Origin of the sequence: Streptosporangium carneum, from assembly GCF_027922005.1 — a bacterium.
Classification (GTDB): Bacteria; Actinomycetota; Actinomycetes; order Streptosporangiales; family Streptosporangiaceae; genus Streptosporangium; species Streptosporangium carneum.
Genome location: NZ_BSEV01000011.1, coordinates 1 through 56,205, shown reverse-complemented (window position 1 = coordinate 56,205; position 56,205 = coordinate 1). Strand labels below are relative to the sequence as shown.

Here is a 56,205-nt window from a genome sequence, read left to right as displayed (position 1 = left end):
GCGCGGGCGGCGTCGCGGTGCCCTCGTACGGGTCGGGGTTGAGCAGCGCGCCGACGAACCCCAGCTCGGTGACCGTGCGGCGCAGCTCCCCGGCCCACTCCCCCGGCTCGAGGTCCGGGCTCTGCGGCAGCCCCGCCACGCCCCTGAACCGGCCGGGGAACAGCTCGCAGGTGCGGTGGATGACGTTGTTCGTCTCCTCCGTGAACCACTGGACGATCTTGGCGGGCCGCTCGCTGTGCATCATCTGGTACGGGCGGGGCGAGATGAGCTGGACGTCCACCCCCGCGCCGTCGATGTGGTCGAAGTGGGAGACGTTCCCGAAGCTGGGGTGCGGCTCCGAGTGCACGGCGCGGATCTGGTCGTCGCTGATGGACGGGCCCTTTCCGCCGTGCGCCCCGCGGTGGGACAGGAGGTTGGCCTTCCACGCGTACAGCTCCGCGGGGGCGGTCACGTGGCCGTGGACATCGATGATCATTGCGTTCTTCCAGGGGTGCGGATCGGTGCTGCGGGAAACCGGCTCAGGCGGGAAACCGGCTCGGGCGGAGAGCGGCTCAGGCGGAGAGCGGGGAGGAGATGAGCTCGGCGATGCGGCCGTCGACGTACGAGCGGTCGTAGGTCCGCAGCAGCCGGGTGCGGCCCGCGCCCGGGTCGCCCCGGTGCAGGTACTCGTAGAGCTCCTGGCGGGAGCCGAACCCGTCGCCGACCAGCTCCCACGCGACGCGGAACAGCCGCGCCTTGCGGTCCACGTCGATGTCGTGGCCGCGCATGTACTTCTCCAGGAACGGCCGCAGCTCGGGGTTGGCCAGGTCGGCCTCGGTCGGCTGCATGATCAGCCCGGAGGCGCCGATGCGGCGGACGATCTCCACCACGCGGGCGGAGACGTCGGCCGACCAGAACCCCAGGCCGTAGCTGGGCGCGGGGGCCAGCAGCCCGCCGGGGGTCGGCTGCGCCGACGTCTCGGCCCCCACGATGCCCAGGCGCAGCGTCTCGGCGTAGGAGATCAGCTCGCCGACCTGTTCCTGGATGCCGCGGAAGCCGTTCACCCCGATGCTCTCGGCGAGCATGGCGGCCACGGAGACGAAGACACGCAGCCGCTCGTGGAAGCGGATGTGGGTGCTCTGCATGCTCCAGGCGTTGATCCGGCTGAGCCCGCGCAGCGCGAGCATGCTGTCGCCGAGCAGGAACAGCCGCTCCCACGGGATCTCGACGTCGTCGAAGAAGAGCATGGCGTCCTGCTCGTCGAACCGGCGGCCCAGCGGGTGGCTGTGGCCGTTGCCCCGGTCTCCGAGCGGCTCCCGGCAGAGGATCTTCAGGCCCTTGGCGTTCATCGGCAGCGCGAACCACATGACGAACTCCTCGGCGCCGCGCTGGGCGGTGACGCTGTTGAGGTAGACGAGGACCTCGTGGGAGAACGGCGCGAGGGTGGCGAGCTGCTTGGCGCCCCGGATCACGACGCCCCGCTCGTTCTCCTCGACGACGCGCAGCGCCAGGTCGGGGTCGTCGAGCGGGCTGGCGCTCCGGTCGATCTGCGGGTCGCCGAGCGCGTGGGTGAGCACGAGGTCGTGCTCCATGGCGTAGCGGTGGTAGGCGGCGGCGTTGGCGCCGAACCCGGCACGGCCCTTCTCCAGCTCGTCGCGGTAGTCGTACAGTCCGACCACGACGTTGGCCATGAAGTCGGGCGAGCGGCCGAGCTGTCCCCAGCTCTCCCGCATCCACCACTCCGCGGCGGCGAACTTCGCCCTCAGCTCCTCGGCCGTGGTCGGCAGCGCGTACGACCTGCTGACCGGGTTGCCCGTCTCCGGGGAGGCGAACAGGCTGGTCTCCCTGGCCTCCGGGTCGGACAGGCGCAGGTCGAACAGCCTCGCGAACTCCTCGACGGTGTCGCGGAAGGCGGGGTGCTCGGCGACGTTCTTCACCCGCTCCCCGGCCAGCCAGACCTCCCGTCCGTCGTCGAGGCTCTCGCGGTACCTGTCGCCGGTCATGGCGCCGCGGGCGTTGGTGATGTCCACGGTTTTCCTCCTCGTGGTTTCTGCGGTGGTCGTCTGGGTGTCGCGGGTCAGGGACGTGCGAGGGCGGTGTGGGAGAACCCGGCGACGGACCGGTAGCCCTCGCTGAACCGCCTGATCTCCTCGGGGGTGATGACGTCGCCGACGCGTTCGAACGGCCGGTCCCCGGTCCGGTCGTAGACCTCCCTCAGGAGGGCGTCCGGCGGGTTGGTCCGGTTGGTCAGCACGACGCGGGAGGTCGCGGGCAGCCGCTCCGCCTCGTAGGCGCGCAGCGCCTGGCCGGGGTCCCGGGTGTCGGCCAGGCGGGCGGCCAGGACGCGCGCGTCCAGGATCGCCTGGGCGGCCCCGTTGGAACCGCGCGGCACCATCGGGTGGGCGGCGTCGCCGAGGAGCGTGACGCGCCCCTCGGTCCAGTGGCCGAGCGGGTCCTGGTCGACCATGGGGTACTCCAGCACCGCGTCGGCCGCCCGGATCATCGCGGGCACGTCCAGCCAGTCGAAGCGCCAGTCGGCGAAGGGGCCGATGAAGTCGTCGACCAGCCCGGGGCGGTTCCAGTCGCGGGCGTCGCGGATCGGGGCCTCGACCTCCGCGACCCAGTTGACCAGCTGGTCTCCCCGGTCGTTGACGTCGTCGCGGATCGGATAGACGACCATCTTCCCGGTGGCCAGCCACCCGGCCCTGACCATGCTCGCCCCGGTGAGGAAGCGCGGCCAGACGGTCGTGCCGCGCCACATCATGTATCCCGTGTAGCGGGGGGCGACGTCGCCGTGGAACTGCCTGCGCACGACCGAGTGGACGCCGTCGGCACCGACGACGACGTCTCCGCCGACGGCCGAGACCGAGCCGTCCGGGTGCTCGACGTGGACGGTGGCCGAGGTCTCGTCCTGGGTCACGCGGACGCCCCGGCAGCCGAGCCGTACGGCGTCGGGCCCGAGCCTGTCGCGTACGGCCCCGAGCAGCACCTGCTGCAGGTCCCCGCGGTGGATCGAGAACTGCGGCCACTCGTAACCGGCGAACCTGCCCGCCGGTTCGGCGGCGATCAGCTGCCCGAACCGGTTGAAGAACGCCGACTCCCTGGTGGTCACGGCGACGGCGGCGAGGGCCTCCTGGAGGCCGAGGCGCGTCAGGTTCCTGGTGGCGTGCGGCAGCAGGTTGATGCCCACGCCGAGGGCGTCCAGCTTCGGCACGGCCTCCAGCACCACGCACTCGATCCCCGACCGGTGGAGTTCGAGCGCCAGGGTGAGGCCTCCGATCCCGGCGCCGAGGACCGTGACCCTGGGCTTGGTCGCCATCTGCGACTCCTTCCTCTGCTTGCTCTGTGCGGCGCTCGCTCTGTACGGCGCTCGCTCTGTACGGCGCTCGCCCTGTGCGGCGCTCGCCCTGTGCGGCCCGGACGCGACGGGCATGACGGCATGACGGCATGGCCCGTCGGCGTCCGTGGCGCCGCGAACGGTGAAACCGGGGATGTGCGGGGGTGTCGTCGAAGAGTCGGAGAGGGGTCAGGACATCCGGAGGATCGCCTTGAGCGCCGACCCCCGGTCCATCTCCGCGTAGCCCTCGGCGATGTCGTCGATCCGGTGGACCCGGTCGACCAGCGGCGACGGGTCCAGGCGGCCGTTCACGACGTCGTCGATCAGGCCCGGCAGGTAGTGGCGCGCGGGCGCGACGCCGCCCGCGAGCCGTACCTGCCGTCCGAACAGCCGCATCGGGGCGATCTGCCTCACGCCGTGGGGCACGCCGACGAATCCCACGGAACCGGCCGGACGGACGACGTCGAGCGCCGTGTCGAAGGCCGCCTGCATGCCGACGCACTCGACGACCCGGTCGGGCAGGCGGCCGTCCAGCAGTTCCCGTACGGCCTCGACCGGTGACTCCTCCCGCGAGACCAGCAGCGTCCGCGCCCCGGCCGCCTCTGCGACCTTCAACCGGTCCGGCTGCTCGCCGAGCACGAGCACCTGGGCGGCTCCGGCGCGGACGGCGGCCATCGCGGCGGAGACGCCGACCGCGCCGTCGCCGATCACGGCGACGGTCTCGCCGCTCTCGACGCCGGCCAGGACGACGCCGTGGGTGCCGGTCGCGAAGACGTCGCAGAGCGGGATCAGCCTGCGGGCGAGGTCGGCGTCGATCTCCTCCTCCCGCCAGGGGAGCCTCACGAGCGTCGCGTCGGCGTACGGCACGCGGATGCTCTCGGCCTGCGCGCCGTCCCAGTCCTTGCCCCAGATGCCGGCGTGCTCGCAGAGCGGCTGCAGGCCGCGCCGGCACTCCTCGCACTCGCCGTCGGAGAACAGGAACGGCGCGATGACGACGTCACCCGGTCTCAGGGTGGCGACGTCCCGGCCCACCTCACGCACCCGGCCGACGAACTCGTGTCCGATGCCGCCCTCGCCGTGCGGCACGAGCCCGCGGAAGGTCCACAGGTCGGAGCCGCAGATCCCGGCGAAGAGGATGTCGACGACGACGTCGGTCGGGTCGACGACCTCCGGTTCCGGCAGATCCTTGACACCGATCCGTCCCGGCTCGGTGAACCACGCTGCGCGCATGCTGTTTCGGCCTTTCTCCGGGCCCGGCTGTCCGGGGCTCAGGTGTTCGGAGCCCCGGGTCCTCGGACCCGGTTCTTCTGGTTCGGGGCTTCGGGGCTCAGGCGGCGGGGACGACCGTGGTCGGCAGCCCGTCGAGGCCCCGGATGAGCTGGTTGATCCGCCGGACCGGCGTGCCGACCTCGAACCGCTCGACCCGCCGCGCCAACGCGCCGAGGATCGAGTGGCCCTCCAGGCGGGCAAGGCCCTGACCGGCGCAGCCGTGCATGCCGTACCCGAACGCGAGGTGGTCCACCGGGTTGCGGGTGACGTCGAAACGGTCAGGGTCCTGCCACTTGCGCTCGTCGCGGTTGGCCGAGGCGTACAGCATCATGACCCGGGATCCGGCGGCCAGCCTCTGGCCGTCCACCTCCACGTCGCGGGTGGCGACCCGGCAGAAGAACTGCACCGGCGCCTCGATGCGCAGGACCTCGTTGAACGCGCCGGGGATCAGGGAGTGGTCCGCGCGGACGAGGTCCCACTGCTCGGGGTCGCGGGCGAAGTACCAGACCGCGTTGCTGATCGCGTTGATCGTCGTGTCGAGCCCGGCCGTGACGTACGCCGACATGAGCGGGACGCAGGACTCCTGGCGGATCTCGCCCGCCGCCGCCGCGTCGTAGATCGCGCGGCCCATGCTTCCCGGCGTCAGCTGGTCGGGCTGGACGCTCGACAGGTAGGCGAGCTGGTCCTGAAGGAGCGGGAAGGCGGCGTCGGTGCGCGGTCCGGGCGGGCCGCTGGCGGAGAACGCGGCGTCGGCCCAGCCGAGCACCTTGTCGCGCCCGTCCTGGGGCAGGCCGATCAGGTCCAGGACGATGGAGATGGGGAAGGCCCGCGCGAGGTCGCCGACCGCGTCGAAGCTCCCCTGCCTGACGAGCGGCTCGACGAGCTCGTCCGCCCTGCGCTCGATGTCCGCCTTGAGGTTCCTGATCGCCTTGGGCGACAGCCGCGCGGCCAGCACGTTGCGGAGCTTGTCGTGCTCCGGCGGGTCGGTGGCGATGATCATGCCCTGGGTGGCGGCGTTGGCGAGGTCGTTCAGGCCGATCCCCTGGGCGGAACTGAAGCTCTCCCAGTCGCCGAGCGCGGCCCGCACGTCGGCGTAGCGGCCCATCGCCCACGACCGGTAGCGGGGCAGGTAGACGGCGGGGGCGGTGTCACGAATGAGCTGGTAGCCGGGGAACGGGTCGGTGAGGGCGTCGTCGCTGAACAGGTCGAGGTCCAGGGAGGGACCATCCGGGATGCCGGTCATGCTGTGCTCCTTAGGGGAACGGTGTGGGGGGTGACCAGGGTCGGGCCGCGGGCGGTCCGGGACCGGGCCGCAGCCGGTCTGTGGTCGGGCCGCGATCGGGCCGTGGGCGGCTCGGGGTCGACTCGCGGTCAGCTCGGGGTCGACTCGCGGTCAGCTCGCGGTCGCGAGCTTGCGGAGTTTGACCACGGGCATGCGGTGGTTCACGGTGGCGGCGGCCACGGGAACGCCGTCGTGGGTCCACCGGACGAGGGCGCCGCGTTCGTCGAGCGACCCGCTGAGGACCTCCGGGATCGCCCCCGGCAGGATCCGGCCGCAGATCTTGATGTCGAGGCCCCACTGTTCGGTCCAGTAGTACGGCGCGGGGCGGTAGGGCGGGGCCTCGTCCCCCCTGAGCAGGGCGAGGGCGGCGGCCCTGGCCTGGTCGATGGCGCTGCCCCAGTGCGGGGAACGCCTGGGCCTGCCGGTGCGGTCGCTGACGCGGGCGACGACGTCCCCGGCGGCGACGACGCCCGGCGCGGCCCGGCAGCGGTCGTCGACGAGCAGGCCCTCAGGTCCGCCGAGCCCCGAACCCGCCAGCCACTCGACGTTGGGCAGGTCGCCGACCGCGCTGACGACGACGTCGGCCTCGAGGAGCTCCCCTTCGGCCGTCCGGACCCCGGTGACCGGGGCCTGGCCCACGAGCCGGACTCCGCCGGGGGAGCGGACGATCCGCACCCCCTCGTCGAGGGCGGCCCGCGTCATGTGCTCGGCCAGGAGGCTCCCGAACTGCCGGACCAGCGGAGGGTCCTGGTCGACGACGGTGACCTCGAGGCCGAGCCCGCGCGCCGTCGAGGCGATCTCCATGCCGAGGAAGCCGCCGCCGACGACGACCAGCGAGCCCGCCTCGGCGAACGCCGCGCGCAGGCGCAGCGCGTCGTCCAGGTCGCGCACCACCAGCTCGCCCGCCTCCGGCGGCCCGAGCCGCCTGGCCCGCGCTCCCGAGGCCACGACCAGGCCGTCGTAGGGGAGCTCCTCCCCGTCCTCGAGCAGCACCCGCCGCCGTTCGCGGTCGAGCCCGACGGCCCGGGTCTTGACGCGGAAGTCGACGTCGGATCGCGGCGGCGCCATGAAGACCGACTCCTCGGTCTCGACGCCCTTCAGCATCCCCTTGGACAGCGGCGGCCGTACGTAGGGCGTGTACCGCTCGTCGCTCACGACCGTGATCGAACCCTCGTGCCCGTGCCGGCGCAGCGCGTCGGCGGCGGTGACGGCGGCGATCGAGCCGCCGACGACCACGATGTCCTTCACTGTGTCCTTCACGGTGTCCCCGGTCACGCTCATGACTGCAGCCTCAGCGCGGCGACCGGGCACACGCGCACCGCGGCCTCCGCGTTCGCGGCCTCGTCGGGCGCGACCTGTTCGGACAGGACCGTCAACTCGCCCTCGTCATCGAGTTCGAGCAGGTGGGGGGCGGCTTCGGCACAGAAGCCGTAGCCCTCGCAGCGCGTCTCGTCGACGATGATCCTCATGTCAGCACCTCTGTTGCGAAGTCTCGGGCGATCAGACGGGGTAGGCGGGCGGGGTGGGACGGGCGGTGACCCACTGCCAGTAGGTGAACTCGTCCAGGTTCCAGTGGCCGCCGTAACGACCGCCGTTCCCCGAGGCGCCCATGCCTCCCATCGGCACGTGGGCGGCGTCGTTGATCGTCTGCCCGTTGATGTGGACCATGCCCGTGCGCAGCCGTTCCGCCAGGGCGAGGCCGCGGGCCATGGACCCGGTGTGGACGGCCGCCGACAGGCCGTAGGCGGTCATGCCCGCCAGGTCGGCCGCCTCGTCGTCCGAGGCGAACCTGGTCACCGGGATCACCGGGCCGAAGATCTCCTCGGTGAACGCGCGGGACTCGGGCGTGACCCGGTCGAGCACGGTCGGCCGGTAGAAGGGCCCTTCGTGCGAGCCGCCGGTGCTGAGCACCGCGCCTGAGGCGACCGAGGCGGTGACGATGTCGTGGACCCTGCTCGCCTGACGGGCGTCGATGAGCGGTCCGACCCGCACCTCGGGGCGCTTCGGGTCTCCCATGACGAGGGAGGCGGCGTGCTCGGTGAGGCGCTCGACGTACTCGTCGGCGATCCGCTCGTGCACGAGGTGACGCCCTGTCGCCATGCAGATCTGGCCCTGGTGCAGCAGGGAGCCCCAGGCCGCGTTGTTGACGGCGGCGTCCAGGTCGGCGTCGTCGAGGACGACGAACGCGTTGTTGCCGCCCAGCTCCAGCACCACCCGCTTGAGCAGGCCGCCCGCGATCTCGCCGACCCGCTTCCCGGTGGCGGAGGAGCCGGTGAAGGAGATGACCGACGTGTGCGGGGAGCGCACGACGGCCTCGCCCGTCTCCGGGCCGCCCGGCAGGACGTGCAGCAGCCCGGAGGGCAGCCCCGCGGCCTCGAACACGCGGGCGAGCGCGACGCCCCCGCTCAGGGAGGTCTTGACGTCCGGCTTGAGCAGCACGGCGTTGCCGAGGACCAGCGCCGGGGCCACCGACCGGATGGCGAGCATGAGCGGAGCGTTCCAGGGGGCGATCACACCGACGACTCCGACGGGGACACGCCTGGCCATGCTCAGGGTGGACGGGTCGTCGTGCGGCAGGAGCTGGCCGTACGGCTGGTCCGGCAGGCCCGCCGCAGAACGCAGCTCGTCCAGGGCCTTGGTCACCTCCTGCTCGGCCTTGGCCCGGATGCCGCCGGTCTCCCGGATCATCGTCTCCACGATGTCCGCCCGCATGGACTCGAGCGCCTGGGCCGCCCTGGTCATCACGGCGATGCGCTCCCTGAAGGAGGCGCGAGCCCATTCGCGCTGGGCCGCCGACGCGCTCGCCCCGGCCCGCTCGACGTCCGCGCCGTCCGCCAGGCCGATCTCGCCGATGCGCTCGCCGGTCGCCACCTCGAGCACGTCCGCGGTCCCTGCGCCACCGGGACGCCACCCGTCGGAGAACAGCTGACCGGAGACCGACGCGAAATCACATTGGCTCACTGAAACGCTCCAAATCACGCGGAACCCAAGCAAGGGCTTGGGTTAAATCGGCGTTTTCAGGAGGTTACGTCGCGGTATCCGGGTGTCGCTTCGCACCAGGTGAACTAATCTCCGTGCTAATACTTCGACACCGTGTCGGAACGGGAGGGGTGACATGAGCCTCGACGACATGGTCCAGACACTCGCGGAGCAGCTCGACGGCCCCGTCGTGCTCTACGACGCCGACCTGAACCTCGTGGCGTTCAGCGTCCACGGGGACGACGTGGACGAGGCGCGCAGGTCGGTGATCCTGTCGCGCAGGGCGAGCGCCCGCGCCCAGGAGATGATCGCCGCCCACCAGGTGGGGAAGGCGCACTCCCCCGTACGGCTGCCGCCGCACGAGGGGACGCCCGCCCGGGTGATCTACCCGATCTGGCGCGACAGGTTCGTCGTCGGATACATCGCCTACATCGACGGCGACCCCGACGGAGAGCTCGAGCCGCACCACGAGTGGGTCCTGTCCGCCGCCGAGGACGAGATCGGCACCATGCTGGCCCTGCGCAGCCTTCAGCACCGCCAGTCCTCCGGGGACGCGCGCCGCCTGCTGACCGACCTCCTCTCGGAGGATCCCGCGTGCCGGGCCGCCGCCGCCGAGGAGCTCCTGGAGGCCGGACTGCTGAGCTCCGCCGCCAGATACGCCGTGATGGTCTTCAGACCGGCCCACTCCCCGGCGCGGTCCACGGGTTCCGCGGCGCGCTTCATGAGCGGGCCCCGCCTCGCCATCGAGCAGGCCCTGGCGACGATCGTCCGGTCGACCTCGCTGAAGGCGTGCGGGGCGGTGATCGGCGACGAGGGAGTGCTGGTCATCCCCAGGCCGGTGAACCCGGAACGACTCGCCTCCCTGCTGAGACGCCCCGGCCTGGAGTCGCTCAGGGCAGGGGCGGGCCGCGCCTGCGAGTCCCTGACGCAGGTGCGCGAGTCCCACCGGGAGGCCGTCCTGGCCTGGCGCGCCGCGACGGCCGACCCGGCCCGCTACGGCCCGTCGGCCCACTGGGACGCTCTGGGCCTCGACCGCCTGCTCGTCCAGCTGCCGCTGGACTCGCTCACCGCGGACGACCTTCCGCCGACGGTCCGGCGGCTGCTCGAGGCCCCCTCGGGCGAGAAGCTGGCCAGGACCCTGGAGGCCTACCTCGACAACGGCGCCGACGCCCAGCTGACGGCCCGCGTCCTGGTCATCCACCGCAGCACGCTGTACTACCGGCTCGGCCGGATCCACGAGATCGTCCAGAGCGACCTGTCCGACGGTCAGGTGCGCCGCGAGCTCCACACCGGCCTCCGAGTGGCCACCCTCGCCGGCCTCCGCGTCGCCTAGCCTCCGTTTCGCGGATCACCGAGGAGCGGGCGGGCGCGAATGCCCGGGTCGTAGAAGAAATATGCCGGTCGAGACGCTTCTGTCGCAGCACGTCACACCGCTCCCGCGTCGTTCCGGCTGAGATAGGAGTTTCTTCCATGTTTGTCAGGCGACGCTCCGGTAAGAATGCTCTGGGGCTGCGGCGCGGTGGCGGAGGCCAGGGGACGTCCGTCACCGCGCCGCCTACACCCTGTCTTCTATTCCGGAGTCCTCGAAGAGGGTCCCGGCGCGGATGCGTTCCCGCTCCTCCAGGAAGCTCTTCAGGCTTTCGGGGTTCTCGAAGTCGGGCTGGGTGCGGCACAGCCTGTTCCGTTTGTTTAGGAATCGCTCAGGCCCAGGAAACGTGGGCGGAGAAGGATTTCCCGAAGAGTCCGCTGCGGCGTCGTCGGGCACATCGAACTCTGACACGATTCCCGGCGTCGAAACTCCGCGCTCGGTTATCGCGGCCTCCGACGGACTCACGACGGTCATCTGGAAAAACGGAAAGCAGCACGAACCCACCACGGAACAGTTTTCCGAAAACCTCGGAGCGCGTCAGGGCTCCATGATCCAGCGCTCAGGCGGTCCACGCCATGGGGACCCCTTACCAGACTCTCCGCCTTCCTGGACGCCTCGCGCCTGGCTGACGACGCCAACCCTCTGACCAGGCGAACAAAGGTCAGACCCCGGAGCCGGGGAGCACGGATGTCGAAGGCAAACGGCCAGAGCAGCCCTTCTGGAACGACTTACGGCCCGCTACAGTCAGGGCATGTCGCTCATTTCACATTTGTACTTCGGCGAGCTGGGGGAATGGTGCGCTGAGCGGTTGACCGGGTCGGACGAGGTCGCGCGTCGAGTGACCGTTGAGACCAAGGAACAGTCGGCCGTGCGACCGGCCGAACGGGTCGGCAGACGTCACTGGACGCAGGTCGACCGGGCTTTCGGCATTCGAATGGCCACACTGGTGCAACCCGCTCCGCCTTATTCGGCGCTGTACGGACTCGTGAAGGTCGGGTTGGTGGGGCTCGACTGGGCACACCGACAGGCCGGCCTTTATCCGACCCATGTTTTCCTGCGAGAGGCCGAGCGCCGCAGGGCGCTTGATCTGCGCCCCACCCTGACCGGATGGCTGGACATCGCCACCGAGCACGGCGCCGGAAAGTACATGAACGATGATTACCTGTCGCCTTTCTCAAGGTTTCCCGACTTCTCAGCAGAGTCGATATTGAGTGATTTGTTTGACAGGATTCGTGCTTATTTTGCGATGAATGCCCCGTTCGGGCAGGTCGGGGCGGAGAAGGGGCTGGCACGGTTGTGCTGGCTGCTGGCGACGCTGGAGTACGTCTACCGGAACGACCTCGTCGACGAGCCGTTCTACCGGTTGTTCCAGGAGAGCACGCCGACTGTCGAGCAGTTGCACGCCGCCGCCGATGAGGCCGTCGTCACCGAGTCGGTCGAGTTGGTGCGACGGCTCCACACCTCCGGCAGCCTGAATGAGATGCGCCGCCTGGCCGGACATCCCCCGACGGGACGCCCTTGGGGAATCGCCAGGCCGGTCTTCGGTTCCTACTGGTCCGACAACGACATCCTGGTCGGCGGCCCGAACGGCGCGACACTGATCGATGTCAGCTCGGTCATCGCGACCAACAAGCTGAGCCGTTCGCGACGCTGGATCTGGCGGCTGCTCGCCTGCGCCTGGCTCGACACCGCCGACGCTTATCGGATTCGGAACGTCGCGCTGTACTTCGCACGGCATGGCGTGCTCGTGGCCTGGCCCCTGGACGCGCTGACCGAGGCGCTGCTCGCAGGCGAGGACCCTGAGCGCGCCAGGCGTGAGTTCCTGGAGCTGGCAAGCCGGTTGCGCGAGGAAAGCGTCGGCAGAGGAGAGGCCGGGGACACCGGCGAAGACCCGAACGAAGGCGTCACGGGAAACCCGCACTGAGCGTGTCCGGCGACGTGAGGCACCGCGGATCGGCGAACCCGTCGCTCGCGGATCGTCGCGCCGGCCTCAGCCCGCCGTGAAGGTCACCTCCGACGTGTCGACCGTTCCCGCCTGGCGGCCGGGCGCGCTCTGCCACTGCCAGTAGAGGTTGGTGTGCGCGATCACCAGGTCCGGGGTGGGCGCGCCGTGCTCGCTGAGGTCCCCCGTGGTGTGCGCGTCGCCGACCAGCGTCACGTCGTATCCGCGTACGAAGGCTCCGTGGAGGGTCGAGCGGACGCACACGTCGGTCTGGGCGCCGGTGACGACGAGCCGGCCGACCCCGCGCTCGGCGAGCCGCTCCTCCAGGTCGGTGTCCTCGAAGGAGTCGCCGTGGGTCTTGTGGACGAGGGGCTCCGAGTCGCGGCGGACCAGCTCCGGGACGTACTGCCAGCCCTCACTGTCACGCTGGAGATACTCGCTGGAGTGCTGCACCCAGACCACGGGCACGTCCTGCGCTCGGGCCCTGTCGACCAGGACGTTGATGTTCTTGATCACATCGTCGCGGTTGTGGGAGCCGGCCACCACCCCGTTCTGGACGTCGATGACGAGCAGCGCGCTGTTCGGCCGGTCGGGCAGGGTCGTCATGGGAGCCTCTGTCTCTCGTCGCGGATCTTGTGCCGCTCCACAGTAGACAGAGTCACCGACAACCCTCGGGATCGCGGGCGGGTGTGACGGGCGTGCCGTACGACCGGTTCGAGGGTGACGCCGCCCGGAGCCTCGGCGGGCGGGCGTCGCCCGAGAACGTCCGAGGTGTCCCCTCCTGGCAGCGACACGCCGAGAAAGACCGGCACGTCGCCCCGTCACCAGATTTTGGCGGATACAGCCACACACAACAAGAGTGTCCTGTTAATAGGATCGCCCGCTGAAGCGAAAACTGCGAAAGCCGAGCTTGATCATGGTTCGTGAAAAAAACTCATAAGCTCGAAACAACCGAGTCTCATCGCACATCTCCCCACCTCAATCACCATGCGTAACTGTGGCCGGAATCTGTCACTCCACCTGCATCCGAGGACTTGCGTCCCCCTGGTGATCAATGATTAGGTCGCTTACGTGACAGGCGTGCCAACGCACGTGTCAGGTGAAATTCAGACCGAATTCATTGCGGTTCGTCCACGACGGGCATCCTCCGGATCCTGATCGCCGGCGACATCGTCGCCGGACGGCTCGAACTGCTTGAACGGCTCGTGAACGGGGGACAACGAGGCCTTTCTCACTATCGTCGATCGGCATTCCCTTCCGACGTTGGAACGGTTCAACCAGCCAGGACGGCCCAGCGACGACACGAATGCCCTCGTGTCCCCGGACTCCGGGGATCCATTTCTCGCTCGACGCAGCACCGCGAAACAAACGTTTATTCGCGAGAACCCTCACGTGATCGCCCGGGGATTCGTTTCACCATGCCCGAACTCTCGTCCCGGCGCGGCCACCTGAGCGGTCTCGACGCCGGATCATTTGGAGTTTCCTCCGTGACGAGTTCACTTTCCGATGTCCAGAGTTCCTTTCCAGAGCCGGTGACCGGCGAAGGCTCCCGGTCGCCCACAGCGGGTCTCACAGAGGCCTTCGACCCCGGGCGTTTCCACGACGGCGCCCTGGACATCGTCAACCGTCTGACGACGTATCTGGGAGACCGGTCGGTCCGGGGACTGGACCTTCTCGATCCGGCGGTGCTGCTGAAGGCAGCGCGGGAGCTGATGACCCCGGAACGGCAGCACGTCGCCGACTTCGACGCCGACCGGGTGAGCCAGATCGTCGACCTGTACACGGAGACCGGCATCCCGGTCCACTCACCCGGCTACATGGGACGGCAGTTCTCCGGTGTGGTGCCGCTGGCCAGTCTCATGGACCTGGTCAGCTCGGTGGTCAACCAGCCCTCCTCCTTCTACGAGGCCGGACAGCTCCCCAGCGTCGCCGAGCGGCTCATGGCCGAGGAGCTCAACCGGTTCATCGGCTGGGACCGTGACCGGTTCGCCATGGTGACGACCTCGGGGGGCTCCCTGGCCAATCTGACCGCCCTGCTGGCCGCCCGCAACCGCGCCTTCCCGCAGATCTGGACACGCGGCGCCGACGGCGCGTCAGGCCTGCCGGCCATCGCGGTCAGCGAGGAGGCCCACTACAGCGTGACCCGGGCGGCCGGGGTGCTCGGCATCGGGGAACGGCAGATCGTCCGGCTCCCGGTCGACCGGGCCGGGCGGATCCGTCCCGATCTGGCAGGCCCGGTGCTGGACGAGGCGCGTCGGCGCGGTCTGCGGCTGTTCTGCCTGGTGGCCTCGGCCGGGACCACGTCGATGGGCGCCTACGACCCACTGGAGGAGCTCGCGGCCGTGGCACGCCGGTACGGGCTCTGGCTGCACGTGGACGGGGCGCACGGGGCGAGCCTGCTGCTGTCGGACCGGCACCGGCACCGGCTGCGGGGCATCGAGCAGGCCGACTCGCTGACCTGGGACGCCCACAAGATGCTGTTCATGCCGGCGCCGTGCACGCTGCTCTTCTACCGCGACGGCACGGCGGCGCGCGGCGCGTTCCGGCAGCGCGCCAGCTACGTCTTCGACGAGGAACCGGACATCTACAGCGCCTACGACAGCGCGGACAAGAACTTCGAGTGCACGAAACGCCCGATGATCATGCCGCTCTGGACGGTCTGGTCGGTCTACGGCCCGGCGCTGTTCGCGCAGAAGATCGACCGGCTGTGCGAGGTGACCCGGCAGGCGCACCGGATGCTCGCCGCCGAACCGGACTTCGCCGTGGCGCACGAGCCGGAGTCCAACATCCTGTGCTTCCGGTACCTGCCGGACGGCCTGGAACCGGCGGCCGCGCACCGGCTGCAGTTGGAGATCCGCAACCGGATCCGGGGCGGCGGACGCTTCTTCATCTCCAAGGTCGACATCGACGGGGCGGCGGCACTGCGCGTGGTGGTGATGAACCACCTGATCGACGCCGACCACCTGGCCATGCTCATCGCCGAAATCAGGGACATCGGGCAACGGGTGCTGCGCGCGAGCACCGTGGCCCGGCACGACCAGCGAAACGGGAGTCATTCATGACCATGACGGATCTGGACATCGCCGCCTCGGCGGAGCTGGCGGCACGGCTGATCCCCGAGGAGGAGCTGCGGCCCCGCTCGGTGGACGACGTCACCCGGCTGCCGTCGTTCGCCGGCAAACTGGAGGAGTCCGAGCGGCTCACCGGAATCCCGTACAGCGAGTCCTCGCTCGACCTCCAGAACGCGCTGGTGTTCCGCAGGCTCCAGCAGCTCGTCGGCATCGCCCTGCTCAACCCGCTGTGGCGCGAGCGGCTGCACTACTTCGGGATCCGCAACGCTCCCGCCGACATGTCCGAGTGGGAGCGGATCCCGCTGTCGGACAAGATCGTGCAGCGGGACATGTTCATGGGCGCGCGGGCCGGAATGGTCGTGCCGCTCGACCGCGGCGGGTTCGAGGTGGTGGCCAGCGGCGGCACCGGTGACGGCATGCCCCTGGAGATCGTGTACTCCCTGCGGGAGCTGCGCGACACCTACCGCATCTCCGGGGCGTTCATGGGCGCCTACCAGCTCGACCGCTACCTGCACGGCCCCGCGCCGCGCTGGCTGTTCACCACCCTGGCCGACTACCAGATGTGGAGCAGCGGGACCATGGTCGGCGGCGTCCTGTCCCACGTCCCGGGGGTCAACTACATCGGCGCCGGACCGGTGAGCGCGCCGGTGCTGGAGCACATGTTCTCCTACCCCGGCCACAAGGCGCTGATGGGCATCACCGCCGGCATCGCGCTCCTGCCCGAGCTGGGCGCGGGCCTGTCCCCGCAGGCCAGGGCGAGCTTCCGGGTCGCCATGTACGGCAGCGGCTCCCTGCCGCAGCGCAAGCGCGACGAACTGCAGGCGTTCTTCCCCAACGTGTCGATCCTCAGCTACTTCGCCGCGACCCAGGCCGAGTGCGTCGGGCTCCAGCTCGACCACACCTCTCCGGAGCTCTCCGCCGTGCCGGGACTGCACCTGGTGGAGATCGTGGACGAGCACGGCCGTGCCGTCGCCGAAGGCGAGGAGGGCGAGCTGGTCGTCACCCGGCTGCACGCCGACGAGACGCCGCTGCTCCGGCTCAAGCTCGGCGACCGGATGATCCGCCGCCCCGCCCTGGACGGGCCCGGGCTGCGCACCGAGCAGTTCGAGTTCGCCGGACGCACCGCCGACGTGCTGCACCTCAGCGACAGCCAGTACTCGGCGACGCTGGCCTACGCGGCCCTGCGCGGACGGCTGCGCTCGGCGACCGGCATCGACCTGGACCTGGTCGCGCACGAGATCCAGTTCCACAACCACCGTGAGGACCGGACCCTCACCCTGCTCGTGGCGGTGGACGACGCCGAGGGGACGGCCGCGGCCGTAGAGCAGGCCCTCGGCCAGAGCGGGACGCGGCGGCTGTTCACCCAGGCGCTGCCGAGCTCCCTGTCGCTCTTCAACGACCGGGAGGCCAACGCGGCGGCCATCGAGCAGACCGGATACGGCTTCCGGCTGGTGTTCGTGCCGCCTTCCTCACCACAGATCGAGCGGACCACCGTCGGCAAGACGCCGCTGGTCAGAGACCGGGGCTGAGCACGTGGTGGCCCGTACGCCCGAATGACATCCGACAAGGGAGGATCGATGAAAGACAGGATCAGCATCGTCGTGATGGTCGACGCCGTCGGGGCGTTGTCCGAACGGACGCTGCACAACGGCAACCTCTCGCTGGTCGACGACAGCGCGGCGGGAAGCCAGCACCAGGGAACCCCCGACCTCGTCACGGCGGTGGTCCCGGGACAGGTCGTCCAGTGGACGCCCATCCACGTGGACGTGCAGACCCCGGTCGAGATCCACGCCATCGAGTTCCTGTCCGGCGCGCCCGTCCCGCCCCCTGCCGACGAGACCGTGCCGCCGTATCCGGTGGAGCCCTCCGCCGTTCCCGTGCCATGGACGGGGGCCGACGCCACGGCCTCCAACGGGCACGACAACCACGACCTGCTGGTGTGGGAGGGCGTCGTGCCCTACGACATGACGCCCGGCGTCCCGTACCGGTACCGGCTCTCCCTCAAGCTCCACGACGGACCCAACAGCGTGCTGCACATCGACTCGCCCGCGCTGCTGCGCGTGTGAGCCACGTTCTGCGAAAGGCGGTTTCATGGCCCAGCAACACGGGATCATCGTGCTCTTCGACGTCGAGAACGCGCTCAGGACGCGATCGCTCGACGGCAACACCTACTGGTTCGACAACATGAAGTTCCTCGGCTCGTCCGGGGTGGGCACCGAGCAGCTGGAAACGATCGTGCCCGGCACCTACTTCCTCGACGGGTCGCAGGCGACCGAGCAGGTGCTGAACTGGCTGCCCGCGGCGCTGGGGTCGATCCCCCCGACGGTGCCGCGCAACTACCTGGCCGAGCAGGCACGCGCCGAGGACCGGCGCACGCTGGAGGAACTGGCCTCGCTCAGCGCCGAGGGCGGCGTGGGCGAAACCGAGGTCAAGCAACTGCAGCGGCGGGTCGGCAAGCGCGCCCGCAAGGCGGAGAGCGGGCGCGGCCTCACCCCGGCCAAGCTGCTGGACGTCACCGGCAAGGCCACGAGCAGCACCGAGGCCTACAACTACCCGGCTCCGGTGATCACCGACATCACCGGCGAGGCCGTCACCGAGAAGATCATCTACCCGGCCCAGTACGGATCGCCGGACATGATCTACGACGGCTGGTACTGGGCCGCGACCGTGGACACGAGCAGGCCTGGGGTCTACGCGTACACGGTGCACGTCCAGCTGCACGAGCTGGTCGAGCGGAACGACGAGCTGGTCTGGGAGTCCGTGGACCTGACCTGCGAGTCCAGCCTCAAGATCATCAGCGATCCGAAGCGCAACGGGTTCACCGGCGCCGGACTGGGCGTGCTCCCCCTTCCGCCCGTCCCCGCCGCCGGCTGACCCGGCCCGAGCCGGAACAACTTCGAACGGAGGATCCGCATGCCCCCGAGGACCAGACAGACAGAACGCCGGCCCGTCCGGCCCGTGACGATCACCGCGGTGGTCGACCCCGTGGCCGCACTGGCGTCGGAGAACCTGGACGACAACCTCTATCTCTACGACACCAACAAGGCCGCCGGGTCCACCGGTTTCGGCACCCCTGAGCTGCGCAGCCGGGTCCGCAAGGGCGACACCCTGCTGTGGAACGTGCTCCCGCTGGAGTGCGAGACCTACGTGGCCCTCACCGACATCGAGATCGACCCGCGGATCGCCGAGCCCACGCGGAAGGTCTACCCCGGCACCGACATCGTGTTCTGGACCGCCGAGGTCAAGCAGGACCTCACCGAACCGGTCCCGTACCGGCTCTCGTTCCTGCTCGGCACCGTCAGCACGCCGTTCTCCCCCACCGCCCGGCCGGCCCTGGCCGGTCCCTCCGACGAGGGAAAGGAAGGCCGATGACCCAGGCGTACGAGGCCGCGGACTTCGTCGACCGTGGCCAGCTCAACTCCGTCCAGCTGAACGTGGTGACCCTCGTCGACATGGAGAAGGCCGCCGCGACGCAGTCCCTGGACGGCTGCCTCTACATGATGGACAACAGCGTCGGCGGGGTCGGGCAGGGCACCGACCATCTGGAGACCGTCTGCAAGCAGGGTCAGGTGATCAACTGGATCATCCGCCCGATCGACATGCACCGCCGTCCTGACGGCACCTGGCCTCCGATGCCGAAGATCAACAATCTGGTCTTCCTCGACATCGAGAAGGGTGACGAGGAGGACGTCGCCGAACGCCGGATCATGACCGAGCTCAAGGTCTACGGCGCTCCCGACCGGATGCGCGACAAGTACACCGCCGTCTACTACTACTGGGCCGGGGCGGTGATGAGCGAAGCCCGGCCTGGGCTCTACCGCTACCGGTTCGTCCTGGAGCTGGAGAAGGAACACGGCACCGACAAGCTGTACCTGAACTCGGTCAACCATCCCGCCCTGCGGGTACTGCCCGTCTGACGGTCTCCGCGGGCGCGGTCCGGTGAAGGCGGAGGTCATGGTCGCCGCCGGTGGCGACCATGGCCGACCGGTGCCCGTGGTGACGGGCACGGGCGCGGTTCCTGCCCGCGCCCGTGCCCGCCGTTCGGAGGGTCTCCGCGCCCCATGCCCGTTCGCGGAGACCCTCCCCCATGGCCCGCTCCGCCACGTTCAGGAGGCCAGCCGGCCGTGGCGGTAGGCCCTGGGCGAGCAGCCGTACGTCTCCCTGAAGACGCGGCTGAAGTAGGAGGAGTCGGCGAAACCCCAGTGCGCGCCGACCTCTCCGACCGCCCGGCCGCCGAGGCGGGGATCGGACAGGTCCATGCGGCAGCGTTCCAGGCGGCGCTGCCTGATCCAGCGGGCCACCGAGATGCCCTGCCGGGCGAACAGCTTGTACAGGTAGCGGGTGGAGATGTGGTGCGCCGCGGCCACCGTCTCCGGCGACAGGCCGGGATCGCCCAGGTTGTCGTCGATGTAGGCGCGGATGCGCGGCAGGAGGCCGTCGCAGGGACCGGCCGTGGCCGAGACGACGTCGGTGACAGCGTCCCGCAACGTGTCGCTCACGACATCCCTCAGACGCTCCAGGGTGGCGGTGTCCACCATCAGGCGCCGTGGCAGCACGAGCACCAGCATCTCGACGTCGTCGGCGGAGACGTACGTCACCGACACCGTCTCGTCCATCAGGAGACGTACTCCCCGTTGAGCGACAGCGCGATGAAGGAGATCGGCCGGTCCACCCGGATGTAACCGAGGGGGCAGTGCCGCATGCCCGCCGGGATGTAGAGCGCCGTGGTCGTGTCGATCGTGTAGCGCTCCCCCTCCAGCTCGATCCAGGACACGGCTCCGAGGTCGTTCTTGTCCTCGGGGTTGTTGCCCATCCAGATCAGGACCTCGTCGTAGGGGTGGGTGTGTTCCAGGACGTACGGGTCGGGCGTGGGGACCTCGTAGATCCAGCTGTAGGCGATGTGGATTTTGCTGGGGTCGACCTGCCAGCCGCTCATGAGGGCGAACGCGCCGCTGGTGCCCTTCTCCACCTCGCCGTAGGCCAGCTCGCCCTCGTTGGGCAGCTCCTCGCGGACCATGTCGCGGACGAACAGGTGCTCATGGGTGCCGGCCATGTGGCCTCCTTGGTGAGGGGGGTCGGTGCGGGGGTTTCCCTCACACTAAGGAGGCGCTGACCTGGGCAGACAGAGACTAAGCGTGGCCAGGATGGTACTTTTCCCGGATCTCCCGACGGAAGTGCCCTGGTGTCACACCGGCCTCTCGCTTGAAGAACCGACCGAAGTAGGAGATGTCGTCGAACGCCAGCGACCTGGCGATCTGCGCGATCGACAGGTCGCTCTGGGCGAGCAGCCGTTTGGCCTCCAGGGTGAGCGCGTCCCTGATGATCTCGCCGGGGCTGCGTCCCGTCGCCTCCTTGACCGTCTCGGCCAGGTGCCCCGAGGTGACGCCGAGCCGGTCCGCGTAGGCCTTCACCGACCGGACGCCGACCACGTGCCGGGCGACCAGCCGGGTGAACGCCCGGGTCAGCACCGACGAGCGCGCGCCCTGCTCGCCGCCGCCGCCCGCCTCGAGCAGCCGCCCGCTCGTGACCAGCAGGATCTGCAGGTACGACTGGAGCATCGAGGCGAACCCGGGCGCCCGCCCCTGGTACTCCTCGCACATCAGCGCGAGCAGCCTGGTCATCCCTGCCGCGTCGGCGCCGGACAGGCTCAGCTCGTTGCGCTCGCTGAGCCCGTGGAAGAAGGGCGGCTCCTCCTGCCAGAGCAGGAACTCCTCGGTGAACAGGACGAGGGTGCCCTGCATCGGCACGTCGTAGTTCCAGTGGTGGACCTGGCCCGGCGCGATGAAGTACATCGTGCCGGGCCGGATGGGAGTCGACCTGAAGTCGACCGTGTGCGTGCCGCTTCCCGCGCTCACGTAGAGGATCTCGTAGAACACGTGGCGGTGCGGGAAGGCCGCCCGCGACCACGACCCCATCTCGTCGAAGGTGCCGACCGCGAAGGGCGAGAGCCCCATCGGCACCGGCACCTCGATCTCATGCATCGGCAGCACCTGGCTCACACCCCCGAGTGTAGGAACCGGACTCAGGACGTGGCGAGGTTGATTCCGGGCTCGTCGACGGGCTTGAGGCCGTACCCTCCCAGGATCCTGTCGAGGGTGCCGTCGGCCTTGAGCTCCTTGAGCGCGACGAGAAGGGCGTCGGCCAGGGCCTTGTCCTTCTTCGCCACGAACATGCCGACGTAGGTCGGCGCGAACCCCTCGGCCACGATGGCGACCGGCGAGCCCTGGCTGACGGCGTACTTGGCGGTCTCGGCGGTCAGCACCTCCACGTCGACCCGGCCGGAGCGCAGCGCGAGGTCGGCGTCCTGGGCGGTGGGGAACTCCACCGGTTGCGCGGCGGGCTTGCCCTGGTCGGTGCACTTCTTGGCGGCCTCCTCGACCACCTGCACGTCGGTCGTGCCGCGGATCGCGGCGACCTTCTTGCCGCAGACGTCGTCGAGCGTCTTGATCGCCCCCGCCTTGTCCTTGCTGGTCACCAGGACCTGCGAGGACTGCATGTAGTCGACGAAGTAGCCGATCTTCTGGCGTTCGGCCGTGTCGGAGATGCCGTCGTCGGCCATGTCGTACCGCCCGCCCGCCACCCCCGGCAGCAGCGCCTCCCAGGCCACGTTCTGGATGGTGTACTTCAGGCCGAGCTTGGCGGCGACCGCCTTGCCGACGTCGGGGGTGATGCCGCCGGTGATGTTGTTGTCGGCGTCGGTCAGCAGGTAGGGCAGGTTCGGCAGGGTGGTGCCCACGTTGAGGACGCCCGCCTGCTTGATCCGGTCGGGTACGGCCGCCGCAGCGGCGGACTCCGCTCCGGAGGACGCCGGGGCCTCCGACGCGCCCTCCGAGGGCGCGGCGGCCGGAGCGGTGGGCTGCGCGGCGGTGGACGGCTGGGTCGAGGTGCCGCATCCCGCGAGCATGGCCACGGCGGCGACCAGAACGGAACCACGGGTGATGACAGACGGCATGTCACTCCTTGCTTTACGAGGCTTTATAGGGATTTGCGAAGTTTCACGGGCACGGCGGGAACACGACGGCGCGCTCCGGCGCTCCTCACAGGACGTGGGCCAGGAACGCGGCGGTGCGTTCCGACGCGGGCGAGCGCAGCACCTGCTTCGCCGGGCCCTGTTCCTCGATGACGCCCCCGTCGAGGAACACCACGGTGTCCCCCACCTCCACCGCGAACCCCACCTCGTGCGTGACGACGAGCATGGTCATCCCCTGGCCCGCCAGGTCCCGCATGACCCCGAGGACCTCGCCGACCAGCTCAGGGTCCAGCGCGCTCGTCGGCTCGTCGAACAGCAGCACCGACGGGTCCATCGCCAGGGCCCGCGCGATCGCCACCCGCTGCTGCTGACCTCCGGACAGCTGCGCCGGGCGCTTGCCCGCGTGGGCGGCCAGCCCCACCCTGCCCAGCAGCTCCATGGAACGTTCCCTGACCGCCTCCCGGTCGCGCCGCAGCACCGTCACCGGGCCGAGCATGACGTTCTCCAGCGCGGTGAGGTGGGCGAACAGGTTGAACTGCTGGAAGACCATCCCCATCCGGCGGCGCGTCATGGCCAGCCGCTTCGGCGACGACTCGACCAGCCTGCCGGCGCGCGGCTCGTATCCGACGACCTCGTCGTCGACGGCGACCAGCCCCGCGTCGGGCTGCTCCAGATGGGCGACGCACCGCAGCAGCGTGCTCTTGCCGCCGCCGGACGGGCCGAGGAAGCAGACCACCTCACCGGGAGCGACGTCGAGGTCGACGCCGCGCAGCACCGGGGTGCCGCCGTAGGACTTGTGCAGCCCCCGTACGCTCAGCGCGCCCTTCACCGCAGACTCCGTTCCAGGTAGTGCTGACCGATCGAGGCCAGGCTGACCAGCGCCAGGTACCACAGCGACGCGACCACGAGCAGGGCGATGACCTGGTAGTTCTGCCCGTAGATCTGCTGGGCGCGGGTCAGCAGGTCACCGCCGCCGATGACCGAGACCATCGAGGTGCCCTTGAGGATGAGGATGAACTGGTTGCCCAGCGCGGGCAGGATCACCCGAACGGCCTGCGGGACGACGATCCGTCTCGCCGCCTGCCCCGGCGTCATGCCGATCATGAGGGCGGCGTCCACCTGCCCGCGCGGCACCGCGAGGAACCCGCCCCGGATGATCTCCGCCATGTAGGCGCCCTCGTGCAGGGCCAGCCCGAACAGCGCGGCGACGAACGGGGTGATGAGGTTGTTGGCCTCGCCGTACCAGCCGAGCGAGGTGCCGGGGATCCCGATGCCGATCCGGGGGAACAGCAGGGCCAGGTTGAACCAGAAGACCAACTGCACCAGCAGTGGCGTGCCCCGGAAGAACCATATGTAGGCGGCGTAGGCCGCGCTGAGCACCGGGTTGCCCGACTGGCGCATCAGGGCCAGCAGCATCCCGATGAGCAGGCCGAGCACCAGGGTGGCGACGGTGAGCAGCAGGGTCACGCCGACCCCGCTGAGGACGGGTTCGGCGAACAGGTAGGATCCGATCACCTCCCACTCCAGATTGGGACTGGTGACCACGGTCCAGCACAACCAGGCCGTCAGCGCGAGCAGCAACGCACCGAGACCCCAGCGCGAACCCAGTCGCCGTCGCGGCGCGATGGCCATCTTCGAGAGTTCGTCGAGCACGCGACGAACGTAGGACCGCCCTCAGCGCCAGGGCTTGACGCTCCCTGCACTCTTGTGGGATCTCCCGGCACAGATCCCACATCCCACTTGATCGTTCCGTCCGTTCACCCCCGGGTCCACCCAGCAGCGTCTCCGCTGTGAACGCCCATCGCTGTCCTGTGGCAATGCCTGGTTCCACGGGGCGACCGTTGCTGTTCCTGGACGTCGACGGACCGCTCATTCCGTTCGGGGCACCCGAGCCGCGTCCCGGTGGTCACTCGGGCAACCAGGCCGCGCCGCTGTCGTCGGCAGGATCACACCCGCTGCTGACCAGGATCGACCCCCGGAACGGGGTACGGCTGTCGGGATTGCCGTGGCCTCACGCGCACCGACTTCGTGGTCATCGCTGACTGGTTGGCGCGGTTGTGACCGATCCGGTCACGGGGGTCCCTGCCGCTGTTTCTGCATCCGGGTGCGCCGTGGCCGGTTCCAGGACCGCCGAAGGGGGTCAGACGCCCCAGGCCCAGGAGCAGATCCCCCACACGTCATCCTCTTGGAAACGCTTCGCGCTCTCGTCGGTCCCGATTATCGCGGCAACGATGTAACCTTCGTATCCCGAACCGCGGACAGTCATCAGATTGTCTAGAGTGTGTGCGTTCACGCACCCTCTCGCCAGAAGCTCCCGCACCTTCACAGGCTCCGGCTTCTCAATTGTCAATCCTGACATGATCACGGGAAGTTCGAGTGCGCTGACATCGTTGAACGCAACGTCTATGCGCGTCGTCCCCGATGTCTCCCTACCACTCCGAAGCAGGAACGTCGAATGGCTTGGCAGATAGATCCACCAGCGAAACTCCCTGTCAGGGTAATTCATCAGGCACTCCACCCTGCCTCCGTCCTTCGGCATCCCTCCCGACCGCCTCAGTCTTCCGGCACGTAACAACGGGGCGGGCGGTCAAAACCGTCCCAGTAGATCCACAGACGCCCGCATCCTTCGCAGCGAAACGCCGACCTGCCCACGGAGTAGACGTCCTCGGCGTCGACCAGTCCATTGAAGCAGTCGAAATCCACATCGGAAATGATCTTCCACTCAATCGGGTTGGGAATCAGTCCGCTGGTTCTCATGAGGTTGCCGCACGCACAGTTGAACTTGCCCACACCGCCCTCCTCGGGCCGACCGTAAACCGATCAGCGTGGCTTCGTGGCGATGAACTTCCCGGCCGGCGACCTCGCCTGCTCCTGGCTCACCATGCGACTCTCGACGACCGCCGTGTCGAAGAGGCCGACCCGGCGCCCCGACCCTACCTAGTACTCCCTGCGGGAGGAGTCGGTTATCTCGGACATTCTCTTTTCAGAGACAGGTGAGGGCACACCGAAGCTCTCCTTGATCCGAGTCACCAGCTCCTCCGGAAGCTCGACGTTGTATTTTTCGACATAGAAGGCCAGATCGCTTGGCCACACCCATTCGCCGTCGGTGTGAATGTTCAGACCGCCGATGGGCGTCGGATCGTCGCTCAAGACGTCGTACGCCGCTCCCGCCGAAGCGGCGACGACGTCGGCGCCCCTCAGGTAACCGGCCACTTCTCCGACCTCGTACGCCCCCTTCCCCCGAACGACATGCAGGCTCTGGCCGTCCGGCGCTCCGTGCCCGAGCTCCCGGAAGAATCCGACCGACTTCACGGCTGCCCCTTTTCAACGAAGCTCAGAACCGTTCAGACCCGAGCCGCTCAGGCCCTGTCGCCACCAGTGAAGCATCCGCTCGAACAGTCAGGGAAGGATCACTCGTCTTCGATCAAAGGCGAGACGGAGAGAAGAAAGGATCTCCTCCCGGAGACGACGCCCCGCACCATGACGACAGCCCTGAACGCGTTCGGCCCCGGCCGCACGTTCGTCTCGTCACCCCACTCATGGAGCACTCCGTATGACCATGTCGTAGACATCGGCGCGCCTTCTGAGTCTTCGAAACAAGCCGTTGGAAAACGACTGTCCGGCCTACTCGGTTCCCCGTAGGGGGCCGAATCTCGACGGGGTGTGGTGGTCTCCTTCGTCCTCGTGCCAGGCGAAGCCGCCGGCCACCACGTAATCGTTGTCTCCGTCGATGAGAAAGAGATGCTTTCCGAGCACCGCTTCAGACTCCCCGAGCAGCCTCGCCCGCTTCTCCTCTTCGCTCGCTCGAAGGACCGCGATCCGACTGTACACCGGCTTTATCCGCATGAGCTCGACCCCGGCGAAGAGCACGTCGATCCGAGTCGTGAAGCCGTCGACGCGGACACTGCGCAGAAGAAGAGTCGAATGGCTTACCGAATAGTGCCAGACCTGGAACTCACGATGCCACTCGGCGATTTTTTCCATCTCCACCTTCTCGGCATGGGCCACGAACCCGGCTCTGGGACGCGGACTCGGGCCCCGTCGCAGGGAAGGCGGCGACCTTCCGAAGAAACGAACTCCGACGACGGGTGAACCCCGACGAAGCGAGCCTGACAGAGCTTTCCTCGTCGAGGACCCAGGCGCCGGCCAGGTGGCCCGACCTTCTCACCGCTGTCCGTTCGCCCGATCGTGGGACACCGACCGGTTTCTCGATCACGCACGACACCGGGAAGCGATCCGGTCAGAGAACTCACGCTGTCGAAGGCTCCTCCCGTCCGGCGGCAAGGGAAAATGATTTTTCACGGGTGTCGGTCAATGTCGCCCATAAATCTCCGGCGACCTCGCCCGTCACGTGATCCCGTGACAGTGGAGCACGGTCCGGAGGACACCGTTTCCGGTTCGCCGCGACTTTCTTTCCTCAGTTGGAGCGGGGCTCGGCACGGCCGCCGCTGAGGACGCGGTCGAGGAGGAAGCCGATGGCGCCGATGAGCAGCATCGTGGCGGCCAGGCTCTCGTAGTCGAGCTCGTCGCGGGCGTTGAGGATCAGGTAACCCAGTCCGTTGGAGACGCCGAACATCTCCGCGGGCACGAGCACCACCCAGGCGACGCCGAGGGCGACTCGCAGCGCCGTACGGAGCGGACCGGCCAGGCCCGGGACGACGGTGCTGCGGACGACCTCCCACCGCGTCGCCCCCAGCGAGCGCGCGACCATCGCCGCCCCCGGGTCGAGCGCCCGGGTCCCCGCAGACACCCCGAGCACGATCGGCCACACGGCGGCGAGCGCGATGAGCGCGACCACGGGGGCGTCGCCCGAGCCGAGCAGGACGATCACGAGCGGCGCCCACGCCAGCGGCGACGTCATGCGCAGGAACTGGACCACCGGGGCGGTGGCGTACTCGGCCAGTGCCCTGGAACCGAAGAGGAGTCCCAGCGGGACACCGGCGGCCGTGGCGATCGACAGGCCGAGGAGCAGCCTGCGCAGTGACAGGGTGATGGCCGAGAGGGTGGAGTGCTCGCCGAGTGTCTCCGTCAGCGCCGCGAACGCCGAGTCCGGCCCCATCCGGGACAGGACGGCGTTGTCGGCGAACACGACCCGTACGGCCAGCCACCACAGCGCGACGACCAGGACGACCACACCGGCGCGGGCCGTGATCCGCGCCGTCGTCCTCCCGGCTCGCCCGTTCCTCTCGGGGCGTTCCGGCTCCCCGCCGCGACGCGCCACGGCTCCGGCGAGGGCGCTCACAGCTCGACGACTTCCGTGCGGCTCCCGGTCACGCCGAAGGCTCCCAGCCCGCCCGCCGCGGTGATCGCGGCCGACGAGACGTCCACGGCGACGAGGTCGGCGTGGACCCCCGCGGGGTCGAGCGCGTCGAGCCAGCTCACGTCCGCGTCCACGGTTGTCTCCTTCATCGCCCGGACGAGTTCGCCGGTGTACGTGGGATAGGGGTGGGGCTGGAAGTCGATGCGGTTGGAGCGCCACTGCGGGTGCCGCACCGCGCCCGAGGCGACGTACGCCGGGTCCTGGTGCGCGGTGAGGGTCCGTCTCAGCGCGGGCAGGGGCTGGGGGAGGTAGCCGCCCGCCGACAGGCGCTCCGCCGCCGCCTCCCGGTCCTGCCTGATGGCGAGTTGCGCCGCGACGATGGCCTCGGTCGCACGCAGCGCCACGTCCGGCCGGTCGCGCACCAGCGACTCGCGCACGACCGTCACGCAGCACGCGTGGTCCTTCCACACGTCGCCGGTGAAGCGCAGGATCTTCCCGATCCCGCGCACCTCCCCGACCGCGCAGAACGGCTCGGCGACGATGTACCCGGAGATCGAGCCCGACTCGAGGGCCGCGGGCATGTCGGCCGGGGGGAGCACGACGAGCTGGGCCGTACGGGAGGCGGCGCTCGGCGCGGTGTCGATGACGGGGGTGACGCCCGCGCCGCGCAGGAGCTTCTGCAGGACCACGTTGTGCACGGAGAACCAGGCGGGGATCGCCACGTTCGTTCCCGCCAGGTCCTCGACGGAGCCGACCTGGTGGGCGACGGTCAGCGCCGAGCCGTTCGTGTGGTTCCAGGCGAGCACCTTCACCGGCACCTTGGCGTCGTAGCGCAGTTGTACGGCGAGCGGCATCAGCAGGTGGACGAGGTCGACGTTGCCGCCCTGGAGCGCCTCGACGAGCGGGGCCCAGCCGCGGTAGAGGATCGGGGGCGGGGTGGTGATGCCGCGTTCGGCGAACCGCCCCGAGTCGTGGGCCAGCAGCAGCGGGGCGGCGTCGGTGATGGGCAGGTAGCCGACGCGCAGCGTCGCGGACGCCCCGCGGGCGGCGGAGCCCGCGCCGCCGCCTGTTCTCCCCGCGGTGACGGAGCCGTCCTTCGAGGTCAGCGCGGAGGCGGCGACGGGGAGGGAGAGCAGAGCGAGCGCGCCCGCGACGACCAGCGCCTCCCTGCGGGTCGCACCCGGGTTCTCGGTCGCCTCTGGCCCGGCCGTCGCGGTGTCGGTGTGGGCCTCGCGGCCGGAGCCCGAACCGGTGCCTGTGTCTGTGTCTGTGTCTGTGCCGGTGCCGGTGCCGGTGTCGGTGTCGGTGTCGGTGCCGGTGTCGGTGTCGACGTCTGTGCCGGTGCCGGTGCCGGTGTCCGTGTCGAGGTCGGCGTCCGGACCGCCCAGTTCGGACCGTTCGGCGCGGGAGGTGAAGTGCGTCAGGAGAGCGCGTCTGGCCGAGCCGTCGGCGAGTTCCTCACGTCGCGTCACGGGAGAGGGCAGCACGTCGAGCGACCCGCCGCCGGCGTGCAGCAGCCCGATCCGGTCGCCGAGGAGCAGCGCCTCGTCCAGGTCGTGGGTCACCAGGACGGTCGAGAGCCCCAGTCTGTCGTGGACGGCGCGCAACCAGTCCTGGAGGTCGGCACGGGTCAGCGGGTCGAGCGCGCCGAAGGGCTCGTCCAGCAACAGCAGGGACGGGCCCGCAACCACGGCTCTGGCCACCGCGACCCGCTGTGCCTGCCCACCGGACAGCTGCGACGGGTAGCGGTGCGCCAGGTCGGCGATGCCCAGCTCGGCGAGGACATCGTCCACCCTGCGGTTCGCGGCCGTCCTGTCTCCGATCCAGCGTCCGCCGTTGGCGCGGTACTCCAGGCCGAGCCGTACGTTGCGCGCGACCGTCCGCCACGGCAGCAGGTGCGGCGCCTGGAAGACCGAACGGGTCGCGCCGCCTTCGTCCTCGGGGCGGCGCACGGCGCCCGAGGTCGGCGTCTGGAGTCCGGACAGGACCCGTAGAAGAGTGGACTTGCCCGCGCCGGAGGGGCCGACGAGGGCGAGGAGCTCACCGGGCCCGAGATCGAGGTCGATGCCGGCGAGGATCTCGTGACGGCCGTAGCGGACGCCGACGGCGGAGAGCTCGGCGACGCTCCGCGAGGCGTCCTTCTTCGGGACCGCGTTCTTCGGGACGGTGTTCTTCGAGACCGCGTTCTTCGGGACCGCGTTCTTCGAGGGGGTGTTCTTCGAGGGGGTGTTTCGGGGAGAAGTGTTCCCTGGGGTGTTCTGCGACATGTGACTGTCCCTGGAGGGTGGCCTGGCGGTGGGCGCGACAGGCCGTTTCGAGCGCCGCGACGACGGCCACGACGACAGGACGCGGCGACGGGCGCACGGCGCGAAAAGCGCCCGCCCAAAAAACCTACCAGACAGACTGGTTTTTATTGAACACGCCCTTCGAAGGTCTTCGGGCGAGGCTCACCCGGCCAGCAGCTCGCGGGCCATCTCCCGTGCCAGGGCGATCGGCGCGGCCGAGCGCGACGCCTTCGTCCCTGCGACACCCCCGTCGTAGAGGACCTGAAGGCGCTCGACCAGGTCCGTCCGCCCGGCGCCGCGCCCGGCGAGCGCCTCGGCCCACCTGGCCCGCACCCAGACGCGGTGCGCCTCGACGGCCTCCGCCACCGGGTGGTCGGGGTCGGGGAACTCGGTCGCGGCGTTGAGGAACAGGCACCCGCGGTAGGAGCGCCGCCGCGCCGCCGCCATGGCCAGGTCGAACGAGACGAGCACCCGGTCGACCGGGTCGGCGAGCCCCGTCACGGCCGCGCGGTAGACGGCGCGGTCGGCGGCGTCCTGCCGTTCGAGATAGGCCACGACGAGGGCGTCCTTCGAGCCGAACGCCTGGTACAGACTCGCCTTCGCGACCCCGGCCTCGCTGAGGATCTGGTCGATTCCCACCGCCCGGATGCCCTGGAGGGGGAAGAGCCTGCCCGCGGTCTCCAGCAGGCGTTCGGCGGGTCTGGAAGACGAGAGGGCGGCCACCACGGCAGTTTACGCTTCCGGCCGCGGCGGGCTTGCGCGCGGCGAAGCGTGGCGTATGCTCCTTACCAGATATACCGATCTGTCTAGTAGAGAACTTGGGTGGCCCCGGTGGTCCCCTCACGCACCCTGACCGGGTGCGCCCGCCCTCGAAGGAGGCATGATGGCGCTGTACCTCGTCGAGTTGAGCATCGAGGCCGCGGACCGGCCGGTGGTGGAGGCCGCGATCGCGGAGGTCTCACGGCAGGCCGCGGAAGCGGGCGTCGAGCTGGTCGAGTCCCAGGTGACGGGAGACCTGTCGCGGGCCTACGTCGTCCTCGAAGCCCGTTCACGCGGCGACCTGCGACTGGACGCCGCGCGGCTGCCCGGCGTCGCCTCGGTCGCGGGGCCGGACGAGGTCCGGCTCGTCGGCGCCGAGCTCGAGGACATCAGGCGCGCCAAGGGCTCGGCGGACTATCTCGTCGAGTGGGACATCCCCGAGGACCTCGGCATGGACGACTACCTCGCGCGCAAGAAGGCCCGCGCGCCGCTGTACGCGCAGGTTCCGGAGGTGAGTTTCCTGCGCACCTACGTGCGTGAGGACACCGCCAAGTGCCTGTGCTTCTACGACGGCCCCGACGAGCCCGCCGTGCTGCGCGCCCGCGAGGCGGTCTCCACCCCGGTGAGCCGGCTCTTCGAGCTCGACCGATGACGCGACCGGGATTCCGCCGGGCGTCGGACGAAAGAACGTGGTGAGCGCGGGAGCGGCCCGTCCCCGTGGACGGGACGGCTCCCCGGCACGCAGGAAGGACGGAGCGGTGAGCGAGAACGCGACCGCCGTACGGAGCTGGCGGCGTCATCTGCCCGGTGTCCGCGAATACGTGGGGGGCCGGGCCGAGGCCACCGACCGGGGCGAGACCGATCTGCGGGACACCCTGCGTCACCTCGGGGAGCGAGATCTCCTCGGCCTGGACTCCGCGCCGGGAGACACGAGCGTCGCCGACGTCGCCCGGCTGATCGAGCTGATCGCCACCGAGTGCCTGAGCTCGGCCTTCTCGTTCTGGGCGCACCGGATGACGATCGAGTACCTGCGCGGGGCCGAGCCGGGCTCGGTTCTCGCGCAGCTGCGCGACGGCCTCGCCGCGGGCACGGAGGTCGGCTCGACCGCGATGGCCGCGGCGCTCCAGGAGGTGGCGGGCATGCGGACCGTCCCCGTCGTCGCCACCCCGGGGCCGGGCGGTTTCCGGCTGGACGGCCCGATCAGGTGGGCCTCCAACCTCGTGCCCGGCGCGGCGGTCGTGCTGCCGGCGCGGGTCGGGGACACCGACGAGCGCGTCGTCGTGGTGGTGCGCACCGACGATCCCGGCGTCTCGGTCGCCCCGCCCCAGCGGCTGCTGGCGCTGGACGCGACCGCGTCGTCGTCGATCACCCTCTCCGGCGCGTGGGCCGACGCGGAGCACGTCGTCGCCGACGACCTGCGGGCGTTCGTCCGGCGTGCCCGTCCCGTGCTCCTGCTCCTGCAGACCGCGTTCTGCGTCGGGCTGGCGGGCCGGGCGCTTGAGGAGGCCCGTTCCGCCGCGACGGGCGAGGGCTCCGTGCTCGCCGCCGACGTCGAGGACCTCGGCGCGCGTCTCGCCAGGGTGGACGAGGAGGCCCGCCACGCCCAGCGGCGGCCCGCCTCGGCCGATCCGCGCGCGGTCACCCGGCTCCGGTTCGACGCCGCGAGGCTCACCCTTGAGGCGACGCGTCTTGAGGCGACCGCGCGCGGCGGGCTCGGTTACGTCGTCTCCAGCCCGACGAACCGCAGGCTGCGCGAGGCGGCCTTCCTCCCCGCGCAGTCACCGAGCGAGATCCAGCTGCGCTGGGAGCTCTCCCGCCCGCCCGGCTGACCGTCGCGAGGTCACCGCTCGTGCCACTGGATCTTCCGCCCGACGGTCCACAGGACCACGAGCGTCAGGGTGGCGAGCACTCCGACGTCCACCCAGAGCTGCCCGGTCACCGGACCGAAACCCACCTGCCGGATCGCGGAGGCGGCGTAGCTCGACGGGCTGACCCGGCTCACGGCCAGCAGCCAGTCGGGAAGGGTGTCAGGCGGCAGGATCACCGGCCCCGCGAACAGCAGCGCGATGCTGACCAGCAGGCTGGTGGAGCCGGCTTCCGCCTGTGTTCGGGCGAGGACGCCGATGAGCGCGCCGATGCCGGCCATCGGCATCACGCAGAGCGGGACCACGACGACGGCCAGTGGGCTGACGTGCAACGGGACGTCGAGGAAGAAGGAACCGAAGATCACCGTCACGAGCAGCGACGGGATCGACAGCACGAAGAAGGCCAGCACGGTCGCGACGATGACGATGTGACGGTAGATGGGCAGGGTCGCGAAGAAGTCCAGCGTGCCGACGGCCTTCATGAACGCGAAGTTGCCCGCGACGTTGTTCTGGTTCTGGAACATCAGCGACAGCACGATGCTGCCGGTCAGCACGTACAGCAGGTTCGCCTGCGCGCTCTGCTTGACCACGAGCCCCAGCCCGACGGTGCTCATCAGGGGCGCGCAGACGCCGGTGACGACCATGCCCCGCCAGGACCAGCGGTAGTTCGACAACTGGATGAGCAGCAGGTCGACGAGCTGCCGGTGCGGGGGCTGCCCCCTGAGGTCGTGGGACACGGCGGGTTCGTGGGCCTCGGCGTCCCTGAGGTCATGAGACATAGTGAAGATACAGATCCTCTAGCGTGGCCGAATACAGGCGTATGTCCGTGATTTTCGCGAAGTCCAGTTTCGCCAGAAGCTCCTGGGCGTCCCCGCGATCGACGGTGAGCGCCCAGGAGTCGTCGGCCGTCTTCCAGGGCGTCATGCCGGGCGGCAGCTCAGGGGGATCCCCGGGGAGGAAGGACAGCTCCACGTGCAGTTTGAGCGCTGTCGCGCTCTTCAGCTCGGCCGGCGTGCCGAGAGCGGTGAACCTGCCCCGCTGCACGATTCCCACGCGTTTTATCACCTTCTCGGCCTCCACGGCGTCATGGGTGATCAGAATGATCGTGGTGCGGTACTCGCTGTTCCAGTGCCGGAGAACCTCCCAGACGTATTTCCTGTTGGCCGGGTCGAGGTCGTTGGTCGGCTCGTCGAGCACGAGAACCGGTGGGCGGGCCGCCATCGCGACCGCGAGCTGCAGCAGCCTGCACTGCCCTCCCGACAGGTGCGAGCTCGACTTGTTCCTGATCTCCGTGACCCGCAGCAGGTCGAGGAGCTCGTCACGCTCCCGTTTCGCCGCGCTCGCGCCCAGTCCGCGAAGGTGGGCGGCGAAGTAGACCGCCTCGCCGACGGTGAGCCTGTTGAGCGCGGAACCGCTCTGCGGCATGTAGCCGACCAGCCTGGAGACATGTCGCGGATCCTCGGTGATGTCACGGCCGAAGAGCTCGATCCTCCCCGCGTCGGGACGGAGCAGATTGACCATCTGACGCACGAGCGTGGTCTTGCCCGCGCCGTTGTCGCCCAGCAGGCCGAAGATCTCCCCCTCGGCGATCTGGAACGTCACGTCGTCCGTGGCGCGGCTCGACTGCTTCGGATAGGTCTTCACGAGGTTTCTCACGTCGTAGGCGATCCTCGACATCGTTTCCTCCTCGTCGCGCTTCGTGGCGCACACCGCGTGTCCACGGCCGGCGACGGAGCCACCCGTGAGCGATCGCGGTCCTCCCGTGACGCCCCGCGCCTGCCACCCTTCGGACGCGGGGCCGTGCTCCCGGACGACGGTGTCGGCGAGAGCCGTGGGAACGGTACGACGGACGGTTCTTCTCAGCTGTTCGCCCTGGCGACGACCTCCTCCGCGGTGAGGGGGGCCTTGGGGTGGTGGGTCAGGCACAGCGGGGTCCGCGTCTTGGCGAACGAGGCCCCCTCGGCCGCCAGGTAGAACTGGCCCGTCGTCAGCCGGGAGACGTCGGAGACGTCGCCGCCCTTCGACCTGGCCACCTCCTTGGCGGCCTCGATCTGGGCGGGCGCGTTGAGCAGGCCGAAGAACTGGGTGGCCGCGTTCCCCGGGATGCGGTTGTGCAGCCCCCGGGGGGCCTGGGTGGCGAACACCAGGCCGAGACCGTACTTGCGGGCCTGCGCGGCCAGTGCCAGCGTGCTCTGTGTGCAGGCGGTCATCGCGCCCGACGGCGCGAAGGTCTGCGCCTCGTCCATCACGAACAGGCCGCCCAGCGGACGGTCACCGGCGGGATGCCTCCTGATCCAGGCGAACAGCGCCATCTGCAACTGGTTGACGAAGCCCTGGCGCTGCTCGTCCGACTGCAGGCCGACGAAGCTGATCACCGAGACCCGCGCCCGCTTCCCCGGCGGCGGGGTGAGCAGGACCCCGGGGTCCACGGGCACTCCCGCACCGGCGAACAGCGGGTCGTTGACCATGGCCGCCTTCAGGGTCTGCGCCAGGTCGGCGGCGATCCTCTCGGCGTTGCCGAGTCCGCTCACGCCGTCCGGCAGAGCGGCCAGCAGGTCGATGAGGCCCGGCAGCCCCTGCCCGCCCCCGCGTCCGTAGTGCGCGACGGCCTCCCTGAGCACGGCCTGCCCGAGCTGGGCCTTGGCCGTCCTGGAGTCGAGCTTGGCGCGCGGCACGAGCGAGGCGACGGCGGCGTCGACCGCCGTGCCGAACTCGTCGGGGTCGTCGACGACGCCCGCGAAGTCCGGCAGGGGCTGGAAGCTGAGCGGCCGTCCCGCGGCACGGCGCGGCGTCCAGACGACGACGTCGGTGCAGGCCAGGTAGTCGGCGGCCTTCTCCGCGTCGCCCTCCCCCCACTGCGACGGCGGCTCGGGCCAGCCGTCCCCGAGCCGGGCCAGGTCGTTGTTCGGGTCGAGCACGATCGCCGAGACCCCCTGGAGCGCGCACTCCTCGACCAGCCTGCGGATGAGGACGGTCTTCCCCGACCCCGACCCGGCGAAGATCACGGTGTGCTTCCTAAGCGCCTCCAGCTCGATCCCGACGGGCCGCCCTTCGGAGATGGTTCTCCCCAGCGGAATGTACGGCGGGGCGCTCACCGCTTCGACGAGTTCAGGTTCGACCAGTTCGGGGTCGACGACCTGGGGCCCGGTGATCTCGGATCCGGTGGTTCCAGGTCCGGCCGCACCGGACTCGACGGCCGCGGGTCCGGTCACAGGAGGGTCGACGGTCGCGTGTTCGGTCACCGGGGGTTCGACGGTCGAGTGTTCGGCGGTCACGGGCTCGACGACCACGGGCGCGGCGGCCACGGAGTCGGCGTATGGGGGCTCGACGACCACGGTCTCCGAAGGCGGGGGCTCCGAAGGCTCGGGTTCAGCGCCTCCGGCCTCGCCGTGTCCGGACCCGACGACCACGGACACGGCACGCGTGGACTCGACGACCGCGGCGGCGGCGACCACGGGCTCCTGGGACGCCGTTGCGGCCGCCACGGGCTCGACGTGCGTGGGCTCGGCGTCGCCGAGGGCCTCGCTCAGCAGCTTGACCTCCTGCGCGGGCCGCCGCGCGGCGAGCCAGGCCCGCAGGTTCGGCGGGTTGTCCGCGTACAACTGCCGCAGCGCGGCCAGGACCCTGAGATCTTCTGGCTCCATCGCGAACACCCTGCCGCCCGCCTGCTCGAACGCGGCGACGGCCGCGACCGTACGGGGGCCCTTCGACCAGGGCACCGAGCGCAGCACGAACAGCCGCCGCCGGGGAACCTCGGCGGTCAGCCCCGCCGTCACCGAGGCGGCGCGCAGGCGGCTGAGCGCGGCGATCGGGTGCTCGGCGGCGATGGCGCGGAACGCCCAGTGCGCCTCGTCCTCGGTCTCCTCGTCCAGGGTGAGCCGCAGGCGCGCGTGGAGCGGAGGCTTGCTGCTGGGCGGCGGGTCGACGCTGAAACGGCGTCCGGCCTCCCCGAGCCCGTCGATCCAGGCCGACAGCCCCGCAGCCAGCAGGGCGGGCATCACGGCGTCCTCGATGTCGGCCTTCAGGGCGTCGGCCACCTGCGCCTGACGCCTGAGCTCGGCGAAACGGGCGTCGAGGACACCGAGGTCGACGGTTTCCCTTGGGAGCGTCGAACTCCGGTCGGCGCTCTGGTCGAGGCGCTCGAGCTCCCGCGCCTCCTGGTCGTCCAGGCAGGCCGCGATGTGCGCGTCGATCTTGATCAGGAGCTGCCTGGGGGTGTACTCGCTGGCGTCGTCGAACGCGGTCGGCCGTACCGGCCAGGTCGGATAGGGCGGCTCGAAGCCGAGCTCGGCGAACCGGGCGGTGAACCGCTTCTCGACGAGGGCGCGGGCGGCCTCGGCGTCGGGGAGCGGCTTGAGGAAGGGCATCGCCCTGAACCGGTCGCGCGCGGTGTCGGTGGCGAACTTCTCGATGAGGGTCCAGGTGTGCGGCAGACAGGAGACGATCGTCAGAGTCCTGCGGGTGATCTCGCGCAAGGCCATCAGCCCGCCCGCGACCTGGTCGACCACGATCAGGTCGTGCCAGTCGTGCGCGGCGGCGCTCTCACCGGCGAGCGTGGACTGTGCGACGAGCACGTCGATCTGGTCGACGGCGATGACGGAGGGGCCCGTCAGCGCGATGAGGCGGGACAGGTCCTTGACGATCTCCTGCGGCGTCTTCGGAAGCTGCCGGATCCCCCAGGCCGCGCGCTCGCCGACCTCCTCCTCGGGCAGGGCGGACAGGAAGCCGTCGCCGACGTCCTGCGCGGCGTAGTCGGCTCCCGCGCGCAGAACCAGCGCGCGCAGGGTGTCCTTGGTGTCCTTGCCGACGTGGGGGTTGAGCCGGCGCACTCCGTCGACGAAGGCGTCGAGCCCCTCACGTGTCACCGAGCGGTTCCCGATCACCTCACGTTGCACCCAGCGCGGCATTTCGGTCAGCTCGGACAGACGCCGCAGCAGAACCTTGAGCTGGCTCTCCCCCTCGTTTCCATCGCGGGACAGACCGTCGAGCATGGAGACCAGCGTGCTCTCCCAGAAGGTCCGCGCGTCCAGCAGGCCGACCAGGAAGAAGTAACCGCTCTCCTGTTGGATCCTCTCGCGGACCCAGCCGAGCAGGTGGGTCTTGCCCGAGCCTCGCTGTCCGCGCAGGACCAGGCCGATCGGGCTGGTCGCGCCGCCGCCGACCACGTCGGCCACCCCGCCGAGGACACCGCGTTCCACGGTGTGGTTCAGTCCCTCCACGTGGAAGCTCGAGGGGCTCCACACGTCCTCGGGACCCTCGGCCCAGTTGAACCTCAGTCTCTGGAGCGCTTCGAGATCCCTGCCGGTCATCGCGCCTCGATCGAGATCAGGTGCTTGTCCTGGTCGCCGATGACCACCGCCGCCGCCCTGGCCTCCGGGGTGAGGGCCTTCTGGTTGTTCTCCGGCACGATGCTCACCTCCGGCAGGTGGATCATCCCCTTGAGGGCGCTGTCCACCTCCGCTCTCGCGAAGCCGCCGAGCAGCGGACGCAGCCGCGCCAGGCTGACCCACGCGCCTGGTTCGACGGCCAGTTCGGCGTAGGCGGCGCGGATGCGCGCGGTGACGTCTCCGGGCTCGCCTTCGAGGGAAGCGGTGACGTCCCCGGGCTCGCTCTCGGGGGAAAGGACGGCTTCGGTCTCGGGAGCAAGGGCGGCCGTGTCGCCCGTGGCCGTGTCGCCCGTGGCCGGGTCGCCCGTGGAAAGGACCGGGTCACCCGTGGCCGAGGCGCCCGTGGAGAGGAAGAGGTCGGTGAACCGCTGCCCGCTCCGTGCCAGGAAGCCACGCAGCAGGGACAACAAGGCGAGGCTCATCGCCCCGGCCGCGCCACGGGGTGTGGGAATGGGGGACTCGATCTCCTCGGACACCCTGGCCCAGCCCGCGTCGGTCAGGACGTGGACAAGCGCACGCCCCTGTTTGCGGCTCTCGATGAGCTTCAGGTCGTTCAGCTTCAGGCGTGATTTCTTGTCGAGGACCACACCGTGACGCTTTGTGAGGTCGGGATTGGAGACCTCCTCCCCCTCGACCGCCAAAACCACCAAAACCGCTATCTCAGTGAAAGAAAGCCCTTTTTCCGACATATCACTATCCTTCGTACGTGCCACGGTGAGCTTGGAGAAACCGTCTCATCTCACGGAGTACGGCCGGCATGTCCGCCATGACGCGCTCGTTGGTGAGACGCAGAACCGCGTAGCCGTCCTTTTCGAGCCGCTCGTCCCGCGACCGGTCGTCGGCGAGCCTGCCCGGGGTGCGGTGCTCGGGACCGTCGAGCTCGACGACACAGCGTTCGTCCCGCCATATCAGGTCCACCCGGATGGGATTGGCCAGCGGATGCGGCTGGTGGGTCTGGTTCCAGGCCCGTCCCTCGGCCCAGGCGTGGGAACTGAGCGCCCGCTCCAGCGCGGACTCCACGAGGCTGGCCGGATGCGGCCGCCCCGCCGTGGCCGGGGAACCGACGGGCGGGGAACCGACGGGCGGGGAACCGGCGGGCGGGGAACCGGCGGGCGGGGAACCGGCGGGCGGGGAACCCGAAGACGGGGAACCGACCGGCGGGGGCCGCGTGGACGACACGGGGCGCGGGGGCGGCGCAGGTCGCGGAGGCGGGGCGGGGCGGGGGAAAGGCACGGGGTGCGAGGACGACACAGGGCGCGGAGGCGGGGCGGGCCGTACGGTGACCGTCCTGATCCGGTCCACGGCGACCGGCGCGGCGCCGGTGAGCCAGACCCCGAACCCTCCCCGCTGGGCGAGCCACTCACCGGCGGAGACCAGCGTCTCCTCCTCCACGGGGGACAACCCCTCGGGCACCTGGACGAGGAGCGACGCGCCGGGACGGCCGAAGCTCGCGGCGAACGCCAGAGCCAGCCCCTCAGCGCGCGCCTCGGCGACGCCGGGGCGACGGCCACGGGACACCGGGCCCGCCCCTGTGCCCGCCATCGTGCCCGCCGCTGTGCCTGCCGCTGTGCCCGCCAGGGACCTCACGGCGAGGCCGGTCAGGAAGGGGACGAGGTGGCGGCGGCCCGGCACGGCCCGCCCCACGAGTTCGCGTACGGCGAGCAGCGCGACGCCCCCCGCGCCCACGACGCCCTCCGCGCCGGGGAGCCAGGCGGGAAAGAGCCCGACGACGGCCTCTTCCAGCTCGTCGAGCACGTCGGCGACCGTCTCCCCCACGGTCCGCCCTCTGCCCGAATCCCCCGAGACTCGCCCCGTTCGCACGGCACAGGTGAATATCGCGGGGAAACCCTCGGGCAACGCGTCCGCCGACGCCGTGACCGTCGCGGAATTCGTCTCGCGCACCCACACGACACGGCACGTCGGCAACTCGGCCCACGACTGCCCCACGTCGTTTTCCTTTGTTGTGCGAGGTTCGACTTTGCAGAGGGTAGGGGAGCCCGCAGATTGACGCACGTGTTTTGCGTGAAATGCGCTTCCCCCTCGATTCCACGGCCTGCGCGCACGGCCCGACCCGAGACCGGTCGCCGACGGACGGGGCGGGGATGGGAGCATGTCTGCCTCGGCACGAGACCGTCGATCTCTGGTATTTCTATGAGATAGGTCTGGCAGGAAGGATTCGGTGTGCCAAGGACCCGACAGACCGTGATCGCCGTGCTGGGCGCGCTCAGCGTGGAGCCCATGACCGGATACGCCGTCCGCGAGAACATCCGCGACGTGCTGGGGCACTTCTGGAGCGAGAGCGTCGGCCAGATCTACCCCACGTTGGCCGACCTGGAGCGGCAGGGCCTGGTCCGGCGTCAGCACGGCGCCCGCCCCGGGTCCTCGATGTTCGCCATCACCCCCGAAGGCCACGAACACCTCAAAGAGCTGCTCGGGGAGCCGATCCAGCAGGCCCCTCCCAGGAACGGCCTGCTGCTGCGGCTGTTCTTCGGGAGCACTCTCGGCCCCGACGCGTGCCGTGCCCTGCTGGAGCAGGCCAGGGCCGACGCGCGGCAGCGCCTGGCCGGCTTCCAGGCCCTGCGCGCCGCCATAACGGCGGAGGACAACCCCGACCAGCTGCCCTACTCGCTGATCACGATCTCCGCCGGCGAGCACTCCGCCCGAGGCGTCATCGCCTGGGCCGACGAGTCCCTGGCGGCGCTCGACGCCGCCGCTCCGGAGGCCCCGGCGGCGCTCGACGCCACCGCCCCTCCGGAGTGAGGACGCCGAGGCCGTTCAGCAGGTGCGCAGGAAGCGGTCGAGGACCCGGGTGCCGAACTCGAGCGCCTCGACCGGCACTCGCTCGTCCACGCCGTGGAACAGCGCGGTGAAGTCCAGGTCGGGCGGCAGTTTCAGCGGCGAGAACCCGAAATGGCGGACGCCGAGCCGCTGGAAGGACTTCGCGTCCGTGCCCGCCGACAACATGTAGGGCAGCACCCTGGCCCCCGGGTCCTCCGCCCCGATCGCGGCCGCCATCGCGTCGACGAGCGCCCCGTCGAAGGTGGTCCGCACGGGTGGCAGGCTGTCCCACTCACGGACGATCTCAGGGCCGAGGATCTCGGCGAGCTCGGCCTCGAAGGCCTCCTCCCTGCCCGGCAGGATCCGGGCGTCGACGGTCGCCCGCGCCACCGAGGGGACGACGTTGGCCTTGTAACCGGCGTCGAACATGGTGACGTTCGCGGTGTCCCTGAGCGTCGCGCCGATCATCCGGGACAGGTTGCCCAGCCGGGCGACCGCGGCCTCGGGGTCGTCGGGGTCGAACGGGATCCCGGTCAGCTCGGCGGCGCCGGTGAGGAGCTCGCGCACCGGGTCGGAGAGGATGAGCGGGAAGCGGTGCCGGTCGAGGCGGGTGATCGCGGCGGCCAGCTTCGCCACCGCGTTGTCGGTGTGCAGCATCGACCCGTGCCCCGCCGTGCCGCGCGCCGTCAGCCGCAGCCACATCACGCCCTTCTCGGCCGTCTCGACGAGATAGGCGCGCACGTCGTCGGCGAGCGTGACCGAGAAGCCGCCCACCTCGCTGATCGCCTCGGTGGCTCCCTCGAACAGCTCGGGACGGTTGTCGACCAGCCACCGCGCGCCGTAGAAACCGCCCGCCTCCTCGTCGGCGAGGAAGGCGAAGATCAGGTCCCTGGGCGGGATCACGCCGTCGCGCTTGAAGGAGCGCGCGACGGCCAGCGTCATGGCCACCATGTCCTTCATGTCGACCGCGCCGCGCCCCCACACGTAGCCGTCGCGCACCTCGCCGGAGAACGGGTGCACCGACCACTCCCCCGCGTCCGCGGGCACCACGTCGAGGTGGCCGTGCACGAGCAACGCCCCTCGGGACGGATCCGCGCCCGGCAGCCTCGCGACGACGTTCCCGCGTCCCTTGGCCCCCGACTCGACGTAGGTCGGCTCGTAGCCGACCTCGGCCAGCTTGGCCGCGACGTACTCGGCCGCCGCCCGCTCCGTGCCCTGTGCGCTCGGGTCGCCGGTGTTGGTCGTGTCGATCGCGATCAGCTCGCTGGTCAGCGTCACGACCTCGGCGACGGCGGACTCCACGCTCATGCGGCCGGGACCCGGTCGGGCACGCGGGCGGCGAGGAACGTCACCGAGCGGCGGAGCCTGAACCCGAGCGACTCGTACAGCCTGATCGCGTTGACGTTGTCCGCCGCCGCGTGCATGAACGGCGTCTCCCCCCGCTCGCGGATGCCCGCGGCGACGGCGAGCACGAGCCGGGTCGCCAGCCCCTGCCCGCGGAAGCGCTCGTCGGTGCAGACGACGCTGATCTCCGTCCAGCCCGGCGGGTGCAGCCGTTCGCCCGCCATCGCGACCAGCTCGCCGTCGCGACGGATGCCGAGGTAGGTGCCCATCTCGACCGTACGGGGCAGGAAGGGGCCGGGTTTGGTCCGTCTGACGAGGGCCAGCATCTCCGGCACGTCCTCCGCCCCCAGCGGGACGGCCTCCTCGTCCGACGCGGCGGCGACGCCGTCGTCGACCAGCTGGACGCCCGTCCCGCGCATCACCACTCTCCACCCGTCCGGCGGCGCCGCCTTCAGGCCCCCGAGCGAGACCATCGCGCCGGGACCGGCGAGCGCGGCGACGTCGTTCCAGTCGTCGTCGTCCGGCTCGTCGGGAAGCGCGAGGAACGGGGAGACGTCGACCGGGTAGCGCGCCACGTTGCCGCGCCGTTCGGCGAAGTGCGCGTGCGGTCCCGTCAGGGATGATCTTCCGGGGTTGTCCAGCGGATGCGGCTCGCCCGCCGGACTTCCGTGCTGGGTGGACACATGTGCCTTCGGCATCCGGCCCCTCCACATTCCCGTTATTCCTACACGAATAGAAGGAATAATCGCGCCCCGCCCGTCCTTATTCCTCGGTCCTCCTTCGCCAGAGTCCCACACCCCTCCGCCGCCGTCCCCGCCCCTTCCCACGCGCCCCGGCCGTCCTGACGCCGCGCGTCCCCGCCCCCGATCCCGCCCGATCCCGTACGGCCCGGCACGGCGACCCCGCACCGCCCGCCGCGGCCCCGTACGGCTCAGGCGTCGCGACGGCGCAACACCAGGTAGCCGCCGACGAGGGCGGCGACGACCCACAGGACGAGGATCCCCATCCCGGTCCAGGCGCCGTAGTCGCGGCCGAACCTCGGGTCCCCCGCGGGCCCGGTGAGGTGCATGGCCACCGCGGCCACCTGGTCCGGGAGGTACTGCGTGACGACCTTCAGCCCCGGGACGTTGCCCAGCCCCTGCGAGCCGAGGAAGAACACCGGCAGCAGGACGCCGAGCGAGAGCGTCGAGCTGCGCAGCATCGTCGCGACCCCCATGGCGAACACGCAGATGAGCGTCAGGTAGAGGCAGGCCGCGACGACCGCGGGCAGCGCCCCCTCCGCGCCGAGGGAGGTCCCGTACCGCCCCAGCGCCGCCTGCGACACGAGGAAGGTCGCGACCACGGTGACCACCGACACCGCGAGGGCGGTCAGCAGCCCGGTGAACGCCTTGCCGCCGTAGAACAGGCCGCGCCGGGGCACCGCCGCCAGCGAGGCCCTGATCGTCCCCGAGGTGTACTCGGCCCCGACCAGGAGCACCCCGAACGCCACCAGGGGGAGCTGGCCGAGGGTGAGACCGTAGAAGGCGGCGAACAGCGGGTCGAAGGTCTCCTCCCTGCCGGACACGCCGTCGGCGAAGCTGAGCCCGATCAGGTGGCCGAGGCCGACGCTGAGGACGAAGGTCAGCGGCAGCGTCCAGAACGTCGACCGCACGGTGCGGATCTTCGTCCATTCGGCGGTCACCACCGCCCACGCGGACGCCGCGCTCACCGTCGCCCGCCCCTCGGCCGTCACCCGTGTGGAGGTCGCGCTCACCGCCGGCCACCCCCGGCCCGGTACTCCACGGCGTCCCCGGTGAGCCTCATGAACGCCTCCTCCAGCGAGGCCCGCTGCGTGCTGACCTCGTGCACCGTCAGGCCGTTGACGGCGGCCAGCTCGCCGAGCCTCGCGGCCTCGGTCCCGTAGGCCTCGAGCGCCCCGTCCCGCGTCTCCTCGACCTGGATCCCGGCCGCGGCCAGCACGTCGCGCATCCGCTCGGGCTCCGGCGTGCGGATCCGCACGTACGAACGGGAGTTGGCCTCCACGAACCGCGACACGGTGGTGTCGGCGAGCAGCCGGCCCCTGCCGATCACGACGAGGTGCTCGGCGGTGAGCGCCGTCTCGCTCATCAGATGGCTGGAGACGAACACCGTCCGCCCCTCCGCGGCCAGTCCCTTCAGCAGGTTCCTGATCCACAGGACCCCCTCGGGGTCGAGCCCGTTGACCGGTTCGTCGAAGAGCAGCACCGGCGGGTCCCCGAGCAGCGCGGCGGCGATGCCCAGCCGCTGGGTCATGCCGAGCGAGAAGCCCTTCGCCCGTTTCCCCGCCACGTCCTCGAGGCCGACCGCCGCCAGGACCTCCCGCACCCGCGCCCCGGGGATGCGGTTGGTCCGCGCCAGCCACAGCAGGTGGTTGTGGGCGCTGCGACCGCCGTGCACGGCGGAGGCGTCCAGCATGGCCCCGACCCGTCGCAGCGGCTCGGGGAACAGCCCGTAGGGCTCTCCGTCGATGAGGACCCGTCCCGCGGTGGGACGGTCGAGGCCCAGCATCATCCGCATCGTGGTGGACTTGCCCGCGCCGTTCGGCCCCAGGAAGCCGGTCACGTGGCCGGGCCGTACCGTGAAGGACAGGTCGTCGACCACGACCGCCCTTCCGTATCTCTTGCTGAGGTTACGTACTTCGATCACCTGACCCAGGCTAGGAACGGGGCCGCCGCCTGGCAGTCCTCGAAAGTCGTCGTTCCCGGCGACGAAAGTCGGCCAGGGCGGGCACCCGGCCCGCCCGCCGTGAACACGTAGCCTGCTTGCCATGGGCCGACACCTTCTCGCCGCCTTCGTGGTCGTGGTGGACACCGCGTTGCTGGTGGCCGGACACCGGGACGATCTGCCCCCGTGGGGCGCCCCCGCGTACGCGCTGGCCGCCGTGCTGCTGGTCGCGCTGCGGTTCCGGTTCCCCGTCGCCGCGTTCGCGGGCGCGCTGGTGCTCGCCCTGCTGACCGACAGCGCCTACGTCCTGCTGCTGTGGAGCGCCTACCAGGCGGGAACCGAGGTCGTCTCCCGGTCGGGCATGGCCGTCGTCGTCGGCGCGACGCTGGGCAACCTCGTCGTGCGGCTCTCCGTCCACTTCGCGGACCCCCGGGCCGTCATGAGCGTCCTGGCCGTCCACGGCGTGTTCGTGGCCCTGCCACTGATCGTCGGCCTCTACCTCGCCCAGCACCGGCGGCTGGTCTCGGCCCTCGACCGGCACAACCGGCAGCTCCTGCTTCAGCGAGAACTGCTCGGCGAGCAGGAACGGCTGCGCGAGCGGCTGCGGATCGCCAGGGACATGCACGACTCCCTCGGGCACCGGCTCGGCCTGGTCTCGGTCCAGGCGGCCGCGCTGGAGGTCTCCGCGCTGCCCGCGCCGCAGCGGCAGGCGGTGCGGCAGCTGGCAGGGGCGGCGCGCGACGCGGTGAACGAGCTGCACGAGCTGGTCGGGGCGCTGCGCGGCGCGGAGGAGACGCCTTCGAGGCCGCTGACGGCCGAGGCGATCGGCGGCCTGGTCGAGGAGTTCGGCGAGGCCGGGGTGGCGGTGACCCTGCGGACGCACGGGGAGCCCCTGCCGCTGTCCCCCGCGGCGGGCCAGGCGGCGTACCGGGTGGTCGAGGAGGGGCTGACCAACGCGGCCAGGCACGCTCCCGGCCTGCCGGTCACCGTGGAGGTCGGCTGGGAGTCGGACGCGCTGCTGCTCACCGTCGCCAACCCGATGCCGGACGACCGGGAGGTCGCCGGCGCCGGACACGGCCTGTCCGGCCTCGAGGAGCGGGTACGGCCCGCGGGCGGATTCCTGGACCACGGGCTGTCCGGGGACCGGTTCCGGCTCTTCGCGATGCTGCCCGCCGCCGTCGAGCCCGCCGGGGAGCGTGTCGAGGAGCAGGCGTGGGACGACCGCCTGTCGACGGCGGGACGGCTCCGCACGGCCGCGGTCGGGGTCGCCGCCGGCGCCCTGATGTTCGCCTTCCTGCCCGCGAGCCTGCTGCTGGGGGTGGCCGGATGATCAGGGTGCTGGTCGCCGACGACGAACCCCTGATCACGACGGGGATCCGCACGGTGCTCGAGTCGGCGGCCGACATCAGGGTCGTGGCGCTGGCGGAGAACGGCAGGGCCGCCGTCGAGGAGGCGATCAGGCGCCGCGCCGACGTGGCGCTGATCGACGTCAACATGCCGGTGCTGGACGGGCTGAGCGCGATCGAGGAGCTGCGCGGGCGGGCGCCCGCGCTGCGGACCGTGGTGCTGACGTCGTTCGGCACGGAGCCGAACGTCCTGCGCGCCCTGCAGAACGGCGCGGCCGGGTTCGTGCTGAAGAACTGCACGCCCGATGAGCTGATCCGCGCGGTCAGGGCGGCGCACGGCGGCGACGCCTACCTGTCCCCCTCGGTGACCCGGCTGGTGCTGGACATGGTCACGCCCGTCGAGGCACGGCGCAGACGGGAGGCGTCCGGGCTGCTCTCGGCGCTGACGGCCCGCGAGTCCGAGGTCCTGCGCCTGGTGGCGGAGGGCCTGTCGAACGCCGAGATCGGCCGCCGGCTGCGGATGAGCGAGGCGTCCGTGAAGACCTACGTGAGCAGGATCCTGGTCAAGCTCAACTGCTCCAACCGCGTCCAGGCGGCCCTGCTGGTCCGGGACGCGGGCCACGGCTGAGAGACGAGGCCGAGGCCCGCGGCCAGGAGCGTCCGTTCCTCTCAGGAGCAGCTCGCGACCTGGCAGATCTTGGCGAGCATCCTTCTGGCGTCCTTCGTCTGCCGGGCGAAGTCCCCCCTGTCGGGGGCGCCCCATTCGGCGGCCCGGGAGTAGACGACGAGCGCGTTCCCTCTGCGGGCCACGATCGCCCGCTCACCGCCGACCGCGGCCTTTCCCGCCTGGTAGAGCTGGCCCGTGACGGCCAGGCCCTCGTCGCCGAGGGCCACGGCCGCGCCGGAGTACTTGTAGGCCGTCTGCGACGTCCGGAAGGGCGGGCAGACGGGCAGCGCCTTACGCACCGCGGCCAGGGCCTGTCTCGCGGCCTTCGCCGTGGAGTAGAGGATCACCTGCTCCCATCTCTGGTCGGACACGGCGATGTGGGAGACCGTGCGGGCGGCGGTCCTGCCCGCGACGGCCAGCGACGCCTTCTGGCAGGGGTTCACCGCGAACTTGGCGTCCTTGCTCTGGCTGACGGACCAGCCGGGGGCGGCGTTCCTGTTCTCGGCCGCCTTCTCGTACAGCAGGAAACCCTTGGGGAGCGCCCCGGCGGAGGTGGCCGCGAGGGCGGGGGGCGTGACGATCACCGTGACACCGGCAAGGGCGCAGACAGTCAGGATCTTCTTCACACAGGTGAGACGTGCTTCGGATCCCGGCGGTTCAGCGTTCGGCTTTTCGGTCATCGGGCCGAGGACACAAGCCGAGGACACAAGGGGACCGGATTCCCCTACGGGGAAGACGCCCGCCCGTCCCGGCGCGCCCGCCGTCGCAATCTCACTCGGGGACTAGGTTCGACTACCGTGAGTTAGCATCCGCTCGATCCTAAAGAATCCTTGCGAAAGGGTTCTTGTCTCATCATAATGGCGCCATGGACGAGCCCCCCACCATCACCGATCCTCGCTCCCTGCGTGCCCTGGCACACCCGATCAGGCTGGCGTTGCTCGAGGTCCTCGGAGTGCTCGGCACCGCGACCGCCACCCGATGCGCGGAGCTGACCGGAGAGAGCGTCGCCAGCTGTTCGTTCCATCTCCGCACGCTCGCCGAATACGGGTTCATCGAACGGGCGCCCTCCCACACCAGGGAGAAGCCGTGGCGGCTGGCCAAGCCCGTCCAGTCCGTCGACACCGCCACGGAGAACACCCCCATGGGCAACGCGCTCACCGAGGTGTTCCTGGAGAAGGAGTTCTCCCGCCTGCGCGCCTGGCGGCGGCGCGTCGAGTCGGAACCCGAGGACTGGCAGGCGGCGAGCCTCGTCCTGGGCGCCACCCTGTGGATGACCTCCACGGAGCTGGCCGAGTTCCGCGAGTTCATCAGGTCGATGATCGTCGGCTACCTCGACCGTGTGGAGAAGGCCGAGCTCAGGCCGGAGGGCGCGCGGCCGGTGCGGCTGTTCATGGCCAGCAGCGCCGAGCGGCCGCCCGACACCGCCGGCCCGGCGGGCCTGCGGTGAGCGCACTCGCCGATCCACGGTTTCGCAGACTCCTGGCCGGCCACTCGCTCAGCTCCTTCGGAGACAGCGCGCTCTACCTCTCCCTGGGCATCTGGGCCAAGGACCTGACCGGCGAGAACTCCGCGGCCGGAGTGGTCTTCCTCTTCCTCTCCATACCGGTGTTCTTCACCCCCTTCGCCGGACACCTCGTCGACCGATTACGCCGCCGGCCACTGCTCATCGTGGTCAACACCGTCGCGGGGCTCGGGGTGCTGGCCCTGCTCGGGGTGCGTTCCGAGGCCGACCTGTGGATCGTCTACGCCGTCGCCTTCGGGTACGGCGTCGCCTTCGCCCTGCTACGGCCCGCCCAGATCGGACTGGTCAAGCTGATCCTGCCCGGTGAGGACCTGGCGGGCGCGAACGCCGCGATCCGCACGATCGGCGAGGGGACGCGCCTGCTCAGCCCGCTGGCGGGCGCCGCCGTCTACACCGCGATCGGCGGCCACGCGCTCGCCGTGATCGACGCCCTCACCTTCGCCGTCGCGGTCGTCGTCCTGCTCACCCTCCGCGTCGAGGAGCCCGCGCCCACACCGCCCCAGGAGCGGGAGCCGTTCCGGCGGGAGATCATGGCGGGCGCCCGGCAGATCGCGCGCACCCCCCTCGCGGCTCTCACCACCGCGGCCGTCGCCGCCAGCTTCGCGGTCATCGGACTCCTGGACACCGTCGACTTCGCGGTCATCGAGTTCGGCCTCGGCCTCCCCACCTCGTTCTTCGGGGTGCTGATGTCGGTCCAGGGCGCGGGAGGGATCTGCGGCGGACTGACGGTCGCCGGAATGATCCGCAGGTACGGCGAGGCCAGGACGGTCAGCGCGGGCCTTCTGCTCGGCGCCGTCGGCACGGCGCTGCTGGCCGCCTCGAGCCTGCCCGTGGTGATCGCGGGATTCGCGCTGATCGGCTGCGGCGTTCCGTGGCTGGTCGTCGGATACACGACGGCGTGGCAGCGCTCGACGCCGCAGGAGGTCCTCGGCCGGGTCGCCGCCGCGGCGGACCTGTCCATGATCGGGCCGCAGACGATCTCCATCGCGCTCGGCGCGGCGCTCATCGCCGCGGTCGACTACCGCGTCCTGCTGGCCGTGTGCTGCGCGGTCCTGACGCTCTCCGGCGCCGTACTGCTCCGCAGGGCTCCACGGCTCGCGACCGTGTAGGAACGGCGGGGCTCCCCACCGCGGTGGGGAGCCCCGGGAAAACCACGGGAGGACACAGGGGAACACGAGAGGCCGTGGGAGGCCGCGACGGGTCCCGGCACGTCACGGGCGGGGACGGTTCACGACCGTGAGCGGACGGTCCGCCGTCCGGCGGCGGTTCTCCGACGAGCGGTCACGACCGGGCGGCGGTCGTCCGGGAGGACGGTTCGCGACCGGACGGGAAGGGCCGTGTCCTGGTGAGGGTCACCAGGGCGGGCACCACCTCGCGGATCCGGTTCGCGCGCAGGTGGTCGATCAGGCGCACCGCCTCCTGGGCGTCGTCCGCCAGCAGACAGCCCGGAGCGAGCCTGCCTCCGGCCACCGCCTGCGGGGAGGCGGCCAGCGGGGAGTCGCGCAGTTCGACCACGTCGGCCCTGGTGCCCGGGGGCAGCCAGCTCCGCACCAGCTCGGTCGCCGACGACCGGTCCTCCGGCACCTCCACGATCAGCAGCACCTCGGCCGCCCCCTCGGGGCGGAGCACTCCCGGCATGGTGTCCACCACGAGCCCGAGCGCGTCCTGAGCGGTCATCCAGCCGATCTCCGCCTCCTCGTGGTGCCCCGGACCGGTCGGGCTGTTGAACACCAGGTGGTCGGCGAGCCTGCCGACGTCAAGGTCCCCCCTGAGGTCCGCCAGGCCGAAGCCGGCCTCGACCCCGTTGACCACGGCGTTGACCCGGGAGTACGCGACCGCCCTCGGGTTGAGGTCGACGCCGACGACCGACGAGCAGCGCTCCCGCAACACCAGGGACAGGACGCCGCATCCACAACCGACGTCGACCAGCTTCCCGCTCACGGCGCCGAGGTTGTCCAGCAGCGCGAAACTTGAGGCGTGCGGAGGCATGACCAGCGTGGACCTGTTCGCGATCGCGACACGCGCGTCGCTTCTGAACAGCTGGTCCGACAGGAAGTACATGGAGCGGCCCGGCGAGACGGAGACCTCGGACGTCACCGTGTCCCCGTCGGACGAGACCAGCCCCAGCGTCGCGAGCAGTTCGCGCGTCGGGGCGGGAACGACCCGCTCGTAACGGTCCCGCGCGACGTCGCCGTTGCGCACGAAGAGCTGGACCATGACACCCGCCGGAGTCGTGACCAGCTCGGCGACCTGCCCTGCCGAGCAGAAGGCGTAGAACGCCGCGTTGCTCAGCAGGTCCGCCGCGTCCTCCGCGGAGAGCGCGCGAACCGTCTCCGCCTCGGTGAAGCCGACGTCGCGGAACGCCCCGGCCAGGGACAGGAGAGCCGAGACGCCGTTCGCCCGCGTCGCGTGGGCCTCCGGGTTCCACACGGCGTCACCTCCGGTGGAGACGGACCGGGAAGGAGTCCAACCCGAAGTTGATGATGGACTGGTTGTACTCGTGCGCGCCGAGCGGCTCGACCTCGGCCACGAGGGTGGACAGCACCGTGAACAGCACCCTGAGCTCGGTCCGCGCCAGCGGGCCGCCGATGCAGTAGTGCTCGCCCCAGCCGAAGGCGATGTGCCGGTTGGGATGCCGGGCCAGGTCGAGGCGGTGGGGGTCCTCGAAGACGGCGGCGTCGCGGTTGGCCGCGGGGGTCCACACCACGACCCGGTCCCCCGCGCTGATCCGCTGCCCGGCGAGTTCCACGTCCGTTTTCGCGGTGCGCAGCACGTGGAGGCCGACCGAGGTCCACCGGAGCAGTTCCTCGGTCGCGACCTTCTGGTCGGCCTTCTCCTGCAGTTCCCGCCACGCGTCCGCGTTCCGCATCAGGGAGAGCATCGCCATGGCGGCGGTGTGCCGTACGGTCTGGATGCCGCCGACGATGATGTTGTCGCAGTTCAGCACGACCTCGTCCAGTTCGAGCGAGGCGGCGAGCGCGCTGATGATGTCGTCACGCGGCTCCTCGCGACGCTGCATCGCGAGCTGGATCAGGTACGGCAGGAGCCGCTGGTGGGCGGCGCGGCGCTCGGCCGGGTTGTGCCCGAGGAACGCCTGGTCGCACATGGCCGTGACCTCGTCGCGGTCCTCCGCGGGGATCCCCATGAGGTCGCACATGACGGTGAGCGGGACGATCGCCCCGATGTCCCTGACGAAGTCGATCTTCTCGCGGATCAGGAGCCGCTCGACGACCTGCTCGGTCAGCTCGCGGACGCGCTCCTCCAGGCGCGCGGCGTGCCGGGCGGAGAAGAACGGGGCGACCGGCTCCCGGTACGCGCGGTGCCTGGGCGGGTCGCTCAGCGCCATCATCTTCCCCGCCCCCGCGGGCGGCCCGTCGCCGGTGCCGAGCAGAGAGCCGCCCTGCGAGCTGAAGGAGCGCGCGTCCCCGAGCACCGCGAGGGCGTCGCGGTGGGTGAGCACCGCCCACAGCACCCCCTCCTCGGCCGACTCGTGCCGCTGGACCGCGCCCTCACGGCGTATCTCGTCCAGGATCGTGTACGCGTCGTCCTCGGCCCAGAACGTGGGATCGGTGAGGTCATAGGTGTCCAGCAGCATTGGGGTTCCTCTCCACCGTCTGGGACTCCGCTGTCTGGGACTCCACTGTCTGGGACTCCGCTGTCTGGGACTCCGCTGTCTGGAACTGCGCCGCACGGGTCGGCACGCCCGCGAGCTCCTGGTCGATGCGGGCGGACAGCTCCCGCAGGGTCGGGTGGTCGAACACCGCCATGACCGGCAGCTCGACCCCGAAACGCTCCTGCACCTCGGCCGTGATCTGCGGCGCGAGCATCGAGTAGCCGCCGACGGTGAAGAAGTCGTCGTCCGGCCCCGCCTGCTCGCAGCCGATGACCTCGCACCAGATCGCCCCCAGCCCGCGCTCGGTCTCCGTGCTGAACTCGACCGGCTCGACGGCGTGGTCACGGGCGTCGGGAACGGGCAGCAGGAGGCGGTCGATCTTGCCTGACACCGTCGTCGGCATCTGGTCGACCACGACGTAGGCGGCCGGGATCATGTAGGTGGGCAGCGTCCGGGTCAGCCGCCGGTGGAGGCCGGGCACGTCGACCGCCGTGTCGGGACGCGGCTGGACGTAGGCGGCGAGGCGCAGAGACTCGGGAGTGTCTCCGTAGGTGCGGACGGCGGCCTGGGCGACCGTCGGCTCCCGGTGCAGAGCCGCCTCGATCTCCCCGAGCTCGACCCTCGCACCCCTGATCTTGACCTGGTCGTCGCTCCTGCCCGCGAACAGGAGCCCGCCGTCCGGTGCGCGGCGGGCGAGGTCGCCGGTGCGGTAGGTGCGTTCCGGCAGGAAGACCTTCCGCGTCTCATCCGGCCTGTTGAGGTAGCCGTGGGCGAGGAACCCGGTGCGGACGCGGATCTCCCCCACCTCGCCGTCCGGCACGGGAACGCCGTTCTCGTCGGTCAGCAGGATCTCGCGTCCCGGAATGGCCTCACCCAGGGCGATCGGGTCCGAGACCTCCTCGGGAACCGGCTGGAAGGTGGCGAGGATGCACTCGGTGGGCCCGTAGAAGTTGTGGACCGCCGCCTTGGGGAAGTGCTCCCTGGCCGCCTGGACGAGGTCGGCGTGCAGCGCCTCGCCGAACAGGCTGAGCACCCGCAACGAGCCCGCGGGGGCGATGCCGTACGGGCGGGCGTCCAGCAGGTGGCGGCAGAGGCTCGGCACGGTCTGCAGGTGCGTCACCTCGTGCCCGACGATCCACTCGTGGATCCGTCCCGCGTCGCCCTTGATCTCTCCGGGAGGAATGACCAGGGTGGCCTTCCCGTGCACCGCGGTCAGGATCTCGACATAGGCGGCGTCGTAGGTGAGCCTGGCCCACTGGAACACGCGCGAGCCCTGACGCACGCCGTTCACGGTCGTCAGCCACCGCGCGAGCTGGTCGAGGTTGCCCGTGCGCTGCATGATCCCCTTGGGCGCGCCGGTCGAGCCCGAGGTGTACGCCACGTACTCGGTGCCCGGCGGCACGGTCGAGCCGGGGGGCGTGTCGGGCGCCCGCCGTACCACCACGGCCTCGTCGTCCTCGACCTGGACGAGCGCGGTGGGAAGCGGCCCGGAACCCGTGGCCGCAGGCACGGCGGGGAAGGGGTCGGAGCCCGCCTGCGCGAGTACGGCGCGCGGAGCGCAGTCGGCCACGATCGACAACCGTCTGTCCATGGGCTGGTCGGCGGTCAGCCAGACGAACGGGGTGCGCGCCCGCTGGGCGGCCAGCAGCGCCGCGATCGAGTCGGGGCCGTCCGGCACGGTGACGGCGAGGACGTCACCGGGGCGCAGCCCGGCGCGGACGAGCGCCGCGCTGTAGCGGGCGACCCGCGTTTCGAGTCGCTGGTACGTCAGGCCGCCTGACGCCGAGATGACGGCGAGGACGCCGTCGTGGCGGTTCACGCCGCCCCCGCGGGGACGCGCAGGAACTCCGCGACGGTCCGCGCGAGCGTCTCGGCCGCCGTCTGGACCACCAGATGCCCTCCGGAGAGAACCCGCATGCTGAACGGTCCCGTGGTGCTGCGCGCCCAGCCCGTCATCTGCTCGCCGGTCACGGTCGGGTCGTCCGTGCCGACCAGGCCGAGCACGGGGCAGTTGAGCGGCGGCTCCCACTGGTGCAGGTAGTCCTGGCACAGGTTGAGGTCGGCGCGTACGACCGAGAGCAGGAGCGCGCGCATGTCGGGGTGGGCGAGGACCTCCGTCACGGTGTCGTCGATGCTCCGCAGGAAGGAGACGACGTCCTGCGACCCCGTCGGCCCCGGAGGACCGTGCCAGTGGTTCGGCGGCAGCAGCGCGGCCAGCACGCACGCGGCGGGAGGGTTCAGCGAGGACAGCTCCCTGCCCACGTTGTAGGCGACGAGCGCGCCGAGGCTCTGTCCGAGCAGGGCGTACCTGCCCGAGACGAACGGCCGCATCGCCGCGCTGACCCAGTGGACCAGCTCGTCGACGTCGGTCGCGTGCGGCGCGGTGAACCTGCCGCCGCGGCCCGGCATGCGCACGGCCCACACCTCGATGTCAGGCGGCAGCGCCCGGCCCAGGTCGGCGAAGGCGGGCGCGTCCCCGCCCGCGTGCGGGAAGCAGAACAGCCGGGTCACCGCGTTCGGCCTGGGCACCGGCACCCAGAACCAGTCGGTCACCAGTATCGGCGGCGGCATCACATTCCCCCGTTCTCCGTGTTTTCTTGGTCTGCTTCGCCGGCTCGGCGTGAGGGGACCGACAACTTCGACAGGGGCCGGTCGGGGTCGGTCACGACCTCGGCGAGGAGGGCCTGGTAGGCGGCGGCGAGCTGCTCGGCCGAACTCGGGTCGAACAGGTCGGTGCGGTAGCAGAGCAGTGTTTCGAGGGTCTCGGCCGAGGTGTCGAGCAGGTGCATCTCCAGGTCGAGCCGGGTGACCTGCTGACGCACCTCGTCCCACTCGGCGACCTCGACGTCGTGCCAGCGCGTCGCCTCCGCGCGGTGCGGGGTGCGAAGCAGCTGGAAGCCCACCTGGGCGATCGGGTTGCACGTGGGGTTGCGCGGCACCCCGAGCCCGTCGACCAGCATGTCGAAGGGGACGGAGTCGTGTTCGAGCGCGTCAAGCGTGGCCGCGCCGATTCGGGCCGCCGCCTGCCGGAAGGTCGGGTCTCCGGACAGGTCGCCGCGCAGCGGCACGGTGTTGACGAAGAACCCGACGGTCGAGTGGAACTCCGGCTTGGCCCGGCCGGCGACGGGGACGGCCACCACGATGTCGTGCGTCCCGCTCCAGCGCGCGAGCAGCATCATGAACGCGGTGAGGGTCGTGACGAACATCGTGCACCTCAGGTCGGCGGCCAGCCGGTGCAACCGCTCGGCGACCGCCGGCGGCACCGGGGCCGGCAGTTCGTCGCCCGCGGGGGACGTCGCCGACGAGCGCGGCCTGTCGGTGGGGATGTCGAGCACGGCGGGGGCTCCCGCCAGGAATCCATCCCAGTGGGCGAGCTCCCGTTCCAGGTGCTCGCCGCGCAGCAGGCCGCGCTGCCAGGTCGCGTAGTCCGCGTACTGCGCCTCGGGAACCGGCAGCTCGACGGCCTCCCCGCGCACGTGACCGGAGTACAGGGCCCCGAGCTCCGCGACGACGATCTGGAGGGACCACGCGTCGACCACGATGTGGTGCAGCGTCAGCAGCAGGATGTGCCGGTCGGGGCCGAGCCCCAGCAGGTGCGCCCGCACCGGCGCGTCGGCGGCCAGGTCGAAGGGCCGGTCCACCTGGACCGCGGCGAACTCGGCGGCGCGCGAGCGCGGGGCGGGGTCCCCGGACAGGTCGGTGTACGGCAACGGCACCGCCTCCTCCGGCGTCCCGATCCGCACCCTGGGCCGTCCCCGCTCCGAGGGGAAACTCGTGCGCAGCGCGTCGTGGCGGGCGACCACCTCGGTCAGGGCCCGTCGCAGCAGGGCGACGTCGAGCGCGCCGCGCAGCTCGTAGCCGACGCACACGTTGTACTGCGTCGACCGGGGGTCGAGCTGCTGGAGGAACCAGAGCCGCTGCTGCGCGGGAGACAGCGCGAGATGGTCGGCGTCTTGGCCGGTCCGGGTCATCTGCTTCCCTCCGGCGCGCTCAACGTCCATCGCGGGACTCTGCCGGGACGTCCGCGCCGTCAGAGGCATCGTCAGGGGCGGCGTCAGGGGCGCCGTCGGGGACGCCGTCCGCGCCCGCGGGGGCGCCGCCGGGGAGCAGCTGCTCGACCCGTGCGGCGAAGGCCGCGAAGTCATCGGTCTCGTACAGGTCGCGGAGCGCCAGCTCGACCTTCAGCCGGTCACGCACCAGGAACAGCAGGCGTACGGCTGCCAGGGAGTGTCCGCCCAGCGTGAAGAAGTTGTCCTTGGGCGAGACGCTCGGCACGCCGAGGACTTCTGTCCATATGTGGGTGAGGGTGTGGTGGAGGGGGGAGACGGCGTGGTCGGTGCTGGTGTCGGCGGCCGCGTCCCCGGTCTTCTGTGCGTCTGTGTCCGCGCCGTTGGTTGTGTCGGTGTTGGTGTGGTGGTGGGGCAGGGGGGTGCAGGTGTGGGGTGGGGGCAGGGTGTTGCGGTTGATTTTGCCGTTGTGGGTGAGGGGCATGGCGGGCA

At 70.7% G+C, this 56,205-nt stretch carries 55 protein-coding genes and 1 pseudogene (1 of these 56 only partly in view); 15 read left to right on the top strand and 41 right to left on the bottom strand.

The genetic code is table 11. The annotated features are described in order from the left end of the window. The 8 genes from PKF00_RS23325 to PKF00_RS23290 form a co-directional block, all read right to left on the bottom strand. Positions 1–475, bottom strand: the beginning of a protein-coding gene (locus tag PKF00_RS23325) for an amidohydrolase family protein (RefSeq protein WP_271219747.1). It extends 530 nt beyond the left edge of the window; 475 of the gene's 1,005 nt are visible here — the first part of the coding sequence; its start codon is at positions 473–475; its stop codon lies off the left edge, out of view. A gap of 76 nt (positions 476–551) precedes the next feature. After that, positions 552–2,009, bottom strand: a complete 1,458-nt coding sequence (locus PKF00_RS23320) for a 4-hydroxyphenylacetate 3-hydroxylase family protein (protein ID WP_271219746.1) — start codon at positions 2,007–2,009, stop codon at positions 552–554. A 47-nt stretch (positions 2,010–2,056) separates the two neighbouring features. Continuing rightward, a complete protein-coding gene (locus PKF00_RS23315; RefSeq protein ID WP_271219745.1) occupies positions 2,057–3,298 on the bottom strand; it encodes a flavin-dependent oxidoreductase in 1,242 nt (413 codons plus the stop codon). A 207-nt stretch (positions 3,299–3,505) separates the two neighbouring features. Then, positions 3,506–4,546 carry an alcohol dehydrogenase catalytic domain-containing protein gene (locus PKF00_RS23310; RefSeq protein WP_271219744.1) on the bottom strand — a complete coding sequence of 347 codons (1,041 nt, stop codon included), beginning with the start codon at positions 4,544–4,546 and terminating at the stop codon, positions 3,506–3,508. A gap of 97 nt (positions 4,547–4,643) precedes the next feature. Then, the gene (locus tag PKF00_RS23305) at positions 4,644–5,828 is read right to left on the bottom strand and encodes a cytochrome P450 (RefSeq protein WP_271219743.1); all 1,185 of its coding nucleotides are present in this window, start codon (positions 5,826–5,828) and stop codon (positions 4,644–4,646) included. A 150-nt stretch (positions 5,829–5,978) separates the two neighbouring features. Then, a complete protein-coding gene (locus PKF00_RS23300) occupies positions 5,979–7,148 on the bottom strand; it encodes an NAD(P)/FAD-dependent oxidoreductase (protein WP_271219742.1) in 1,170 nt (389 codons plus the stop codon). Further along, a complete protein-coding gene (locus PKF00_RS23295; RefSeq protein WP_271219741.1) occupies positions 7,145–7,336 on the bottom strand; it encodes a ferredoxin in 192 nt (63 codons plus the stop codon). The genes PKF00_RS23300 and PKF00_RS23295 overlap by 4 nt, the downstream gene beginning before the upstream one ends. 31 nt (positions 7,337–7,367) lie before the next feature. After that, positions 7,368–8,828 (bottom strand): aldehyde dehydrogenase family protein, encoded by a 1,461-nt coding sequence (locus PKF00_RS23290; RefSeq protein WP_271219740.1) that lies wholly within the window; start codon positions 8,826–8,828, stop codon positions 7,368–7,370. 154 nt (positions 8,829–8,982) lie between these two features. Between PKF00_RS23290 and PKF00_RS23285 the strand changes: the two genes are divergently transcribed. After that, positions 8,983–10,179, top strand: coding sequence for a PucR family transcriptional regulator (locus PKF00_RS23285; protein ID WP_271219739.1), 1,197 nt, complete (start codon positions 8,983–8,985; stop codon positions 10,177–10,179). Positions 10,180–10,401: 222 nt separating this feature from the next. On the opposite strand, the gene PKF00_RS23280 is transcribed toward PKF00_RS23285, so the two are convergent. Then, a complete protein-coding gene (locus PKF00_RS23280; RefSeq protein WP_271219738.1) occupies positions 10,402–10,689 on the bottom strand; it encodes a hypothetical protein in 288 nt (95 codons plus the stop codon). Between the two features lie 277 nt (positions 10,690–10,966). Here PKF00_RS23280 and PKF00_RS23275 point away from each other — a divergent pair, with 277 nt between their 5' ends. Next, positions 10,967–12,139: a hypothetical protein gene (locus tag PKF00_RS23275; protein WP_271219737.1), complete on the top strand. Its 1,173-nt coding sequence runs from the start codon at positions 10,967–10,969 to the stop codon at positions 12,137–12,139. Between the two features lie 66 nt (positions 12,140–12,205). Here PKF00_RS23275 and PKF00_RS23270 read toward each other — a convergent pair whose 3' ends face one another. Beyond that, positions 12,206–12,763, bottom strand: a complete 558-nt coding sequence (locus tag PKF00_RS23270) for a cysteine hydrolase family protein (RefSeq protein ID WP_271219736.1) — start codon at positions 12,761–12,763, stop codon at positions 12,206–12,208. A gap of 926 nt (positions 12,764–13,689) precedes the next feature. Between PKF00_RS23270 and PKF00_RS23265 the strand changes: the two genes are divergently transcribed. The 6 genes from PKF00_RS23265 to PKF00_RS23240 all read left to right on the top strand — a co-directional run bounded on the left by PKF00_RS23265 (position 13,690) and on the right by PKF00_RS23240 (position 19,145). Continuing rightward, complete coding sequence (locus PKF00_RS23265; protein ID WP_271219735.1) at positions 13,690–15,219, top strand: pyridoxal phosphate-dependent decarboxylase family protein; 1,530 nt, start codon at positions 13,690–13,692, stop codon at positions 15,217–15,219. Further along, positions 15,216–16,757 (top strand): phenylacetate--CoA ligase family protein, encoded by a 1,542-nt coding sequence (locus PKF00_RS23260; RefSeq protein ID WP_271219734.1) that lies wholly within the window; start codon positions 15,216–15,218, stop codon positions 16,755–16,757. Before PKF00_RS23265 ends, PKF00_RS23260 begins: the two co-directional genes overlap by 4 nt. A gap of 48 nt (positions 16,758–16,805) precedes the next feature. After that, positions 16,806–17,294: a DUF8788 domain-containing protein gene (locus PKF00_RS23255; RefSeq protein WP_271219733.1), complete on the top strand. Its 489-nt coding sequence runs from the start codon at positions 16,806–16,808 to the stop codon at positions 17,292–17,294. A gap of 25 nt (positions 17,295–17,319) precedes the next feature. After that, positions 17,320–18,102 (top strand): hypothetical protein, encoded by a 783-nt coding sequence (locus PKF00_RS23250; protein ID WP_271219732.1) that lies wholly within the window; start codon positions 17,320–17,322, stop codon positions 18,100–18,102. 84 nt (positions 18,103–18,186) lie between these two features. Then, on the top strand, positions 18,187–18,600 hold the full coding sequence (locus PKF00_RS23245) for a DUF8788 domain-containing protein (RefSeq protein WP_271219731.1): 414 nt from the start codon (positions 18,187–18,189) through the stop codon (positions 18,598–18,600). Next, entirely contained in the window at positions 18,597–19,145 is a 549-nt protein-coding gene (locus PKF00_RS23240) for a DUF8788 domain-containing protein (protein WP_271219730.1), read from the top strand. Before PKF00_RS23245 ends, PKF00_RS23240 begins: the two co-directional genes overlap by 4 nt. Before the next feature lie 189 nt (positions 19,146–19,334). Here the strand turns inward: PKF00_RS23240 and PKF00_RS23235 are convergent, their stop codons facing one another. The 15 genes and pseudogenes from PKF00_RS23235 to PKF00_RS23175 all read right to left on the bottom strand — a co-directional run bounded on the left by PKF00_RS23235 (position 19,335) and on the right by PKF00_RS23175 (position 30,466). Further along, the gene (locus PKF00_RS23235; protein ID WP_271219729.1) at positions 19,335–19,844 is read right to left on the bottom strand and encodes a helix-turn-helix domain-containing protein; all 510 of its coding nucleotides are present in this window, start codon (positions 19,842–19,844) and stop codon (positions 19,335–19,337) included. Beyond that, positions 19,844–20,281, bottom strand: coding sequence for a hypothetical protein (locus PKF00_RS23230; protein WP_271219728.1), 438 nt, complete (start codon positions 20,279–20,281; stop codon positions 19,844–19,846). The genes PKF00_RS23235 and PKF00_RS23230 overlap by 1 nt, the downstream gene beginning before the upstream one ends. 76 nt (positions 20,282–20,357) lie before the next feature. After that, complete coding sequence (locus tag PKF00_RS23225; RefSeq protein ID WP_271219727.1) at positions 20,358–21,227, bottom strand: helix-turn-helix domain-containing protein; 870 nt, start codon at positions 21,225–21,227, stop codon at positions 20,358–20,360. A gap of 23 nt (positions 21,228–21,250) precedes the next feature. After that, positions 21,251–22,180: an ABC transporter substrate-binding protein gene (locus PKF00_RS23220; protein ID WP_271219726.1), complete on the bottom strand. Its 930-nt coding sequence runs from the start codon at positions 22,178–22,180 to the stop codon at positions 21,251–21,253. Between the two features lie 85 nt (positions 22,181–22,265). After that, positions 22,266–23,027, bottom strand: coding sequence for an amino acid ABC transporter ATP-binding protein (locus PKF00_RS23215; protein WP_271219725.1), 762 nt, complete (start codon positions 23,025–23,027; stop codon positions 22,266–22,268). After that, complete coding sequence (locus PKF00_RS23210) at positions 23,024–23,851, bottom strand: amino acid ABC transporter permease (RefSeq protein ID WP_271219724.1); 828 nt, start codon at positions 23,849–23,851, stop codon at positions 23,024–23,026. The genes PKF00_RS23215 and PKF00_RS23210 overlap by 4 nt, the downstream gene beginning before the upstream one ends. 487 nt (positions 23,852–24,338) lie before the next feature. Beyond that, positions 24,339–24,704 (bottom strand): hypothetical protein, encoded by a 366-nt coding sequence (locus PKF00_RS23205; protein ID WP_271219723.1) that lies wholly within the window; start codon positions 24,702–24,704, stop codon positions 24,339–24,341. 47 nt (positions 24,705–24,751) lie between these two features. Then, positions 24,752–24,988, bottom strand: coding sequence for a DUF8617 domain-containing protein (locus PKF00_RS23200; protein WP_271219722.1), 237 nt, complete (start codon positions 24,986–24,988; stop codon positions 24,752–24,754). A 147-nt stretch (positions 24,989–25,135) separates the two neighbouring features. Beyond that, positions 25,136–25,510, bottom strand: coding sequence for a hypothetical protein (locus PKF00_RS23195; protein ID WP_271219721.1), 375 nt, complete (start codon positions 25,508–25,510; stop codon positions 25,136–25,138). Positions 25,511–25,608: 98 nt separating this feature from the next. Then, positions 25,609–25,770 (bottom strand): Imm7 family immunity protein, encoded by a 162-nt coding sequence (locus PKF00_RS44700; protein ID WP_369011178.1) that lies wholly within the window; start codon positions 25,768–25,770, stop codon positions 25,609–25,611. A 52-nt stretch (positions 25,771–25,822) separates the two neighbouring features. Beyond that, a complete protein-coding gene (locus PKF00_RS23190) occupies positions 25,823–26,206 on the bottom strand; it encodes a hypothetical protein (RefSeq protein ID WP_271219720.1) in 384 nt (127 codons plus the stop codon). Positions 26,207–26,615: 409 nt separating this feature from the next. Then, positions 26,616–27,440 carry an ABC transporter permease gene (locus PKF00_RS23185; protein ID WP_271219719.1) on the bottom strand — a complete coding sequence of 275 codons (825 nt, stop codon included), beginning with the start codon at positions 27,438–27,440 and terminating at the stop codon, positions 26,616–26,618. After that, positions 27,437–29,023: an ABC transporter substrate-binding protein gene (locus PKF00_RS23180; protein ID WP_425582299.1), complete on the bottom strand. Its 1,587-nt coding sequence runs from the start codon at positions 29,021–29,023 to the stop codon at positions 27,437–27,439. The genes PKF00_RS23185 and PKF00_RS23180 overlap by 4 nt, the downstream gene beginning before the upstream one ends. A gap of 96 nt (positions 29,024–29,119) precedes the next feature. Continuing rightward, positions 29,120–29,533 (bottom strand): annotated as a pseudogene (locus tag PKF00_RS45215) (ATP-binding cassette domain-containing protein); the annotation flags it as partial. 372 nt (positions 29,534–29,905) lie between these two features. After that, positions 29,906–30,466, bottom strand: a complete 561-nt coding sequence (locus PKF00_RS23175) for a TetR/AcrR family transcriptional regulator (RefSeq protein WP_271219717.1) — start codon at positions 30,464–30,466, stop codon at positions 29,906–29,908. Positions 30,467–30,623: 157 nt separating this feature from the next. Here PKF00_RS23175 and PKF00_RS23170 point away from each other — a divergent pair, with 157 nt between their 5' ends. Further along, the gene (locus PKF00_RS23170; protein ID WP_271219716.1) at positions 30,624–31,154 is read left to right on the top strand and encodes a DUF4242 domain-containing protein; all 531 of its coding nucleotides are present in this window, start codon (positions 30,624–30,626) and stop codon (positions 31,152–31,154) included. 106 nt (positions 31,155–31,260) lie between these two features. After that, positions 31,261–32,331 carry an acyl-CoA dehydrogenase family protein gene (locus PKF00_RS23165; protein ID WP_271219715.1) on the top strand — a complete coding sequence of 357 codons (1,071 nt, stop codon included), beginning with the start codon at positions 31,261–31,263 and terminating at the stop codon, positions 32,329–32,331. A gap of 11 nt (positions 32,332–32,342) precedes the next feature. Here the strand turns inward: PKF00_RS23165 and PKF00_RS23160 are convergent, their stop codons facing one another. The 5 genes from PKF00_RS23160 to PKF00_RS23140 form a co-directional block, all read right to left on the bottom strand. Continuing rightward, positions 32,343–33,146: an ABC transporter permease gene (locus PKF00_RS23160; RefSeq protein ID WP_271219714.1), complete on the bottom strand. Its 804-nt coding sequence runs from the start codon at positions 33,144–33,146 to the stop codon at positions 32,343–32,345. After that, a complete protein-coding gene (locus PKF00_RS23155) occupies positions 33,136–34,044 on the bottom strand; it encodes an ABC transporter ATP-binding protein (protein ID WP_271219713.1) in 909 nt (302 codons plus the stop codon). The genes PKF00_RS23160 and PKF00_RS23155 overlap by 11 nt, the downstream gene beginning before the upstream one ends. A gap of 182 nt (positions 34,045–34,226) precedes the next feature. Further along, complete coding sequence (locus PKF00_RS23150) at positions 34,227–37,676, bottom strand: ATP-binding protein (protein WP_271219712.1); 3,450 nt, start codon at positions 37,674–37,676, stop codon at positions 34,227–34,229. Further along, on the bottom strand, positions 37,673–38,404 hold the full coding sequence (locus PKF00_RS23145; RefSeq protein WP_271219711.1) for a hypothetical protein: 732 nt from the start codon (positions 38,402–38,404) through the stop codon (positions 37,673–37,675). Before PKF00_RS23145 ends, PKF00_RS23150 begins: the two co-directional genes overlap by 4 nt. A 43-nt stretch (positions 38,405–38,447) precedes the next feature. Next, positions 38,448–39,530: an endonuclease domain-containing protein gene (locus PKF00_RS23140; protein ID WP_271219710.1), complete on the bottom strand. Its 1,083-nt coding sequence runs from the start codon at positions 39,528–39,530 to the stop codon at positions 38,448–38,450. 405 nt (positions 39,531–39,935) lie between these two features. On the opposite strand from PKF00_RS23140, the gene PKF00_RS23135 reads away from it, so the two are divergent. Next, entirely contained in the window at positions 39,936–40,514 is a 579-nt protein-coding gene (locus tag PKF00_RS23135) for a PadR family transcriptional regulator (RefSeq protein WP_271219709.1), read from the top strand. Between the two features lie 15 nt (positions 40,515–40,529). Here the strand turns inward: PKF00_RS23135 and PKF00_RS23130 are convergent, their stop codons facing one another. The 4 genes from PKF00_RS23130 to PKF00_RS23115 all read right to left on the bottom strand — a co-directional run bounded on the left by PKF00_RS23130 (position 40,530) and on the right by PKF00_RS23115 (position 44,540). Beyond that, positions 40,530–41,840: a M20/M25/M40 family metallo-hydrolase gene (locus tag PKF00_RS23130; RefSeq protein WP_271219708.1), complete on the bottom strand. Its 1,311-nt coding sequence runs from the start codon at positions 41,838–41,840 to the stop codon at positions 40,530–40,532. Next, the gene (locus PKF00_RS23125; protein ID WP_271219707.1) at positions 41,837–42,574 is read right to left on the bottom strand and encodes a GNAT family N-acetyltransferase; all 738 of its coding nucleotides are present in this window, start codon (positions 42,572–42,574) and stop codon (positions 41,837–41,839) included. Before PKF00_RS23125 ends, PKF00_RS23130 begins: the two co-directional genes overlap by 4 nt. A gap of 233 nt (positions 42,575–42,807) precedes the next feature. Next, on the bottom strand, positions 42,808–43,629 hold the full coding sequence (locus tag PKF00_RS23120; RefSeq protein WP_271219706.1) for an ABC transporter permease subunit: 822 nt from the start codon (positions 43,627–43,629) through the stop codon (positions 42,808–42,810). Continuing rightward, the gene (locus PKF00_RS23115; protein ID WP_271219705.1) at positions 43,626–44,540 is read right to left on the bottom strand and encodes an ATP-binding cassette domain-containing protein; all 915 of its coding nucleotides are present in this window, start codon (positions 44,538–44,540) and stop codon (positions 43,626–43,628) included. The genes PKF00_RS23120 and PKF00_RS23115 overlap by 4 nt, the downstream gene beginning before the upstream one ends. A gap of 121 nt (positions 44,541–44,661) precedes the next feature. On the opposite strand from PKF00_RS23115, the gene PKF00_RS23110 reads away from it, so the two are divergent. Both PKF00_RS23110 and PKF00_RS23105 read left to right on the top strand, forming a co-directional pair. After that, on the top strand, positions 44,662–45,888 hold the full coding sequence (locus tag PKF00_RS23110; protein WP_271219704.1) for a sensor histidine kinase: 1,227 nt from the start codon (positions 44,662–44,664) through the stop codon (positions 45,886–45,888). Beyond that, positions 45,885–46,532, top strand: coding sequence for a response regulator (locus tag PKF00_RS23105; RefSeq protein WP_271219703.1), 648 nt, complete (start codon positions 45,885–45,887; stop codon positions 46,530–46,532). The genes PKF00_RS23110 and PKF00_RS23105 overlap by 4 nt, the downstream gene beginning before the upstream one ends. Before the next feature lie 41 nt (positions 46,533–46,573). Here the strand turns inward: PKF00_RS23105 and PKF00_RS23100 are convergent, their stop codons facing one another. After that, positions 46,574–47,197 carry a hypothetical protein gene (locus PKF00_RS23100; RefSeq protein WP_271219702.1) on the bottom strand — a complete coding sequence of 208 codons (624 nt, stop codon included), beginning with the start codon at positions 47,195–47,197 and terminating at the stop codon, positions 46,574–46,576. Positions 47,198–47,436: 239 nt separating this feature from the next. Between PKF00_RS23100 and PKF00_RS23095 the strand changes: the two genes are divergently transcribed. After that, positions 47,437–48,018: an ArsR/SmtB family transcription factor gene (locus PKF00_RS23095; RefSeq protein ID WP_271219701.1), complete on the top strand. Its 582-nt coding sequence runs from the start codon at positions 47,437–47,439 to the stop codon at positions 48,016–48,018. After that, entirely contained in the window at positions 48,015–49,202 is a 1,188-nt protein-coding gene (locus PKF00_RS23090) for an MFS transporter (RefSeq protein ID WP_271219700.1), read from the top strand. The genes PKF00_RS23095 and PKF00_RS23090 overlap by 4 nt, the downstream gene beginning before the upstream one ends. Before the next feature lie 172 nt (positions 49,203–49,374). Here the strand turns inward: PKF00_RS23090 and PKF00_RS23085 are convergent, their stop codons facing one another. From PKF00_RS23085 to PKF00_RS23060, 6 genes are all read right to left on the bottom strand, one after another. After that, entirely contained in the window at positions 49,375–50,523 is a 1,149-nt protein-coding gene (locus tag PKF00_RS23085) for a methyltransferase (RefSeq protein WP_271219699.1), read from the bottom strand. Positions 50,524–50,527: 4 nt separating this feature from the next. Beyond that, positions 50,528–51,688 (bottom strand): cytochrome P450, encoded by a 1,161-nt coding sequence (locus tag PKF00_RS23080; RefSeq protein ID WP_271219698.1) that lies wholly within the window; start codon positions 51,686–51,688, stop codon positions 50,528–50,530. Then, positions 51,669–53,525 carry a non-ribosomal peptide synthetase gene (locus tag PKF00_RS23075; RefSeq protein WP_271219697.1) on the bottom strand — a complete coding sequence of 619 codons (1,857 nt, stop codon included), beginning with the start codon at positions 53,523–53,525 and terminating at the stop codon, positions 51,669–51,671. The genes PKF00_RS23080 and PKF00_RS23075 overlap by 20 nt, the downstream gene beginning before the upstream one ends. Then, positions 53,522–54,277, bottom strand: coding sequence for a thioesterase II family protein (locus PKF00_RS23070; RefSeq protein WP_271219696.1), 756 nt, complete (start codon positions 54,275–54,277; stop codon positions 53,522–53,524). Before PKF00_RS23070 ends, PKF00_RS23075 begins: the two co-directional genes overlap by 4 nt. Continuing rightward, positions 54,277–55,707 carry a condensation domain-containing protein gene (locus PKF00_RS23065; protein WP_271219695.1) on the bottom strand — a complete coding sequence of 477 codons (1,431 nt, stop codon included), beginning with the start codon at positions 55,705–55,707 and terminating at the stop codon, positions 54,277–54,279. The genes PKF00_RS23070 and PKF00_RS23065 overlap by 1 nt, the downstream gene beginning before the upstream one ends. Then, positions 55,697–56,205 (bottom strand): phosphopantetheine-binding protein (locus PKF00_RS23060; protein ID WP_271219694.1); only part of this gene is annotated, 509 nt, incomplete at its 5' end. The genes PKF00_RS23060 and PKF00_RS23065, both read right to left, overlap by 11 nt.

Bases quoted from the DNA above. Each gene is read 5' to 3' on its own strand.
- PKF00_RS23315 (WP_271219745.1), bottom strand. From the start codon at position 3,298: ATGGCGACCAAGCCCAGGGTCACGGTCCTCGGCGCCGGGATCGGAGGC.
- PKF00_RS23310 (WP_271219744.1), bottom strand. From the start codon at position 4,546: ATGCGCGCAGCGTGGTTCACCGAGCCGGGACGGATCGGTGTCAAGGAT.
- PKF00_RS23305 (WP_271219743.1), bottom strand. From the start codon at position 5,828: ATGACCGGCATCCCGGATGGTCCCTCCCTGGACCTCGACCTGTTCAGC.
- PKF00_RS23300 (WP_271219742.1), bottom strand. From the start codon at position 7,148: ATGAGCGTGACCGGGGACACCGTGAAGGACACAGTGAAGGACATCGTG.
- PKF00_RS23295 (WP_271219741.1), bottom strand. From the start codon at position 7,336: ATGAGGATCATCGTCGACGAGACGCGCTGCGAGGGCTACGGCTTCTGT.
- PKF00_RS23285 (WP_271219739.1), top strand. From the start codon at position 8,983: ATGAGCCTCGACGACATGGTCCAGACACTCGCGGAGCAGCTCGACGGC.
- PKF00_RS23280 (WP_271219738.1), bottom strand. From the start codon at position 10,689: ATGACCGTCGTGAGTCCGTCGGAGGCCGCGATAACCGAGCGCGGAGTT.
- PKF00_RS23275 (WP_271219737.1), top strand. From the start codon at position 10,967: ATGTCGCTCATTTCACATTTGTACTTCGGCGAGCTGGGGGAATGGTGC.
- PKF00_RS23270 (WP_271219736.1), bottom strand. From the start codon at position 12,763: ATGACGACCCTGCCCGACCGGCCGAACAGCGCGCTGCTCGTCATCGAC.
- PKF00_RS23260 (WP_271219734.1), top strand. From the start codon at position 15,216: ATGACCATGACGGATCTGGACATCGCCGCCTCGGCGGAGCTGGCGGCA.
- PKF00_RS23255 (WP_271219733.1), top strand. From the start codon at position 16,806: ATGAAAGACAGGATCAGCATCGTCGTGATGGTCGACGCCGTCGGGGCG.
- PKF00_RS23250 (WP_271219732.1), top strand. From the start codon at position 17,320: ATGGCCCAGCAACACGGGATCATCGTGCTCTTCGACGTCGAGAACGCG.
- PKF00_RS23240 (WP_271219730.1), top strand. From the start codon at position 18,597: ATGACCCAGGCGTACGAGGCCGCGGACTTCGTCGACCGTGGCCAGCTC.
- PKF00_RS23235 (WP_271219729.1), bottom strand. From the start codon at position 19,844: ATGGACGAGACGGTGTCGGTGACGTACGTCTCCGCCGACGACGTCGAG.
- PKF00_RS23230 (WP_271219728.1), bottom strand. From the start codon at position 20,281: ATGGCCGGCACCCATGAGCACCTGTTCGTCCGCGACATGGTCCGCGAG.
- PKF00_RS23220 (WP_271219726.1), bottom strand. From the start codon at position 22,180: ATGCCGTCTGTCATCACCCGTGGTTCCGTTCTGGTCGCCGCCGTGGCC.
- PKF00_RS23205 (WP_271219723.1), bottom strand. From the start codon at position 24,704: ATGAATTACCCTGACAGGGAGTTTCGCTGGTGGATCTATCTGCCAAGC.
- PKF00_RS44700 (WP_369011178.1), bottom strand. From the start codon at position 25,770: ATGTCTACGACATGGTCATACGGAGTGCTCCATGAGTGGGGTGACGAG.
- PKF00_RS23170 (WP_271219716.1), top strand. From the start codon at position 30,624: ATGATGGCGCTGTACCTCGTCGAGTTGAGCATCGAGGCCGCGGACCGG.
- PKF00_RS23160 (WP_271219714.1), bottom strand. From the start codon at position 33,146: ATGTCTCATGACCTCAGGGACGCCGAGGCCCACGAACCCGCCGTGTCC.
- PKF00_RS23155 (WP_271219713.1), bottom strand. From the start codon at position 34,044: ATGTCGAGGATCGCCTACGACGTGAGAAACCTCGTGAAGACCTATCCG.
- PKF00_RS23150 (WP_271219712.1), bottom strand. From the start codon at position 37,676: ATGACCGGCAGGGATCTCGAAGCGCTCCAGAGACTGAGGTTCAACTGG.
- PKF00_RS23130 (WP_271219708.1), bottom strand. From the start codon at position 41,840: ATGAGCGTGGAGTCCGCCGTCGCCGAGGTCGTGACGCTGACCAGCGAG.
- PKF00_RS23125 (WP_271219707.1), bottom strand. From the start codon at position 42,574: ATGCCGAAGGCACATGTGTCCACCCAGCACGGAAGTCCGGCGGGCGAG.
- PKF00_RS23110 (WP_271219704.1), top strand. From the start codon at position 44,662: ATGGGCCGACACCTTCTCGCCGCCTTCGTGGTCGTGGTGGACACCGCG.
- PKF00_RS23105 (WP_271219703.1), top strand. From the start codon at position 45,885: ATGATCAGGGTGCTGGTCGCCGACGACGAACCCCTGATCACGACGGGG.
- PKF00_RS23095 (WP_271219701.1), top strand. From the start codon at position 47,437: ATGGACGAGCCCCCCACCATCACCGATCCTCGCTCCCTGCGTGCCCTG.
- PKF00_RS23080 (WP_271219698.1), bottom strand. From the start codon at position 51,688: ATGCTGCTGGACACCTATGACCTCACCGATCCCACGTTCTGGGCCGAG.
- PKF00_RS23070 (WP_271219696.1), bottom strand. From the start codon at position 54,277: ATGCCGCCGCCGATACTGGTGACCGACTGGTTCTGGGTGCCGGTGCCC.
- PKF00_RS23065 (WP_271219695.1), bottom strand. From the start codon at position 55,707: ATGGACGTTGAGCGCGCCGGAGGGAAGCAGATGACCCGGACCGGCCAA.